Annotated in this window: 54 protein-coding genes and 2 tRNA genes (2 of these 56 cut by a window edge); 24 read left to right on the top strand and 32 right to left on the bottom strand. The window is 71.0% G+C overall.

Annotated features, from left to right (window positions below; translation table 11 throughout):
* The 3 genes in view from ACFY8O_RS26270 to ACFY8O_RS26260 are tightly spaced (each overlapping or abutting the next) and all read right to left on the bottom strand, a layout consistent with a single transcriptional unit that may run on beyond the window.
* Nucleotides 1-481: the 5' portion of an SDR family oxidoreductase gene (locus ACFY8O_RS26270; protein WP_387906384.1), read on the bottom strand. Its footprint begins 404 nt before the window's first position; the window shows 481 of its 885 coding nt (coding positions 1-481); the start codon lies at nucleotides 479-481; its stop codon lies off the left edge, out of view.
* Nucleotides 478-1,428: an alpha/beta fold hydrolase gene (locus tag ACFY8O_RS26265; RefSeq protein ID WP_387906382.1), complete on the bottom strand. Its 951-nt coding sequence runs from the start codon at nucleotides 1,426-1,428 to the stop codon at nucleotides 478-480. Before ACFY8O_RS26265 ends, ACFY8O_RS26270 begins: the two co-directional genes overlap by 4 nt.
* On the bottom strand, nucleotides 1,425-2,945 hold the full coding sequence (locus ACFY8O_RS26260; protein WP_387906379.1) for a flavin-containing monooxygenase: 1,521 nt from the start codon (nucleotides 2,943-2,945) through the stop codon (nucleotides 1,425-1,427). The genes ACFY8O_RS26265 and ACFY8O_RS26260 overlap by 4 nt, the downstream gene beginning before the upstream one ends.
* 169 nt (nucleotides 2,946-3,114) lie before the next feature.
* On the opposite strand from ACFY8O_RS26260, the gene ACFY8O_RS26255 reads away from it, so the two are divergent.
* Nucleotides 3,115-3,735, top strand: coding sequence for a MerR family transcriptional regulator (locus tag ACFY8O_RS26255; RefSeq protein WP_145809384.1), 621 nt, complete (start codon nucleotides 3,115-3,117; stop codon nucleotides 3,733-3,735).
* A gap of 144 nt (nucleotides 3,736-3,879) precedes the next feature.
* Here the strand turns inward: ACFY8O_RS26255 and ACFY8O_RS26250 are convergent, their stop codons facing one another.
* Nucleotides 3,880-4,695 (bottom strand): exodeoxyribonuclease III, encoded by an 816-nt coding sequence (locus tag ACFY8O_RS26250; RefSeq protein ID WP_387906375.1) that lies wholly within the window; start codon nucleotides 4,693-4,695, stop codon nucleotides 3,880-3,882.
* 50 nt (nucleotides 4,696-4,745) lie between these two features.
* On the opposite strand from ACFY8O_RS26250, the gene ACFY8O_RS26245 reads away from it, so the two are divergent.
* On the top strand, nucleotides 4,746-5,222 hold the full coding sequence (locus tag ACFY8O_RS26245; RefSeq protein WP_145809137.1) for a GNAT family N-acetyltransferase: 477 nt from the start codon (nucleotides 4,746-4,748) through the stop codon (nucleotides 5,220-5,222).
* A gap of 230 nt (nucleotides 5,223-5,452) precedes the next feature.
* On the opposite strand, the gene ACFY8O_RS26240 is transcribed toward ACFY8O_RS26245, so the two are convergent.
* From ACFY8O_RS26240 to galU, 8 genes are all read right to left on the bottom strand, one after another.
* On the bottom strand, nucleotides 5,453-6,268 hold the full coding sequence (locus tag ACFY8O_RS26240; RefSeq protein ID WP_387906372.1) for an alpha/beta fold hydrolase: 816 nt from the start codon (nucleotides 6,266-6,268) through the stop codon (nucleotides 5,453-5,455).
* 140 nt (nucleotides 6,269-6,408) lie between these two features.
* Nucleotides 6,409-6,482 (bottom strand) — tRNA-Ala (locus tag ACFY8O_RS26235).
* A gap of 87 nt (nucleotides 6,483-6,569) precedes the next feature.
* Nucleotides 6,570-7,688 (bottom strand): divisome protein SepX/GlpR, encoded by a 1,119-nt coding sequence (sepX, locus tag ACFY8O_RS26230; protein WP_449341829.1) that lies wholly within the window; start codon nucleotides 7,686-7,688, stop codon nucleotides 6,570-6,572.
* Nucleotides 7,689-7,854: 166 nt separating this feature from the next.
* Nucleotides 7,855-8,475 carry a GNAT family N-acetyltransferase gene (locus tag ACFY8O_RS26225; protein WP_145809144.1) on the bottom strand — a complete coding sequence of 207 codons (621 nt, stop codon included), beginning with the start codon at nucleotides 8,473-8,475 and terminating at the stop codon, nucleotides 7,855-7,857.
* A gap of 17 nt (nucleotides 8,476-8,492) precedes the next feature.
* Nucleotides 8,493-9,017 carry a MogA/MoaB family molybdenum cofactor biosynthesis protein gene (locus ACFY8O_RS26220; protein WP_145809146.1) on the bottom strand — a complete coding sequence of 175 codons (525 nt, stop codon included), beginning with the start codon at nucleotides 9,015-9,017 and terminating at the stop codon, nucleotides 8,493-8,495.
* On the bottom strand, nucleotides 9,014-9,514 hold the full coding sequence (moaC, locus tag ACFY8O_RS26215; protein ID WP_387906367.1) for a cyclic pyranopterin monophosphate synthase MoaC: 501 nt from the start codon (nucleotides 9,512-9,514) through the stop codon (nucleotides 9,014-9,016). Before moaC ends, ACFY8O_RS26220 begins: the two co-directional genes overlap by 4 nt.
* Nucleotides 9,515-9,640: 126 nt before the next feature.
* A complete protein-coding gene (glp, locus tag ACFY8O_RS26210; RefSeq protein ID WP_145809150.1) occupies nucleotides 9,641-10,966 on the bottom strand; it encodes a molybdotransferase-like divisome protein Glp in 1,326 nt (441 codons plus the stop codon).
* 4 nt (nucleotides 10,967-10,970) lie between these two features.
* Nucleotides 10,971-11,873 carry a UTP--glucose-1-phosphate uridylyltransferase GalU gene (gene galU / locus ACFY8O_RS26205; protein ID WP_145809152.1) on the bottom strand — a complete coding sequence of 301 codons (903 nt, stop codon included), beginning with the start codon at nucleotides 11,871-11,873 and terminating at the stop codon, nucleotides 10,971-10,973.
* 107 nt (nucleotides 11,874-11,980) lie between these two features.
* On the opposite strand from galU, the gene ACFY8O_RS26200 reads away from it, so the two are divergent.
* On the top strand, nucleotides 11,981-12,571 hold the full coding sequence (locus ACFY8O_RS26200) for a 5-formyltetrahydrofolate cyclo-ligase (RefSeq protein WP_387906363.1): 591 nt from the start codon (nucleotides 11,981-11,983) through the stop codon (nucleotides 12,569-12,571).
* Here the strand turns inward: ACFY8O_RS26200 and ACFY8O_RS26195 are convergent.
* Nucleotides 12,558-15,302, bottom strand: a complete 2,745-nt coding sequence (locus tag ACFY8O_RS26195) for a penicillin acylase family protein (protein ID WP_387906361.1) — start codon at nucleotides 15,300-15,302, stop codon at nucleotides 12,558-12,560. The genes ACFY8O_RS26200 and ACFY8O_RS26195 overlap by 14 nt on opposite strands.
* Before the next feature lie 277 nt (nucleotides 15,303-15,579).
* Here ACFY8O_RS26195 and ACFY8O_RS26190 point away from each other — a divergent pair, with 277 nt between their 5' ends.
* The 6 genes from ACFY8O_RS26190 to ACFY8O_RS26165 all read left to right on the top strand — a co-directional run bounded on the left by ACFY8O_RS26190 (nucleotide 15,580) and on the right by ACFY8O_RS26165 (nucleotide 21,735).
* Nucleotides 15,580-17,121 (top strand): potassium/proton antiporter, encoded by a 1,542-nt coding sequence (locus tag ACFY8O_RS26190; RefSeq protein WP_387906358.1) that lies wholly within the window; start codon nucleotides 15,580-15,582, stop codon nucleotides 17,119-17,121.
* Nucleotides 17,122-17,594: 473 nt separating this feature from the next.
* Complete coding sequence (locus ACFY8O_RS26185) at nucleotides 17,595-18,875, top strand: MFS transporter (RefSeq protein WP_387906355.1); 1,281 nt, start codon at nucleotides 17,595-17,597, stop codon at nucleotides 18,873-18,875.
* Nucleotides 18,876-18,941: 66 nt separating this feature from the next.
* Nucleotides 18,942-19,277, top strand: a complete 336-nt coding sequence (locus tag ACFY8O_RS26180; RefSeq protein WP_145809162.1) for an FmdB family zinc ribbon protein — start codon at nucleotides 18,942-18,944, stop codon at nucleotides 19,275-19,277.
* 87 nt (nucleotides 19,278-19,364) lie between these two features.
* Nucleotides 19,365-20,213, top strand: a complete 849-nt coding sequence (locus tag ACFY8O_RS26175; RefSeq protein ID WP_387906352.1) for an S-methyl-5'-thioadenosine phosphorylase — start codon at nucleotides 19,365-19,367, stop codon at nucleotides 20,211-20,213.
* 383 nt (nucleotides 20,214-20,596) lie between these two features.
* Nucleotides 20,597-21,154, top strand: coding sequence for an RcpC/CpaB family pilus assembly protein (locus ACFY8O_RS26170; protein ID WP_387906677.1), 558 nt, complete (start codon nucleotides 20,597-20,599; stop codon nucleotides 21,152-21,154).
* 119 nt (nucleotides 21,155-21,273) lie between these two features.
* Complete coding sequence (locus ACFY8O_RS26165; RefSeq protein ID WP_145809166.1) at nucleotides 21,274-21,735, top strand: large conductance mechanosensitive channel protein MscL; 462 nt, start codon at nucleotides 21,274-21,276, stop codon at nucleotides 21,733-21,735.
* 26 nt (nucleotides 21,736-21,761) lie between these two features.
* Here the strand turns inward: ACFY8O_RS26165 and ACFY8O_RS26160 are convergent, their stop codons facing one another.
* The 6 genes from ACFY8O_RS26160 to ACFY8O_RS26135 are packed head-to-tail and all read right to left on the bottom strand — an operon-like array spanning nucleotide 21,762 to nucleotide 27,129.
* On the bottom strand, nucleotides 21,762-21,989 hold the full coding sequence (locus ACFY8O_RS26160) for a hypothetical protein (RefSeq protein WP_145809168.1): 228 nt from the start codon (nucleotides 21,987-21,989) through the stop codon (nucleotides 21,762-21,764).
* Between the two features lie 21 nt (nucleotides 21,990-22,010).
* Nucleotides 22,011-22,415, bottom strand: coding sequence for a hypothetical protein (locus tag ACFY8O_RS26155; RefSeq protein ID WP_387906349.1), 405 nt, complete (start codon nucleotides 22,413-22,415; stop codon nucleotides 22,011-22,013).
* Nucleotides 22,412-23,155, bottom strand: coding sequence for a Rieske (2Fe-2S) protein (locus tag ACFY8O_RS26150; RefSeq protein WP_387906347.1), 744 nt, complete (start codon nucleotides 23,153-23,155; stop codon nucleotides 22,412-22,414). Before ACFY8O_RS26150 ends, ACFY8O_RS26155 begins: the two co-directional genes overlap by 4 nt.
* A complete protein-coding gene (locus ACFY8O_RS26145) occupies nucleotides 23,152-23,754 on the bottom strand; it encodes a 4Fe-4S dicluster domain-containing protein (protein ID WP_145809174.1) in 603 nt (200 codons plus the stop codon). Before ACFY8O_RS26145 ends, ACFY8O_RS26150 begins: the two co-directional genes overlap by 4 nt.
* Nucleotides 23,755-23,761: 7 nt before the next feature.
* Complete coding sequence (locus tag ACFY8O_RS26140) at nucleotides 23,762-26,086, bottom strand: molybdopterin oxidoreductase family protein (RefSeq protein WP_387906344.1); 2,325 nt, start codon at nucleotides 26,084-26,086, stop codon at nucleotides 23,762-23,764.
* Entirely contained in the window at nucleotides 26,083-27,129 is a 1,047-nt protein-coding gene (locus ACFY8O_RS26135; protein ID WP_387906675.1) for an MFS transporter, read from the bottom strand. The genes ACFY8O_RS26140 and ACFY8O_RS26135 overlap by 4 nt, the downstream gene beginning before the upstream one ends.
* A gap of 309 nt (nucleotides 27,130-27,438) precedes the next feature.
* Here ACFY8O_RS26135 and ACFY8O_RS26130 point away from each other — a divergent pair, with 309 nt between their 5' ends.
* From ACFY8O_RS26130 to ACFY8O_RS26120, 3 genes are all read left to right on the top strand, one after another.
* Nucleotides 27,439-28,584, top strand: a complete 1,146-nt coding sequence (locus ACFY8O_RS26130; RefSeq protein WP_387906342.1) for a P1 family peptidase — start codon at nucleotides 27,439-27,441, stop codon at nucleotides 28,582-28,584.
* 123 nt (nucleotides 28,585-28,707) lie between these two features.
* Entirely contained in the window at nucleotides 28,708-29,454 is a 747-nt protein-coding gene (locus ACFY8O_RS26125; RefSeq protein ID WP_387906339.1) for a DUF6227 family protein, read from the top strand.
* A gap of 142 nt (nucleotides 29,455-29,596) precedes the next feature.
* Nucleotides 29,597-30,637 carry a helix-turn-helix transcriptional regulator gene (locus ACFY8O_RS26120; RefSeq protein ID WP_387906337.1) on the top strand — a complete coding sequence of 347 codons (1,041 nt, stop codon included), beginning with the start codon at nucleotides 29,597-29,599 and terminating at the stop codon, nucleotides 30,635-30,637.
* Between the two features lie 120 nt (nucleotides 30,638-30,757).
* Here the strand turns inward: ACFY8O_RS26120 and ACFY8O_RS26115 are convergent, their stop codons facing one another.
* Nucleotides 30,758-31,756, bottom strand: a complete 999-nt coding sequence (locus tag ACFY8O_RS26115) for a sigma-70 family RNA polymerase sigma factor (protein ID WP_145809187.1) — start codon at nucleotides 31,754-31,756, stop codon at nucleotides 30,758-30,760.
* A gap of 147 nt (nucleotides 31,757-31,903) precedes the next feature.
* Between ACFY8O_RS26115 and ACFY8O_RS26110 the strand changes: the two genes are divergently transcribed.
* On the top strand, nucleotides 31,904-32,485 hold the full coding sequence (locus tag ACFY8O_RS26110) for a GNAT family N-acetyltransferase (protein WP_387906333.1): 582 nt from the start codon (nucleotides 31,904-31,906) through the stop codon (nucleotides 32,483-32,485).
* Here ACFY8O_RS26110 and ACFY8O_RS26105 read toward each other — a convergent pair.
* Complete coding sequence (locus tag ACFY8O_RS26105; RefSeq protein ID WP_387906331.1) at nucleotides 32,433-33,212, bottom strand: dioxygenase family protein; 780 nt, start codon at nucleotides 33,210-33,212, stop codon at nucleotides 32,433-32,435. The genes ACFY8O_RS26110 and ACFY8O_RS26105 overlap by 53 nt on opposite strands.
* Before the next feature lie 183 nt (nucleotides 33,213-33,395).
* On the opposite strand from ACFY8O_RS26105, the gene ACFY8O_RS26100 reads away from it, so the two are divergent.
* The gene (locus ACFY8O_RS26100) at nucleotides 33,396-33,908 is read left to right on the top strand and encodes a MarR family winged helix-turn-helix transcriptional regulator (RefSeq protein WP_145809193.1); all 513 of its coding nucleotides are present in this window, start codon (nucleotides 33,396-33,398) and stop codon (nucleotides 33,906-33,908) included.
* A gap of 145 nt (nucleotides 33,909-34,053) precedes the next feature.
* Here the strand turns inward: ACFY8O_RS26100 and ACFY8O_RS26095 are convergent, their stop codons facing one another.
* Nucleotides 34,054-35,580, bottom strand: a complete 1,527-nt coding sequence (locus tag ACFY8O_RS26095; protein WP_145809195.1) for an MFS transporter — start codon at nucleotides 35,578-35,580, stop codon at nucleotides 34,054-34,056.
* Between the two features lie 189 nt (nucleotides 35,581-35,769).
* Nucleotides 35,770-36,432, bottom strand: coding sequence for a TetR/AcrR family transcriptional regulator (locus tag ACFY8O_RS26090; protein WP_145809198.1), 663 nt, complete (start codon nucleotides 36,430-36,432; stop codon nucleotides 35,770-35,772).
* A 262-nt stretch (nucleotides 36,433-36,694) separates the two neighbouring features.
* On the opposite strand from ACFY8O_RS26090, the gene ACFY8O_RS26085 reads away from it, so the two are divergent.
* On the top strand, nucleotides 36,695-37,972 hold the full coding sequence (locus ACFY8O_RS26085; RefSeq protein ID WP_387906328.1) for a M6 family metalloprotease domain-containing protein: 1,278 nt from the start codon (nucleotides 36,695-36,697) through the stop codon (nucleotides 37,970-37,972).
* Between the two features lie 4 nt (nucleotides 37,973-37,976).
* Here the strand turns inward: ACFY8O_RS26085 and ACFY8O_RS26080 are convergent, their stop codons facing one another.
* Entirely contained in the window at nucleotides 37,977-39,809 is a 1,833-nt protein-coding gene (locus ACFY8O_RS26080; RefSeq protein ID WP_387906326.1) for a class I adenylate-forming enzyme family protein, read from the bottom strand.
* A gap of 348 nt (nucleotides 39,810-40,157) precedes the next feature.
* Between ACFY8O_RS26080 and ACFY8O_RS26075 the strand changes: the two genes are divergently transcribed.
* The 6 genes from ACFY8O_RS26075 (at nucleotide 40,158) to ACFY8O_RS26050 (ending at nucleotide 44,974) form a co-directional block, all read left to right on the top strand.
* Nucleotides 40,158-40,230: transfer RNA gene (locus ACFY8O_RS26075), tRNA-Arg, on the top strand.
* Nucleotides 40,231-40,961: 731 nt separating this feature from the next.
* Nucleotides 40,962-41,489: a hypothetical protein gene (locus ACFY8O_RS26070; protein WP_387906324.1), complete on the top strand. Its 528-nt coding sequence runs from the start codon at nucleotides 40,962-40,964 to the stop codon at nucleotides 41,487-41,489.
* Nucleotides 41,490-41,495: 6 nt separating this feature from the next.
* A complete protein-coding gene (locus ACFY8O_RS26065) occupies nucleotides 41,496-42,434 on the top strand; it encodes an SRPBCC family protein (RefSeq protein ID WP_145809202.1) in 939 nt (312 codons plus the stop codon).
* 767 nt (nucleotides 42,435-43,201) lie between these two features.
* Nucleotides 43,202-43,765 (top strand): hypothetical protein, encoded by a 564-nt coding sequence (locus ACFY8O_RS26060; protein WP_145809204.1) that lies wholly within the window; start codon nucleotides 43,202-43,204, stop codon nucleotides 43,763-43,765.
* The gene (locus tag ACFY8O_RS26055; protein ID WP_387906321.1) at nucleotides 43,762-44,271 is read left to right on the top strand and encodes an STAS domain-containing protein; all 510 of its coding nucleotides are present in this window, start codon (nucleotides 43,762-43,764) and stop codon (nucleotides 44,269-44,271) included. Before ACFY8O_RS26060 ends, ACFY8O_RS26055 begins: the two co-directional genes overlap by 4 nt.
* A 478-nt stretch (nucleotides 44,272-44,749) precedes the next feature.
* Nucleotides 44,750-44,974, top strand: coding sequence for a cold shock domain-containing protein (locus ACFY8O_RS26050; RefSeq protein ID WP_387906319.1), 225 nt, complete (start codon nucleotides 44,750-44,752; stop codon nucleotides 44,972-44,974).
* 36 nt (nucleotides 44,975-45,010) lie between these two features.
* Here the strand turns inward: ACFY8O_RS26050 and ACFY8O_RS26045 are convergent, their stop codons facing one another.
* The 3 genes from ACFY8O_RS26045 to ACFY8O_RS26035 all read right to left on the bottom strand — a co-directional run bounded on the left by ACFY8O_RS26045 (nucleotide 45,011) and on the right by ACFY8O_RS26035 (nucleotide 47,174).
* Nucleotides 45,011-45,466 (bottom strand): SRPBCC family protein, encoded by a 456-nt coding sequence (locus ACFY8O_RS26045; protein ID WP_145809210.1) that lies wholly within the window; start codon nucleotides 45,464-45,466, stop codon nucleotides 45,011-45,013.
* A 261-nt stretch (nucleotides 45,467-45,727) separates the two neighbouring features.
* Entirely contained in the window at nucleotides 45,728-46,426 is a 699-nt protein-coding gene (locus ACFY8O_RS26040; RefSeq protein WP_387906317.1) for a DUF4232 domain-containing protein, read from the bottom strand.
* Nucleotides 46,427-46,538: 112 nt separating this feature from the next.
* The gene (locus ACFY8O_RS26035) at nucleotides 46,539-47,174 is read right to left on the bottom strand and encodes a VanZ family protein (RefSeq protein ID WP_387906314.1); all 636 of its coding nucleotides are present in this window, start codon (nucleotides 47,172-47,174) and stop codon (nucleotides 46,539-46,541) included.
* A 156-nt stretch (nucleotides 47,175-47,330) separates the two neighbouring features.
* On the opposite strand from ACFY8O_RS26035, the gene ACFY8O_RS26030 reads away from it, so the two are divergent.
* Nucleotides 47,331-48,521, top strand: a complete 1,191-nt coding sequence (locus ACFY8O_RS26030; protein WP_387906311.1) for a sensor histidine kinase — start codon at nucleotides 47,331-47,333, stop codon at nucleotides 48,519-48,521.
* Entirely contained in the window at nucleotides 48,521-49,171 is a 651-nt protein-coding gene (locus ACFY8O_RS26025; RefSeq protein WP_145809218.1) for a response regulator transcription factor, read from the top strand. The genes ACFY8O_RS26030 and ACFY8O_RS26025 overlap by 1 nt, the downstream gene beginning before the upstream one ends.
* Before the next feature lie 363 nt (nucleotides 49,172-49,534).
* Here the strand turns inward: ACFY8O_RS26025 and ACFY8O_RS26020 are convergent, their stop codons facing one another.
* On the bottom strand, nucleotides 49,535-50,188 hold the full coding sequence (locus ACFY8O_RS26020; RefSeq protein ID WP_387906308.1) for a DUF6585 family protein: 654 nt from the start codon (nucleotides 50,186-50,188) through the stop codon (nucleotides 49,535-49,537).
* A 144-nt stretch (nucleotides 50,189-50,332) separates the two neighbouring features.
* The gene (locus ACFY8O_RS26015) at nucleotides 50,333-51,235 is read right to left on the bottom strand and encodes an aminoglycoside phosphotransferase family protein (RefSeq protein ID WP_387906305.1); all 903 of its coding nucleotides are present in this window, start codon (nucleotides 51,233-51,235) and stop codon (nucleotides 50,333-50,335) included.
* An 84-nt stretch (nucleotides 51,236-51,319) separates the two neighbouring features.
* On the opposite strand from ACFY8O_RS26015, the gene ACFY8O_RS26010 reads away from it, so the two are divergent.
* Entirely contained in the window at nucleotides 51,320-52,069 is a 750-nt protein-coding gene (locus tag ACFY8O_RS26010; RefSeq protein WP_387906302.1) for an ATP-grasp domain-containing protein, read from the top strand.
* A gap of 37 nt (nucleotides 52,070-52,106) precedes the next feature.
* On the opposite strand, the gene ACFY8O_RS26005 is transcribed toward ACFY8O_RS26010, so the two are convergent.
* The 3 genes from ACFY8O_RS26005 to ACFY8O_RS25995 form a co-directional block, all read right to left on the bottom strand.
* The gene (locus ACFY8O_RS26005; protein WP_387906300.1) at nucleotides 52,107-53,012 is read right to left on the bottom strand and encodes an adhesin; all 906 of its coding nucleotides are present in this window, start codon (nucleotides 53,010-53,012) and stop codon (nucleotides 52,107-52,109) included.
* A 51-nt stretch (nucleotides 53,013-53,063) separates the two neighbouring features.
* Nucleotides 53,064-54,881, bottom strand: coding sequence for an MFS transporter (locus ACFY8O_RS26000; protein WP_387906297.1), 1,818 nt, complete (start codon nucleotides 54,879-54,881; stop codon nucleotides 53,064-53,066).
* A gap of 201 nt (nucleotides 54,882-55,082) precedes the next feature.
* On the bottom strand, nucleotides 55,083-55,424 hold the end of the coding sequence (locus ACFY8O_RS25995; protein WP_387906294.1) for a D-alanyl-D-alanine carboxypeptidase. The gene runs 2,442 nt beyond the window's last position; 342 of the gene's 2,784 nt are visible here — the last part of the coding sequence; its start codon lies off the right edge, out of view; its stop codon occupies nucleotides 55,083-55,085.

Raw genomic sequence — 55,424 nt, 5'->3', positions numbered from 1 at the left:
CGCCCGACTTGGACGCGCAGTAGGCGCTCATCATCGGCGCCGGGGTGATCGCGGCAAGCGACGCGATCTGGAGGAAGTAGCCCCGGCTCTCCATCAGCACCGGCAGGAACGCCCGCGCGGTCACCGCGCCGCCTATCAGGTTCACCTCGATGACGCGCCGCCATGCCTCGGGGTCGGAGTCCACGAGCGGGCCGCCGGTGGCGACACCGGCGTTCGCGACGACGATGTCGACCTTCCCGAAGCGTTCCTTGACCTCCCCGGCGATCCGGCTCATCGCCACCTGGTCCGTGACGTCGGCGTACCAGTGGTCGCTCTCCGAGTGCAGCCGGTCCGAGACCTTCTTCAGCTCGTCCGGTTCCAGCCCGACGAGCGCCAGCGTGGCCCCGCGCGCCGAGAGCTTCCGGGCCAGCAGCTCGCCCACACCCCGCGCCGCGCCGGTGACGACGACGACCTGTCCTTCGAGACTCCGCCTGCCGCTCATGCGACCTCCTCCTCGCTCACGGCTGCCGCCGTGCTGCCCGCACCTTCCGGGATGACGTACGCGGTCACCAGTTCACGGAGCTTCGCCGTGACCACCTCGGGAGCCTCGACCGGCGTCATGTGACCGATACCCGCCAGCTCGGTGAGCCCGAGGCTCTGCGGCAGCGCCGCTGCGATGGCCCGCGCGTGCACGGGCGGCGTCAGCCGGTCGTCCGTGCCCGCGATCACCGCGGTCGGCAGCCGCAGCTCCCGTACACGTGCCTCGAGGTCCAGCTCCCCGAGCACGTGCCCCCAGGCGACGCGCGCCCTGCGAGGACACGCATGCACGATCCTGGCACAGGCGTCGACCCGATCCGGGGCCGAACCACGCCCCATCGTCGCGTACTTGAGGATCACCTTGGACGCCGCGGTCACCGGACCGAGCGGGGCGCGCGCCGCGAGGACGGCGGCTGTCATCCGGGTGCGCAGGGCGCCCGCCCTGAGCGGCAGCACGAGCGACTCCGCGGTCAGCCGCGAGCTGCCGGTGCTGCACAGCAGCACGGCCGCCCCGTGGTCGCGCACGGCCGCCCGGCCGGCCGCCGCCATCAGCGTCATCCCGCCCATGGAGTGGCCGCCGAGCACCGCTTTCCGCCCCGGTTCGAGCGTGGCCTTCAGCACCGCCTCCAGGTCGTCGGCCAGTGCGCGCGTGCTGTATCCGCCGGGCCCGGCCTCGGGCGAACGGCCGTGGCCCCGCTGGTCGTAGACGACGACCCGGTGGTCCACCGCCAGGTCACGGATCTGGGCGTCCCAGAAGCGGGTGTTGCAGGTCCAGCCGTGGGCCAGGACCACGGCCGGCGCGGCCTCGGGGCCGTGCAGTTCGACGTGGACGCGGGAGCCGTCCGCGGAGACGACGCTCATCTCGCGCTCGGGCACGGGCGGGGTGTCAGGGAGCTGGGTCAGCCGGCTCATCGTGCGGCCTCCTCGGTCACGGCCCGCGCGGTGGAGCGGGTGGCGGGCGGGCGGACGACCTCGTACTCGTTCAGGTCGACGGAGCGTGTGGCGCGCCGGAACTCGGCCGTGGTGCCCGGCCAGACCGTGGTGTTGCGCCCGTTGGCGTCGAGATACCAGCTGGTGCAGCCGCCGGTGTTCCAGACCGTCCGCTTCATCCGGTCCTGGACCCTCCGGTTCCAGGCACCGACCGCGGAGGGCCGGGCGTCGAGTGCCGCGCGCCCGCCCAGCACGTCCAGCTGGCGCAGGTAGTCGGCCATGTAGTTCAGCTGGGACTCGATCATGAGGATCATGGAGGAGTTCCCGAGCCCGGTGTTGGGGCCGATGATCGTCATCCAGTTGGGGAAGCCCGCAGCGGTCGCGCCCCGCAGCGCCTGCATCTCGTCCTTCCAGGACTCCGCGAGCGTGATGCCGTCGGCGCCCACCACCCGGCTGGCGATCGGCATGTCCGTCACGTGGAAGCCGGTGCCGAGGATGATCACGTCGGCCTCGGTCTCCGTACCGTCCGACCCCACGAGTGTGGAGCCGCGCACCTCGGACAGGCCGGAGGCGACCACGTCCACATTCGGCTGGGCGAGCGCCGGGTAGTAGGCGTTGGAGAGCAGGATGCGCTTGCACCCGATGCGGTACGAGGGCGTGAGCTTGGCCCGCAGCGCGGGGTCCTTGATGGCCCGCGCCATGTTCGACTTGGCTATCGTCTCGACGAGCCCGAGCTGGTCGGGGTGCTTGGTGAAGGCTCCGACCTGCAACTCCCTGATGCCCCAGAGGAGTCCGCGGCGCGCGGTCGCCGTGACGGGCAGCGTGCGGTGCAGCCACTTCTCGGCCCGGCTGATGGCCCGGTCCATACGCGGCATCACCCACGGCGGCGTCCGCTGGAAGAGGGTGAGCCGACCGGCCTTGGGCTGGATCTCCGGGACGATCTGGATCGCGGAGGCGCCGGTACCGATCACCGCGACGCGCTTGCCGCTCAGGTCGTAGTCGTGGTCCCACTGCGCGGAGTGGAAGACCTTGCCCGGGAAGTCCGCCAGCCCCGGGATGTCCGGCAGCTTCGGGTCGGAGAGCGGGCCGGTGGCGGACACGACCGCGTCGGCGGTGACCGTGGAACCGTCGGACGTCTCGATCACCCAGTGCAGCTCGTCGATGTCCCACCGCATGACGGTGACTTCGCGGTTCAGCCGGATGTGCGGGCGCAGCCCGAAGGTGTCGGCGACGTGCTCCAGGTAGGCCCGGATGTGCTCCTGGCCGGAGAAGGTGCGCGGCCAGTCGGGGTTGGGCGCGAAGGAGAACGAGTACAGGTGGGACGGTACGTCGCAGGCGCAGCCCGGGTAGCTGTTGTCCCGCCAGGTGCCACCGACGGCGCCGGCCCGTTCGAGGACCAGGAAGTCGGTGATGCCTTCGCGGCGGAGCCGGACCGCGGCACCCAGGCCACCGAATCCGGATCCGATCACCGCCACTCGTACATGCTCGTGCTGGGCCATGCTGCCGCCTCCCCGCGGTACGTCACACGACTCTGCCAGCAATCACTGGCATTGTTGGGAGGGTAGAGCAGCTCCGTACTGATGGGTAGGGGGCGGGACAAGGAAAGTTACCGGCGGTACAACATAGGGTGCGGGTGTGGCTTACGGACGCGAGCACCGCGAGTACCGCATGGAGGAGCTGGCCGAGGAGGCCGGCATCACCGTGCGCACCCTGCGCTTCTACCGGGAGCGCGGACTGATCCAGCCACCCCGCCGCGAGGGCCGTATCGCCTGGTACGACGACCGCCACCTGGCCCGGCTGCGCACGATCACGGGGCTGCTGGAACGCGGCCACACCCTGAACGGCATCGCCGACCTGGCCAGCACGTTCGAGAGCGGCCGGGACGTCGCCGAGGTGCTGGGCCTGGGCGAGCCGACCGAGGAGACCCCGGTCCGGCTCACGCCCGAGCAGCTCGCCGACTACTTCCAGGACCAGGCCACGGCGGAGAACCTCGCGGCGGCCATGGAGCTCGGCTACCTCGGGACCGACGGCGAGGAGATCGTCCACATCAGCCGCCGGCTGCTGGAGGCGTCCTCCGAGCTCGTACGGGCCGGAGTTCCGCTCGACGCCGTGCTCACCTCGGGCCGCCAGGTCCGCGAGCACGCCGACGCCCTCGCCGACCTCTTCGTACGCGTCCTGCGGACCCACACCGCACAGACCGAGCCGGACCAACTGCGCACGCTCGCCCAGGCGGTGGTGGACGCGGAGCTGTCGATGGCCCTGGACCGGCGGCTGCGCGAGGAGCCCTGACGGCGCGCGCCGCCGGACCTCGGGCCGCGCGCACATGACCGTCTCCGGGCCGCGAACTGCGTTCCAGAGTCCGCACGCGAGCCGACGCCACGCACCGGACCCACGGCCGCCCGTACGCGACCCCCCGGGACGCCCGGCCGCGCCCTAGCGCTCGTACGTGACCGTCACCGGCGCGTGGTCGCTCCACCGCTCGCCGTGCGTGGCGGCGCGCTCCACCCATGCCTTGACCGCCCGCCCGGCGAGGCCGGGCGTCGCCACCTGGTAGTCGATCCGCCATCCCGTGTCGTTGTCGAAGGCCCGGCCCCGGTAGGACCACCAGGAGTACGGCCCCTCCTCGTCCGGGTGCAGTGCGCGGACCACGTCCACGTACTCCGCCTCGTCGAACACCCGGGTCAGCCACTCCCGCTCCTCGGGGAGGAAGCCGGAGTTCTTCCTGTTGGACCTCCAGTTCTTGAGGTCGGCCTCCCGGTGGGCGATGTTCCAGTCACCGCAGACGACGACCTCGCGCCCCTCGGCGGCGGCCCGTCCCTTCAGCCCCTGGAGGTAGGGAAGGAAGGCGGCCATGAAGCGCTCCTTCTCCTCCTGCCGCTCGGTACCGACCTCACCGGAGGGCAGGTACAGGCTGGCGACCGTCACACCCGGGAGGTCCACCTCGGCGTACCGGCCGGAGGTGTCGAATTCCTCACTGCCCGGCACCTCGAACCCGCCGAACCCGATCTGCACGCGCTCCGGCGCGTGACGCGTGAAGAGAGCCACTCCCGCACGGCCCTTGGCCGCGGCGGGGGCGTAGACGGCATGCCACCCCTCGGGCTCACGCACCTCTTCGGGCAGCTGCTGCGCTTCGGCACGGACTTCCTGGAGGCAGACGACATCGGCCTCGGTCTGCCCCAGCCACTCGACGAAGCCCTTCTTCGCGGCGGCACGGAGCCCGTTCACATTCACGGAGGTAACAGTCAGCATGCCGGTACAGTACCTACATGCACCCCATGCATACCTGTACCATGTATCGCATGAATATCCAGCAGCGGCCCTTCGACCACCCCGATGCCGTCAAACTCAACGACCAGGTGCAGCTCGAATATGCCGCGCGCTACGGCGACGAGGGCGACGTCACACCGCTCGACGCCACGATGTTCGACCCGCCTCGCGGACTGTACCTGCTCGCCTACGACGAGCGGGGACGCCCGGTGGCCACCGGCGGCTGGCGCACCCAGGAGCGGAACGACCAGGGCTACGCGGACGGCGACGCCGAGATCAAGCGGATGTTCGTGATTCCGGAGGGCCGCGGCCGGGGCCTCGCGCGCCGCATCCTCGCCGCGCTGGAGGCCGACGCCCGGGCGGCGGGCCGCACCCGCATGGTCCTGGAGACCGGCGACCAGCAGCCCGAGGCGATCGCGCTGTACACGTCGAGCGGCTACACGCCCTGCTCGAAGTTCGGCCACTATCGCACGTACGACAGCAGCATCTGCATGGCCAAGCCGCTGTGACGGAGCCCACTCGGGTGCCGTGACCAGCCCGCTCCAGCCCGCCGAAGAAGGGCTCGGCCACCTCGCGCGTCCGCATCCGGAGCGCGATGACACCCTTCCTGTACGCGGACTCGGTCTGCCGCTTCGGCTCCGAGAGGTCCGCCCCGGCATCCCAGCAGTGCTGCTCTTCGTGGCGACGGTCACGCCGCCCCGCAGCGGCGCCGATGAAGTCGGCCGGGGGCGGGTGCGGTTCAGCCATCGGCTCCCACCCGCGTGGAGAGGAAGTCCAGCAGCGCGGCGTTGAAGCGCCCGGGCTGCTCGACAGCGGGCAGATGCCCCGCCTTCTCGATCACGGTCAGGGACGCCGTCGGCACCAGCCGGACGATCGCCTCGGCGTCCGCGACGGGCGTGTAGACGTCGTCCGCGCCGACGACGACCCACACGGGCACCCGGACCCCGGCCAAGGTGTCCCGGTAGTCCGGCCGTTCCGCCCTCCCCCGCAGTGCGGCGGCGGCACCCCGGGGGTCGGTGGCCCGCATCATGGCGAGGACGCGCGCGGCCACCTCAGGCATGGCCTCGACGTTGTACGCCGCGAGCATCTTGTGGATGGCTCCCGTCGCGTAGCCGTCCATGCCCTCGGCGAGCAGTTCGTCGGCCACCCGGTTGCGGAACGCCTTGCCCTCCTCGGTCTCGGCCGGGGCGGAGGTGTCGCACAGCACGAGGGCGCGCACCCGCCCAGGGTGGCGCAGCTGGAACTCCATCGCGATCTGCCCGCCCATGGAGACGCCGCCGACCACCGCCCGTTCGATCCCCAGGTGGTCGAGGAGCGCGGCCAGGTCGTCGGCGAAGTCGGCGAGGAGGACCTTCCCGGGGGTGACGTCGCTGCGGCCGTACCCCCGCAGGTCGGGAGTGACGACCCGGTACCCGGCTCCGGTCAGGGCCTCGGCCTGGGGCGCCCACATCGTGCGGTCGAAGGGATGGCCGTGGATCAGGAGGACCGGCAGGCCGGTCGAGGGCCCGAGGTCGTCGTACTCGATCGTGGCGCCGCGCAGGGCCGAGGCAGTCATGCCGCGCACCCTAACCGGGTGCTCGCCGGGAGCGCAGAGGATTTTCGGCTGACCGCCCGGTCTGCCGTGGCCGCCACACCATCCGGAAAAACAGAGATCCCGTCCGATCGAGACGATCGGACGGGATCTCATGTGTGCGGTGGACCTGTGGGGATTTGAACCCCAGACCCCCTCGATGCGAACGAGGTGCGCTACCAGACTGCGCCACAGGCCCTTGCAACGAGTGAAACTCTAGCACCCTCATCGGGGTGCTCGGAAATCCGTATCCCGGCAGGTCACCGAGTCGGGTCCGCCGCCGGTCTCACTCGTTGGCCGCGCGCGGCCGGTCCTCGTCGTCGTACTGGTCGAAGAGGGGCGTCCGGCCGCGGTCGCGGGAGCGCCTGGGCGGGTTCACGCGGCGGCGGGGCGCCGGCTCGGCGTCGGGCTCCGGGGAGTCGGTGGAACCCGTGCGGGTGGGCTCGGCCGGGCTGGAGCGGGCCGCGCTCCAGGTCTCCGGGTCGCCGACCTCCACCCCGCCCGTGGCGCGCGGGGCGACCGGGGCGGTGACGTACGTCGGCAGCGGGACCGGCACCGGCTCCCAGCTGTCGCCCTGGGCCGGGCCGCGTTCACGCTGCTGGTCCACCCACTCCGCGTGGTCCGTCTGCTCGACCAGGGCACGCCGGCCGGCCTCCTGCGGGGAGACCGGGGGAGCGGGCGCCGGCGCTTCGGGCTCCTCGTCGGGATCGGCGGGAGCCGATGCGGCGGGCTGGTTCCTGCGCGGGCGGTTCTCACGCAGCCGCTGCGCGGCGACCTCGGCGCGGCGGCGGTCCATCGTGAAGACGAACCGGCGGCGCTCCTGGGCCCGCAGATGCACGATGTACGTGCTCAGCAGCACCGCGGGAACGGCGGGTGCCCACAGGAAGCGGAGACCGCCGACCGCCGCGACGACCGCGCCGAGCGTGAACGCCATGAACAGGACGGTGGTCGTACGCCGGCGACGCGCCAGGACCTGCGACCGCCGTCGCCGCTCCCGTTCGGACTCCGCGCCGGTGGGCCGTCGGTCCTGACGCCTGACGGGCGCCGGCCGGGCGGTCCGGTCGTGCGGGCGCTGCTGGTCCGGCCGTTCGTGCGCCGGATCGCGCAACCGGGCTTCCGTATGTGCCGGAGGCGCGGAGAAGGCCCGGACGTCGACGGACTCCAATCGGTCCGTGACGGCATCCGGGTCCACGTCGCCAGGCGCCTGCTCGGCATCCCGCTCCCGCAGCTCCTTGGCGTAACGGCGCTCCATGGCCGCCCGTCCGGACAGCAGCCGGATGGCGGTGCTGAAGCGTTCCGTCGGACGGGCTTCATTGAGCTCGTCCTGCCTGCGGAGCCACATCGGCACCAAGTAGGCGGCCCAGGCCCCGACGATGACTGCGTAGATCAGGCCGCTGCTGCTCACGCTCACACCGTAGAGGGGTTTGCACGGCAGCATCCGCCAATTGGCCCGGTGTGTCGCACGATCCGGCTCATATGACGGACTTTTTTTGCGATTGTTCGGGTCAACAGTCGACGGAAGTGGGACCGATTACCGTCACGGAGCAATCAAATTCGAACACTTATTTTATTTACCCGGGTGCCCGTGGCGTATCGGGTGTACCCGGCCGCACCCTGCGCCAACGCCGCAGGAGCCCGTCGGGCACCTCCTCGGCGGTGAGGGCGTAGATCAGGTGGTCGCGCCAGGCGCCGTCGATGTGCAGATACCGCGGCCTCAGCCCTTCCGAACGGAATCCGAGTTTCTCCACGACCCGCCGGCTGGGGGCGTTCTCCGGCCGAATGCAGACCTCGATCCGGTGCAGCCCGACGGTACGGAAGCAGTGGTCGACGGCGAGCGCCACGGCGGTGGGCATGACCCCGCGCCCCGCGACGCTCCGGTCCACCCAGTAGCCCACGTGGCCGGAGCACATCGAGCCCCACGTGATGCCGGCCACCGTCAACTGCCCCACCAGGCGCCCTTCGTACTCGATGGCGAAGGGCAGCATCCGGCCCGCGTTGGCCTCGGTCCGCAGGTGACGGATCATCTGACGGTAGGTGGGGCGCTGGGCCACGGGACCGCCGGGGGCGGGCGGCGGGACGGTCGCCTCCCAGGGGCGCAGCCAGTCGCGGTTACGCCGGTTGACCTCGCGCCACACGCTCTGGTCGCGGAGCTTTATCGGCCGGAGGGTGACGGCACCGTCGGTCAGGATCACCGGCCAGGTCCGGACGTTCAGCTCGGGCTCCCCGGTCGGGGGTGGTCGCCACCGCGCAACTGGTCGACGGCGTGCACCAGGAGTCTGCTCAGGACGGCGAGACCGTCGCGTACGCCGCCCGTCGAACCGGGCAGGTTCACGATGAGGGTGCGGTCCGCGACACCCGCGAGGCCCCGGGAGAGCGCGGCCGTGGGGACCTTGTCCCGGCCCTCGGCCCGGATCGCCTCGGCGATGCCGGGGATCTCGTGGTCCAGGACGCGGCGGGTGGCCTCGGGGGTGCGGTCGGTGGGCGAGATGCCCGTACCGCCCGTGGTGACGATCACGTCGTAACCGGCCTCCGTGCCGGCGCGCAGGGCGGCCTCGACCGGGTCGCCGTCCGGGACGACCTGCGGACCCTCGACGGCGAACCCCAGGCCGGCGAGCGCCTCGGCGATGACCGGGCCGCCCTTGTCGGCGTACACACCGGCCGAAGCGCGGTTGGACGCGGTCACGACGAGGGCCCGGTAGCCGCCGGGCGCGGGGGTGGTGCCGGGCGCGCTCATGCGGGCGACCCCTCCGGTGCGGGCCGCCGGTAGTCGCCGGACTTGCCGCCCGACTTCGCCTCGACGCGGATGTCCGTGATGACCGCGCTCTTGTCGACCGCCTTGATCATGTCGATCACCGTGAGCGCGGCGACCGACACGGCGGTCAGGGCCTCCATCTCGACCCCCGTCCGGTCCGTGGTCTTCACGGTGGCCAGGATCTCCACGGCGTCGTCGGCCACACTCAGGTCGACCTTCACGCCGGAGACGGCGAGCGGGTGGCAGAGCGGGATCAGATCGGGGGTGCGCTTGGCACCCATGATCCCCGCGATCCGTGCGGTGGCGAGCGCGTCGCCCTTGGGGACGCCCTCTCCTCTGAGGAGTTCGACGACACGCGGGGACACGAGGACCCGGCCGCTCGCCCGGGCGACGCGCGCCGTGACGTCCTTCTCGGACACGTCGACCATGCGGGCCGCGCCCGCCTCGTCGATGTGCGTCAGGCTGTTCTGCGTACTCAACTCACTCCGCCTAGCGGTAGGGCGCCGGATGCCCGCACGTGCCGCGTGAGAGCGCGGTCCGAGGGGCCCGGGGGGCTTCCCCCGGTAAGGCACAGCGCCAGACACCGTACCGCCACGGGGCCCGGGTCAGCGGAGGAGGATCACCTCGGTCCGCGTGCCGGGCTCGGCGGAGGTGACGTCCTCGGGCAGCACGATCAGCGCGTCGGCCTGGGCCAGCGCGGCGATCAGATGCGATCCCGCTCCCCCGACGGGAGTCACGGTGCCCGCCTCGGCGTCGTACGTCCCGCGCAGGAACTGGCGCTTGCCGGACGGCGAGGAGAGCGCCTCGTCCGTCGCGAGGGTGGCCGTGACCCGTGGGCGGTGGACGTCGGGCAGACCCATCAGCGTCAGGATCGCCGGACGGACGAACAGCTCGAAGGAGACGTACGAGGAGACCGGATTGCCGGGCAGCGCCATCAACGGGGTGTGGTCGGGGCCGATCGAGCCGAAGCCCTGTGGCTTGCCCGGCTGCATGGCGAGCTTGCGGAAGTCGACGCCGCCCCCGGCCACGCCCTCGTCGCCCGCCGATTCGTCACCCACGGAGGACAGCGCCTCCTTGACCACGTCGTACGCGCCGACGCTCACCCCGCCGGTGGTGACGACGATGTCCGCGCGGATCAACTGGTCCTCGATCGTGGCCCGGAGCGTCTCCGCGTCGTCGGCGACGGCGGGGACACGGTAGGCGATCGCGCCCGCGTCCCGGGCCGCCGCCGTCAGCGCGAAGCTGTTCGAGTCGTAGATCCGGCCCCCGGTCAGCTCCTCGCCCGGCTGCACCAGCTCGCTGCCGGTCGACAGCACGACGACGCGCGGACGGGGCCGCACCCGCACCGTCGAGCGGCCGATGGCGGCGAGCAGTCCGATCTGCGGCGGTCCGACGACCGAGCCGGCCTTGAGCGCCAGGTCCCCCGGCCGTACGTCACTGCCCTTGGCCCGGACATGGGCGCGCGGCTTCACGGGGCGGTGGACGCGGACCTCGCCGCTCGCCCCCTCGGGGGACTCGCTGTGCGCCCGCATGGCGGAGGCGGGGCCACCGCCCGTGCCGCCGTCGGTCCACTCGACCGGGACGACGGCCTCGGCACCCGCGGGCAGCGGGGCTCCGGTCATGATGCGAGCGGCCTCGCCGGGTCCGACGGACCGGCCGTCGGCCAGGCCGCCGTCACCCGCCGCGACGTCACCGATCACGGTGAGGACGGCGGGGAACTCCTCGGTCGCGCCCTCGACATCGGAGACGCGCACGGCGTATCCGTCCATCGAGCTGTTGTCGAAGGGCGGCAGGGCGACCTGCACCACCACGTCCTCGACCAGGACACACCCCTGGGCGTCGGGCAGCTGCAGCTCGATGGGCTCCAGCGGCCTCACCGCGGCGAGGATGTCGTCCAGGTGCTCGTCCACCGACCAGATCGTGCTGCTCAAGCTGTTACAACTCCTCGGTGACGTAACTGCGCAGCCAGGTCCGGAAGTCCGGGCCCAGGTCTTCACGTTCGCACGCGAGTCTGACAATGGCACGGAGATAGTCGCCTCGGTCACCGGTGTCATAGCGGCGGCCCTTGAAGACGACGCCGTGCACCGGACCGCCGATCTTCTCGTCCTCGGCCAGCAGTTGCAGGGCGTCCGTGAGCTGGATCTCGCCACCGCGGCCGGGTCCGGTCCGGCGCAGTATGTCGAAGATCGCGGGGCCGAGGACATAGCGCCCGATGACGGCGAGATTGCTGGGCGCGTCGGCGGGGTCGGGCTTCTCCACCAGTCCCGTCACCCGGACGACGTCGCCGTCGGCGGTGCTCTCGGTGGCCGCGCAGCCGTAGAGGTGGATCTGCGCGGGGTCCACCTCCATCAGGGCGACGACACTGCCGCCTTCGCGCTCCTGGACCTCGACCATCCGGGACAGCAGCGGGTCCCGCGGGTCGATGAGGTCGTCGCCGAGGAGGACGGCGAACGGCTGGTCCCCGACGTGAGGAGCGGCGCACAGGACGGCGTGACCGAGGCCGCGCGGGTCCCCCTGGCGTACGTAGTGCATGGTGGCCAGGTCGCTGGACTCCTGGACCTTGGAGAGCCGCTCGGCGTCTCCCTTGCGGGTCAGTGCGGACTCCAGCTCGTAGTTCCGGTCGAAATGGTCCTCCAGGGGACGCTTGTTCCGGCCGGTGATCATCAGCACGTCGGAGAGACCGGCGGCGACCGCCTCCTCCACGACATACTGGATGGCGGGCTTGTCGACCACAGGCAGCATCTCTTTGGGAGTGGCCTTGGTGGCCGGCAGGAACCGGGTGCCGAGACCTGCAGCTGGGATGACAGCTTTGCTGATCCTGGGGTGCGACTGAGTCATGCGCAGAACTGTAACCGGTGCCTATGGGCGGAAGATGAGCGTCCGGTTAACTTCGTTCTCATTCATCCACATAAACGAGCTTTTGCGAGGACCCGTTGAACGACGACATGTCCCGAAAGCCGACCCTGCGGCGTGAACTGCTCGCCGCCCGAGCCCTTCTCACCTCGCAGGACGTCGGGCGGGCGGCCTCGCTTCTCGCCTCCGCCGCCCTGGATCTCCCCGAGCTCGCTGGCGCCCGGACGGTGGCGGCCTACGTGTCCGTCGGGCGCGAGCCGGGGACGCACGCGCTGCTGGACGCCCTGCGCGCGCGAGGCGTACGCGTCCTGCTGCCCGTGCTGATGGCGGACAACGACCTGGACTGGGCCGTGTTCGAAGGTGCGGAGCATCTCCTGCCCGCGGGCCGCGGGCTCCTCGAGCCCGGCGGCACCCGCCTGGGGCCCCGGGCGGTGCTGGAGGCGGACGCGGTCCTCCTGCCCGGACTGGCCGTGGACGGGCGCGGGATGCGGCTCGGGCGCGGCGGCGGCAGTTACGACCGGGTGCTGGCTCGGCTCGCGGACGCCGGAGCCCACCCGGCCCTGATCGTCCTGCTGTACGACGACGAGGTGGTCGCGCGGGTTCCTGAGGAACCGCACGACCACCCCGTGGACGCCGTGGTCACGCCGGCCGGAGCGCGGCGCTTCCCGTCTAGGGCTTCTTGAGCGTGAGGGTGTCGACGGTCGACTCCTTCACCGCTTCCTCCCCGAAGGACCAGTCGAGCAGTTCACCCTCGGCCCACTTGTCGGTCTGATCGGTGTAGTGCGCGCTGAACGCGTGCCCGGAGGCGCCGGTGAGGTTGATCCAGCGGGACTTGTCCCAGTCCCCCACGTTGACGACCATCCGCATCGACGGCACCCAGATCACCTCGTAGCCGCCCGCCGCGTTCCAGCCGGTGGCGTTGACGGCCGCCTCGCCGCCGCCGAGGTCCCAGGGGCCTCGGTTGAGCGCCCGCTGCAGCAGATCGGGGCCCTCGGTGCCGAGCGTCTGGTTGCGCAGGGTCAGCTGGTGCAGCCGGCCCCAGCTCCAGGTGGTGATGTCCTTGCCGAGCTCGGCGGTGAGCTCCCAGCGCGCGTCCTCCATGGCGCGGGCGAAGAGCTCGTCCCGGCTGTCGATGGCCTGCTCGCGCCCCTTGGCGGGGACCTTCCACCACTCGTTGTCCTGGTCGTCCAGGATGTTCTCGACCACCTCGTACCAGCGGTCGCCACCGTCGGGCTGAGCCGCGTCCGGGGCGCGTTGACCGCATTCCCGTACGAGCTTGTCCTGTTCGTCCACCGGTCCGGTGCCGGTGGTGGGCTCCACGTAGATGCAGTCGCCCTTGGCCCGCATCTCCTTGGGGAGCTTGTTGCCGAAGGCCAGCTTGAGGATGTTGCGCCAGACGCCGTTGAAGTAGGCGGCAGCCGCCGAGTCGGGCTCCTGGATGTACTCCCAGCCCTCGAGCAGCTTCTGGGCCTCGCGGACGCTCGGGTCGGAGATGGAGATCTTCTTCAGCTCCGGCACCAGCTTCGCCGCGATGGCGCTCTGGTTGTCCATCTGCATCGTCTGCATGTCGTCGGTGGAGATCTTCTCCCCGCCTGCGATCTTCGTCTGGATGAGGTCGTTGATCCGCTGGCTGCGGGCCCCGTATCCCCAGTCCCTGGTCAGCATGTGCTCGTAGCTGTCGTCGACGACGGCCTGGTTGGCGGTGACGATGTAACCGCGCTCCGGGTTGTACTCGTACGGCAGTTCGTCGAACGGGATGCGCTTCTTCTCCCAGCCGTACTTGGAGGTCCAGCCGGGGCTGGGCATCGTGCCGTCGCCCTCCAGGCGGACCGGGATGCTGCCGGGCGCCTGGTAGCCGATGTTGCCCTCGGTGTCGGCGTAGATGAGGTTCTGCGACGGCACCTCGAAGAGGGAGGCGGCCTTGCGGAAGCTCGTGAAGTCCTTGGCCCGGTTGAGCTCGAAGACCGCGTCCATGGTCCTGCCGGGCTCCAGCGCGGTCCACTTCAGGGCGACCGCGTATCCGTCGCCCCGGTCGGGCGCGGAGTTGGTGACGGGGGCCTTCTTGCCGACCTTCTCCAGCTCGCCGCTGCGGTCGGAGACCAGTGGGCCGTTGTTGGTCTCGCGGACCGTGATCTTCCGGCTCTTGCCGCCGGCGACCTTGATGGTCTCCTCGCGGGTGACGAAGGGCTCGGTCTTGCCGTCGTACTGGTAGCCGTCGCCGGAGACCTTCTCCAGGAAGAGGTCCGTCACGTCGGCGCCGAGGTTGGTGAAGCCCCAGGCGATGTCCTGGTTGTGGCCGATGACCACACCCGGCATCCCCGAGAACGTGTACCCGGCGGTGTCGTAGCGACAGGTCGCCGAGAGCTGCCGGCAGTGCAGCCCCATCTGGTACCAGAGCGAGGGGAGCTGCGGCGCGAGGTGCGGGTCGTTGGCCAGCAGCGGATCACCGGTCGTCGTGTACTTGCCCGAGACGACCCAGGAGTTGGACCCGATCCCGTTGCCGTTGGGACCGAGCAGCGCCGGGATCTCGTCGAGCGTGTCGGAGAGCGCGGAGAGCTGGGTGTTGAGGCCCTCGGCGGCGCCCTCGACGGTCCCCGAGCCGATGGCCTCCGACGGCTCGGCCTCCGGGTCGTACTCGCCGGTGACCGGGGAGATCCCGCCCTGATCGACGATCGTCTCGTTCTTGTCGAACGGATAGCCCGGGTAGAGGTCCTCGATCTGGTCCGTGCTGAGCCTGCTGGTCATCAGCGAGCGGTCGATCTCGTCCTGCATGTTGCCGCGCAGGTCCCAGGCCATGGCCTTCAGCCAGGCGACCGAGTCGACGGGGGTCCACTCGGTGGGCTTGTAGTCGTTGGTCAGGCCGAGCGCCGCGTACTCGACGGAGATGTCCTTGCCGTCCTTGCCGGCCAGATACGCGTTCACCCCGTCCGCGTACGCCTGGAGGTTCTTCTTGGTGTCCTCGTCGAGGACGGTGTCGTACTCCTCCTGCGCGACCTTGCGCCACCCGAGGGTGCGCAGGAAGGCGTCGGTCTCGACCTGGCCCGAGCCGAACATCTCGGAGAGCCGGCCGGACGTCATGTGGCGGCGTACGTCCATCTCCCAGAAGCGGTCCTGGGCCTGGACGAAGCCCTGCGCGCGGAAGAGGTCGCTGTCGGTGTCGGCGTAGATCTGCGGGACGCCGTAGTCGTCGCGTCTGACGTCGACGTCGCCGGTCAGACCCTTCAGGTCGATCGACCCGGTGGTCTGCGGGTACGAGGCCCGCACGGTGGATACGGACCAGAACGCGCCGTACCCGACACCCGCGACAAGCGCCAGCACCAGGACGAGCACGAACAGGCGGGCGCGTCGCCCCTTCTTCCTGCCGGTCTTCTTCGCATCGGAAGACCCGGAAGGGGCGGTTGTGTTGGCGGGCATCGCTGTCCTTCGAGGGGCAGGGTGGTCCTGGGAGTGCAGGAGCAACCATAGGCGCCCCGCCGAAGCCACTCGGACGCGGTATGGGGATGCATCCATTTGCGCACCGGTTCGCACGAACACTCGAAGGCGTCAAGAAAACGTTAAAGATTAGGTAAGGTAACGAAGTACCGGCCGCCGGAGAACGATCCGGAAGGCGTACGCAGGGAAGGAACGGACCCTGACTGTCCACGCGCTCAACGAACTTCTGCTCGTCTGCTCTCTCGTCCTGCTGGTCGCCGTGGCGGCCGTACGCATCTCATCCCGCAGCGGGCTCCCCAGCCTGCTCCTGTACCTCGGCATCGGGATCGCCATCGGGCAGGACGGCATCTTCGACGTCAAGTTCGACAACGCCGAGCTGACCCAGGTGATCGGCTACGCCGCCCTGGTCGTCATCCTGGCCGAGGGCGGCCTGGGCACGAAGTGGAAAGAAGTGAAGCCCGCTCTTCCGGCGGCGGCCGTCCTGTCGACCGTCGGCGTGGGCATCAGCGTGGGCGTCACCGCGAGCGCGGCGCACTACCTCGTCGGTCTGGACTGGCGGCAGGCGCTGATCATCGGCGCCGTCGTCTCCTCGACCGATGCCGCAGCGGTCTTCTCCGTCCTGCGCAAGGTTCCGCTCCCCTCCCGGATAACCGGTGTCCTGGAAGCCGAATCCGGCTTCAACGACGCCCCCGTGGTCATCCTGGTGGTGGCGTTCTCCGCCGTCGGGCCCGTGGAGCACTGGTACGTGCTGGTGGGTGAGATAGCCCTCGAACTGGCCATCGGCGCGGCGATCGGCCTCGCGGTGGGCTGGCTCGGCGCCTTCGGACTGCGCCATGTCGCCCTTCCCGCCTCCGGGCTCTACCCGATCGCCGTCATGGCCATCGCCGTGTCCGCGTACGCCACGGGCGCCATCGCCCACGGCAGTGGCTTCCTTGCCGTCTACCTGGCCGCGATGGTCCTCGGCAACTCCAAGCTTCCGCACTGGCCCGCCACCCGGGGCTTCGCCGACGGGCTCGGCTGGCTGGCGCAGATCGGCATGTTCGTCCTGCTGGGGCTGCTGGTCACCCCGCACGACCTGATCGACGACTTCTGGCCGGCCGTGGTCGTGGGGCTGGTGCTGACCGCCGTGGCCCGGCCGCTGTCGGTCTTCATCAGCCTGGCGCCGTTCCGGCTGCCGCACCGCGAGAAGGCACTGATGTCCTGGGCAGGCCTGCGCGGCGCCGTGCCCATCATCCTGGCGACCATCCCGATGGTGTCCGGGATCGAGGGCAGCACCCGGGTCTTCAACATCGTCTTCGTTCTCGTCATCGTCTACACGCTGATCCAGGGACCGACCCTGCCCTGGCTGGCGAGGGCCCTGAAGATCGGCGACGACCCCTCCGAGACGGCGGACCTGGGCATCGAATCGGCACCCCTGGAGCGCCTGCGGGGCCATCTGCTGTCCGTCGAGGTACCGGGCAGGTCCAAGATGCACGGCGTGGAGGTCGGGGAGCTGCGACTGCCCGCAGGAGCCGCCGTCACCCTCGTCGTACGGGACGGCAAGAGCTTCGTCCCGGCCCCCACGACGGTGCTGCGCCGGGGCGACGAACTGCTGGTGGTCGCGACCGACCCGGTGCGCGACGCGACGGAGGCACGGCTCCGTGCCGTCGGCGAGGGCGGCAAGCTGGCCGGCTGGCTGGGAACCGGCGCCAAGGCACCCGTCACGCCGGAGCCGCCCCACCTCGCACAGCTGGCCAGGAAGCTGGGCCTGGGCGGTGAGCAGCCGGCGAACAAGGCGGAGGGCAGGCGGGCGCACCACTGACGGCACCGCCCGCTGCCGGACGGGAAGCCGGGGCGCCGTCGCGGGTGCGCGGGCCCGGGGCGCGATCTCAGGAGCCCTCGGCGGCGATCTCAGGAGCCCGGGGCCGAGCATGACCCCGGGCGCGCGCGCCGGCCCAGGCGGGGGCCGTGGCGGGGCGCCGTCGAGCAGCGGGGCAGCTGCCGGGGCGAGGCGCAATCGTAGGTGCAGAAGTGCAGGAACCTGTAACATGAAGGACCGGATCTCATGATCCGCTTGATTTCCACCCGATCGACCAGTTCTGATCGACCAACTCTGCCTGACGCAGAGCTGGCGCGACCGTATGGCGGTCGTGGCGCCTTCGCCTCTGACGCGAGCGCCCGGCATCTACCGCAGCCCGCGCGAAGAGGACAGCTCTCGGCAGCCCCCGGCCGCCCCGCACGCGTGCGCGGACACCCCGGGGGGCACGGCCACCAGGCGGCAGAAAGGCAAGGACCGTGGCGACCACGGTCTCCGACCGCCCCGGTTACGGGCAGTTGCTGCGCACCCCGGGTGCGTGGACGTTCCTCCTCCCGGGCTTCGCCGCCCGGCAGCCCTTCGCGATGCTGACCATCGGCATCGTCCTGCTGGTCCAGCACACCACCGGCTCCTACGGCAGCGCGGGCGCCGTGGCCGCCGTCTCCGGCGTCTCCATGGCCCTCTTCGCGCCGCAGAGCGGCCGGCTCGCCGACCGGTTCGGACAGCGCGCCGTACTCCTGCCCGGCGTCCTGGTGCACGCCGCCTCCGTCGGCGCTCTCGCCGCACTCGCGCTGGCGCACGCCCCCCTGTGGGCGCTGTTCCTGGCCGCGGTGCCCACCGGCGCTTCCATCCCGCAGATCGGGCCGATGGTGCGGGCCCGCTGGGCCGCCCTGCTCGGAGCCGCCCCCGGACGGCCGGCCTCTCCCCTGATGTCCACGGCCGCCGCCTTCGAGTCCGTGACCGACGAGTTCACCTTCGTCGTCGGCCCCGTGCTCGCGACGGCGCTCTGCACAGGCGTGCACCCGGCTGCCGGGCTGATGGCCGAGGGGGCGCTGACGCTGGTCGGCGGCCTCCTGTTCGCCGCCCGGCGCTCCACCCAGCCCGCTCCCCGTGACGCGTCCACGACGGCCGAGCCGCATCGCTCGGCCCTCTCGGTGCCGGGGGTACGGGTCCTGGCGATCGCCTTCCTGGGCATCGGCTCGGTCTTCGGCGGCATGCAGGTCTCCCTCACGGCGTTCGCCGAGGAGATCGGGCACCCCGGGGTGAACGGCCTGCTGTACGGGGTCTTCGCGGCCGGCAACATGCTGGCCGGCATCGCCTGCGGTGCCATCGCCTGGAAGAGCGGCCCGCGCCGTCGCCTGATCGTCGGATACGCCGCCCTGACCCTGACCGCGTCCGGACTCTGGGCCGTGCACTCCGTGCCGCTGCTGGCCGGGCTCGGCCTGCTGGTCGGGCTCTGCATCGCCCCCGCCCTGATCAGCGGCTACACCCTGGTCGAGGCGCTGGTGCCGGCGTCGGCCAGGACCGAGGCCTTCACCTGGCTGACGGGCGCGGTGGCGCTCGGCCAGGCGGCGGCCGTCACGGTGGCGGGGCAGCTCGCGGACGCCCACGGCGCGAGCACCGGTTTCGTGGTCCCGCTGGCCGGTACCGTCCTGGCCCTGGCCACGCTGCTGGCCCTGCGCTCGCGGCTGGCTCCGCGGTCCGCGGGACGGACGGTGGCGCGTGGGATCGGTCACCGCGAGCCGGTCACGGTGGACTGATCGCTCGGAATACGTCAGTATGGAGCGTCGTTAGCACTCATTGAGTGAGAGTGCCAGGAGGAGCAAGTGCCGACCTATCAGTACCAGTGCACCGAATGCGGCGAGGGCCTCGAAGCGGTGCAGAAGTTCACCGATGATGCCCTGACCGTGTGCCCGAACTGCGAGGGACGCCTGAAGAAGGTGTTCTCGGCCGTCGGCATCGTCTTCAAGGGATCCGGTTTCTACCGGAACGACAGCCGCGGCTCCTCGTCGAGCAGCACGCCGGCCACGTCGTCCTCCAAGGCGTCCGACACGTCCACGTCGTCCGCCGCGAAGACGGAATCGAAGCCGGCCGCCTCGGCGTCGTCCTCGTCCTCTTCCTCGGCTTCCTCGACGTCGTCGAGCGGTACGTCGGCCGCCTGAGGCAGCTTGCGCAGCCCTTACGCTTCACCGGACCCCGCTGATCGGATCGGCGGGGTCCCGGTCGTGCGCGCCCGTTAGTGTGACCGCATGGTGAACGCAGAAACGGGCACGGCCGAAATCGGTGTCATCGGCGGATCGGGCTTCTACTCCTTCCTGGAGGACGTGACCGAGGTCACGGTGGACACCCCGTACGGGGCACCGAGCGACTCTCTCTTCCTGGGCGAACTCGCGGGCCGGCGAGTCGCCTTCCTCCCGCGCCACGGCCGGGGCCACCACCTCCCGCCGCACCGCATCAACTACCGGGCCAACCTGTGGGCGCTGCGGTCCGTCGGTGTGCGTCAGGTGCTGGGACCGTGCGCGGTGGGCGGCCTGCGTCCGGAGTACGGGCCGGGCACGCTGCTCGTACCGGACCAGATGGTCGACCGCACCAAGGCCCGCACCCAGACGTTCTACGACGGGGTGCCCCGCGCCGACGGAGCCGAGTCGAACGTCGTGCACCTCGGCTTCTCCGACCCGTACTGCCCCGAGGGGCGCAAGGCCGCCCTGGCGGCGGCACGCGGGCGGGACTGGGAGCCGGTGGACGGCGGGACCCTGGTCGTCGTCGAGGGCCCGCGCTTCTCGACCCGTGCGGAGTCACGCTGGCACGCGGCCATGGGCTGGTCGGTCGTCGGCATGACGGGACACCCGGAGGCGGTGCTCGCCCGTGAACTGGAGCTCTGCTACACGACGCTGACGCTGGTGACCGACCTCGACGCCGGGGCCGAGGCCGGGGAGGGCGTCAACCACACGGAGGTGCTGGAGGTCTTCGCGGCCAATGTGGACCGGCTGCGGACGGTGCTGTTCGACGCGGTGGCCGCACTGCCCGCGAACGAGGACCGCGCGTGCGTGTGCCACCACGCGCTGGACGGGATCGACACGGGCATCGAGCTGCCGTGACCTCGGCCCGGCGGGGCTGCTCGGCCGCGTCCGAGGCGGCCAGTGACTGACCGGCCGCGGCCCTGGGAGGCTGCCTGAGCGCGGCTGGGCAGCGGGGCTGCTCAGCGGGGTGGTGGCGGGCACCTCGTACGTTCACGGGCTGAGCGACTCGGGCGCTCCACGGACAACTCGTACGGGTGGCCGGTTTTTCCACAGCGCGGGAGTTGTCCACAGGGCCGAGCGGGATGCGCGCGGAGGGTGGAAGGTGAGGGGAGTTCGGCGGGGCATCCCGCGGGACTCCCCTCGTTCACGCCCGCGGACGTTCTTCGTCCACGCCGCGGACGCTTCCTCCTCACGTCCACAGACGTCCCTCGCGGACTACTCCACGGCAGGTGGTGCTGGCCATGTTCCCCTCGGTGCCCGACACACGTCCCGCCCCTCCCGCGCCCTGCGGGGTCCCGCTCTTCGAGCCGCTGAGAGTGCGGGGCGGCGGCGGGCTCCGGCTCCGGCGGGCGCTGAGGGGCCAGCGCCGCGCGCTGGCCGCGGGGTTCGCGCTCGCCTCGGCCGTGCTCGCCGCCTCGGGGCTGAGCGGGGACAGAGGGGCGGCAGCCGCCGGCGGGGGCGCCCCACCGGGGCCGGAGCGGCGGGCCGTTCGGCTGGTGTCCGCTCCGGTGAGGATCGCCGACGCGGCGACGGTCGGGCTGTTGCGGCCGGGAGACCGCGTCGACGTGATCGCGGCGGTCGACGGGGAATCCGAAGCCAGAGTGGTGGCTCGCGACGTGAGCGTCGCGGAGGTGCCTCGGCGGACGGGCGGCGGGGACGGGTCACCCGGACTGGGCAGTGAGGCGGTGGAGGGTGGCGGGGCGCTGGTGGTCCTGTCCGTGGAGCGGGACACGGCCGCGGCCCTGGCCGGTGCGGGCGCCTCAGGACGGCTCGCGGTGGCGGTGTCCCATGCCGCATAGGGCACACGTCCCAAGAACTCGCTCCCCGGAAGGACCGGATTGGACAGCGTGCCCCTCTTCCGCCGTGCGTGACGGGGTAGTTGGCTTCCCGTCCTGCCCGACCGGAGAAAGGCTCACGTGTGAGCGAGAAGAAGGTCAGTCTGCTGGAGGGCTTCAAGGCCTTCCTGATGCGCGGGAACGTGATCGACCTCGCGGTCGCCGTGGTCATCGGCGCCGCGTTCACGAACGTGGTGAACGCGATCGTCAAGGGAATCATCAATCCGCTCGTGGGTGCCTTCGGCACCCAGGACCTGGAGCGGTACCGCTCGTGCCTGCGCGGGCCGTGCGGCGCGGACCCGGAGACCGGTCAGGCGGAGGGGATCGAGATCCTGTGGGGATCGGTGCTCAGCGCCGGCCTCAGCTTCCTGATCACCGCGGCCGTCGTCTACTTCCTGATGGTGATGCCCATGGCGAAGTACCTCGCCAGGCGCGCGGCGGCCCATGCGGCGAAGGAGGGCGTGAAGGAGACGCTGGAGGTCAGCGAGCTGGAGGTGCTGAAGGAGATCCGGGACGAGCTGGTGGCCCAGCGTCGCCCGTCCTGAACGGCCGGGTGCCGGACCAGCGCGGCTCAGAAGTGGTGAGGCGGCTTCTCGTCGAGGAAGCGCGCGAGATCGGCCGCGCTGCCGCTGGCCGGAGCCCGCTCGCCCCACCCCTGGTCCGTGTCGTCCGCGGACTGCCGGTCCAGCGGATCGTCGAAGATCAGAGCCGGCGGCTCGGGCCTGGGCTCCTGCGGCTGCTGCTCCTGTGGCTGCGGCGGCTTCGATTCTCGCGGTCCGGGGGCGGGGGCGGTACTCATACCTCCAGGGTACGGCCGCACTCACCGGTCCTTCGGATCGAGCAGCCACAGTCCCAGCACGACGAGAAAGGACAGACACAGGAAGCCGGCGCCCCACCAGGCTGTGCCGGTGTCGTCCTCCATCCAGACGTTGACGACCTCGGTGAGCGCCCACAGCTGACCGATGACCACGCTCAGGGCCAGGACCAGCCGGGCCGTCAGCTTCGCGGAACGCTCCGGCTCCTGCTCCGACCCCGCCCCGGGGCCCGGACCGGTGTGCCGGACCCGGGGATCGGCGTAGCCACTGGTGGGCCGGATCTGGGGATAGCGCTCGTGGACGGGGCGGTTGAGCTCGGCGCGCTCGCTGCCCGGGTGGTAGTCGGGGTAGGCCGTTCCGGCGGGCCTGGGGGGCCGCGGGGGCTCGATCGGGTCGAGGGGCTCGGTCATGACGGACTCCCGTGCGCTGTGGCGCCGGCGGACCCGCGTGGCGGTTCACCCGCCGACGAGGACGTCCGGGCAGGGGGGCGACCGGGCGCCGACGGCCCCTCCGCACCCCCGCCGGTGCCGGGGCAGCCGATCCGGGTGGCGAGATCGGGGCGGTCCTCGCGGAGCTGGCGGCACAGACCCGCCTCCACGCTCTCCCCGGAGCGGGTGGTCCCGACGGCCCACACACTGCCGTCGTCCAGCTCGGTCAGCACCACCTTGGGCAGTCCGCGGGGCGGTGGCCCGGCGGTGACCTCACCGGTGCGGGCGTCAAAGACCCCTTCGTGGCAGGGGCAGTAGAGCTCGCCCTCCGTGCCGCGGTCCTTGCGCCACAGCACGGCGCAGGCGAGGTGGGTGCAGACGGCGGAATAGCCGACGAGGGTGCCGTCGTCCATCCGTACGGCGACCGCCCGGTCCTCGTCCCCCGGGTAGCGGAAGGCGAGGGATTCACCGGGCAGCAGTTGTGCGGCGATCTGCTTCGGGGCGGGCGCCTTCCCGTCCTCCGTCTCACCGTGGCGGTGGAGGATCCCGCCCGCCACGGCCAGGCCGCCCACGGCGAGGCCCCCGGAGACGGTGGCGACGATCCGGAGGTAGTCCCGGCGGGTGGTGAGCGAGTCGGCGGCGATCCGGTCGTGCAGCGCCTCGCGGGGGTCGCCGCCGGAGTCGGGTCCGTGGCCAGGCTGCGGCTGTTCGGTGACGCTCATCGGCGGACGTCCTTCCCGTTGATCTCGACGACGGGGAGTCCTCCGGGCACCGGCCACTGGACCCGTTCGGCCGGCACCACCATGGCGACACCGGTACGGACCTCGCTCTCGCCGAACACGAAGGTGTCGGCGACCTGGACCCCGGGCCGCTCCGCCTGGAGCTCCTCGACCGTGCCGTAGAAGAGGGCGCCGGTCGGGCAGACGGTGGCGCACATGGGGGCGAGCCCGTAGGCGGTGCGGTCGTAACAGAGGTTGCACTTCATCTGCAGCTTGGCCTGGAGGTCGATCTTCGGGACTCCGAAGGGACAGGCGTTGACGCAGTTGGCGCAGCCGATGCACCGGGTGGTGTCGGCCTGCTGCACGACGCCGTCGGCGGTGACCAGGATCGCGTCGGCCGGGCAGACCTCGGCGCAGGGGGCCACCGGGTCCTCGCAGTGCATGCAGACCGTGGGAAGGGAGGCGACGGAGGAACCCTCGTCGGTGTAGTCGAGATGGATCATCGATTTGCCGCGGTGCGAGTCACATTCCCGGCACGCGGAGACACAGGCCTGGCAGCCGATGCAGCGCCCGGGGTCGATGAAGATCGTTCGGCCCATCATGCGGGCATCAGCCCCTCTCCGAGGTGCCGCGGCCCTGCGGGGCCGTGGGCGGCAGCGGGTCGGTACGGGAGACCTGGGTCTCGGGGTAGGCGACGTGGCCGGGCGCGACCGGGGGCGCGGGGACCTCGTCGATGGCGGCAGCGTGCTCGATGCGGCACGCGCAGACCTTGTACTCGGGGATCTTGGAGCGGGGGTCGAGGGCGTCGATGGTGAGGGCGTTGGCCGCGGTGGGCACGGGCCAGTGGTACGGGATGAACACGGTGTCCGGCCGGATGGCCTCGGTCACCAGGGCGGGGAAGACCTCGCTGCCGCGCCGGGTCACGACCCGGACGGGTTCGCCGTTGCGGAATCCGTGGGACGGATGGACCTCCGCCCAGGGCCGGGGGGTCTGCTCGACGAGGGCGCCCAGCCTGCGGGTCTGGTTGCCGGACAGGAAGTGCGCGACGGTGCGTCCGGTGGTCAGGGTCATCGGGTGCTCGTCGTCGTACGGGTCCGCCGGCGGATGCCACTCGACGACCTGAAGATGGATCTTGCCGTCCGCGTGGTAGGTCTTCCCGTCCTCGAACAGCCGGGGGGTTCCCGGGTGGTCGGTGGAGGGACAGGGCCAGGAGATCCCGCCGGTCTCCTCCAGGCGTTCGTAGGTGATGCCGGAGTAGTCGATGATCGTGCCCGCGGAAGCCCTGCGCAGCTCGTCGAAGACGTCACGGGAGCCGCCGAAGGCGAATTTGTCCCCCGCGCCGAGTCGCCGGGCGATCTCGCACATCACCCAGGTGTCGGTCCGCACCCCGGCCGGTGGTTCCTGCGCCTTGTTGTGCTTGACGACTCTCGCCTCGGCGTTGGCCATCACTCCCTCGTCCTCGGCCCAGATGGTGACGGGGAAGACCACGTGCGCGTTGGCGGCGGTCTCGGAGAGGAAGAAGTCGAACTGGGCGTGGAACTCGGTGGTGTCGTAGCCGTCCTTGACGACGGCGTAGTTGGGGAGGGACACGAAGGGGTTGTTGCAGATACCGATCAGGCCGCGGATCTCCTGCCGCTGCATCTGCCAGACCATTTCCATCATCGAGGTGCCCGCGGCGGGGAGTTCGGACTCCTCGATGCCCCAGATCTCGCAGATCTGCCGGCGGTGCTCCTCGTTGAGGATCGAGCGCCCGCCGGGGAGGAGGTCCGCCTTCTGGCCGTGCTCACGGCCGCCCTGGCCGTTCCCCTGGCCGGTGAGGGTGCCGTAACCCGCGCCGGGCTTGCCGATGTGGCCGGTGGCGGCGCAGAGGTTGATCACGCTGAGGCAGTTCTCCACCCCCTGCGTGTGGTGCTCGATGCCCCGGGCGTGGAAGGCCATGGCCTTGGGCGCGCATGCGAACGCGCGGGCGACCTGCACGACCTGTTCCGCCGGGATGCCGCAGATCTCGGCGGCGCGGGACGGGGGGTACAGCGCGGCGTTGGCCTTGACCTCCTCCCAGCCGGTGGCATGGGCGGCGAGATAGTTCTCGTCGGTGAGACCCTCCTCGATCACCACGTTCAGCACCGCGTTGAAGAAGGCCGAGTCGGTGCCCGACTTGAGCGCGACATGGATGTCGGCCGTGCGGGCGACCGCTGTCTCGCGCGGGTCGACCACGATCAGGGTGGCACCACGGTCCCGGGCTCCCCAGACGTACTGGGTCAGCACGGGGAAGCACTCGCCGACGTTGGCCCCGGCGAGCAGCAGGCAGTCGGTGAGCAGGATGTCGGAGAACGGGTTGCCGGCCCGGTCGATGTTGAAGGCGAGTTTGTTGGCTCCCGCCGCGCTGACCATGCAGAGCCGGCCGTTGTAGTCCACGTGCCTGGTCCTGAGCGCCACCCGGGCGAACTTGCCGACCAGATACGTCTTCTCGGAGAAGAGACTCGCCCCGCCCAGCACACCGAAGGCGTCCCTCCCGTACGCCTCCTGGATGCGCTTGATCTCCGAGACGGTGAAGTCGAGCGCCTCGTCCCAGGAGACCTCACGCAGTTCCTCGTCGCGGGAGCGGCGCATGAGGGGGGCGGTGAGGCGGTCGGGGTGGTTGACCTGCTGATAGGCGTTGACACCCTTGGGGCAGAGGCGCATCCGGTTGATGTCGTGGTTGCGGGGCTCCACGCCGAAGACCTTGCCCCCGCGGTCCACGCGGAGGTACATCCCGCACTGGACCCCGCAGAAGCAGCAGTGGGTGGGCACGAGCGTCTCGCCGTTCTGGTCGGCGTGCCACTTGTCGGCCGGGATACCGCCCGCGTCCCGGAAGCCCTGGGAGCCCGGCGGGGCGAGGGAGGGGTCGAGGGGGAGGACGGTACGCCCGTCGGCTGCGCGTGGGTCCGCGGTCACTTGTAGCCCTTCTTCACCTGGGAGAGGTAAGCGTTGCCGCGCAGCACCCGCTTGCAGCGCGGGCAGTATTCGGCCCATTCGTCGAAGCCGAGGTCGAGGTCACGCATGGTGCCGCGGAGGTTCTCTACGTACGCGCCGGTGTCGATGGGCTCCTCGCAGCGCCGGCAGGCGAAGACCTCGTCGCCCTGGCGCGACGTGTACTTGAAGAGCTGCATGCCGACCGCTGCCGGGCGCTGGACGATGTGGAAGAACTTCCCGAACGGGATGTAGATGAGGGTGAAGACCACCGACACCATGTGGAGGATCGCCAGGAACTCGTAACCGCCGCCGTGCAGGAAGATCGAGGAGAAGGTGAGCAGCAGCCCGGTCACCGAGATGATGATCAGGGCGAGCAGCGGGATCAGGTCGTAGGCGAACCGCTGGCCGGTCATGGCGCCGCGGTCCTTCATCCGGCGCCACAGGAAGTAGGCGGCGCCCGGAATGACCAGCACGGCGGCGAGGTCCAGGCCGTGGAACATCACCCAGCCGACGAAGTTCAGCGAGTCGAATCCGAGGATCTTGAACCCCCAGATGCGCATCTCGTACCCGGGCCCCGAACCGTTGCCGGAGGTGAAGGTGAACCAGCCCCAGGTCAGCGGGAAGGTGATCAGCGCGGCGAGGACGCAGCCCCAGAAGATCAGCTGATGCGCGGCCCAGCGGGCGTGCGACCGGGCGCCGAGGAACTTCTGGAAGCCGAGGTACGTGGCGATCATCTTCGGCAGTGCGGTGGGGGCGCTGCGGAAGTTCTCCGCCGAGAACAGGCTGCGCCAGCCGTTCTTGAACAGCCGTCGGGCACCGGGGGCGGAGACCCAGACCGTGTACCGGTAGGCGACACCGAAGGCGAGGAAGACCGTGGCCACGGCGTACGGGAGCAGCGCCGAGTCGAAGTCGTGCAGCAGGCGGCTGCCGAACACGATGGCGATGATCAGCAGCGCCGACACGACGGCGCCCGCGAGGGTCGCCCGGCCCGAGACGGAGCGCGGAAGGGCTCTGGCCGCCCGCACGGCGACGGAGGGGCGCTGGGCGGGTCCGTGGCCGTCCGGCCCGCCGGAGGAAGCGGTGCGGGCACCGGAAACGGACTGCTCGGCTGCGGCGGGCGGTTCTGGTGGCTCGGTCACCCGGCCACCGTAGGTCCGGAAGCGGCGTTCGATCCCGTTATGTGCCCCTATGGGGTGAGCGCGTCGCCCAGGTGGCCCGCGCCGGGAGCGCCACGGGCCGGGGACCCGAGCCGGGGCGGGCGCCTGTACGTTCACCGGTGACAAGGCCCCCGCGCCACCCTGCCGCGTACCGCCGCACGCCACGAGGAGCCCGTGATGACCGAGGACGCCGAGAACGTGCCCGTACCCGGCCCGCTGGACGCGCTGACGGACGTGGACGGACTGCGCGTCGGACACGCCCGGGTGCCGGGCGCCGGCGCGCTGAGCGGGACCACCGTCGTCCTCGCACCCGAGGGCGGCGCGGTGGCGGCCGTCGACGTGCGCGGCGGCGGCCCCGGCACCAGGGAGACGGACGCCCTCGACCCGCGCAATCTGGTGCAGCGGGTGGACGCGGTCGTCCTGACCGGCGGCAGTGCGTTCGGTCTTGACGCCGCGTCCGGCGTGATGGCCTGGCTGGAGGAGCAGGGGCGCGGCGTCCCGGTCGGCCCCTCCCAGGTGGTGCCGGTGGTCCCGGCGGCATGCCTCTTCGATCTGGGCCGGGGCGGCGACCACCGGGCCCGCCCCGACGCATCGACCGGCCGGGCCGCCGTGGAGGCGGCGGCGGCCTCGGAGCCCGGCTCGCCGGTGGCCGAGGGCACGGTCGGCGCGGGCACGGGCGCCGTGGCCGGGGCGCTCAAGGGCGGTGTCGGCACGGCGAGTCTGCGGCTGCCCTCCGGGATCACGGTCGCGGCCCTGGCCGTGGTGAACGCGGCGGGTTCCGTCGTCGATCCGCGGACCGGGGTGCTGTACGGGGAGTACGGCGCGGGGGAGCCCCCCACGCATCCCGCGCGCGAGGTGCACGAGGCCGCGCTCCGGCGGCTGAAGGAGATCCGGGAGGCGCGGGAGGGCGGCACACCGGATCGGGGCGCGTTCAACACCACCATCGCCGTCGTCGCCACCGACGCGGCGCTGGACCGCGCGCAGGCGCAGAAGCTCGCGGGCACGGCGCACGACGGGCTGGCGCGCGCCGTGCGGCCGGTCCACCTGCTCACCGACGGGGACACCGTCTTCACCCTCGCCACGGGCACGGTGGCCCTGCCGCCGGAGCCCCTCGCCACGCTCAACGACATCCTGGCGGCAGGTGCCGACACCCTGGCCCGGGCCGTGGTGAAGGCGGCCAGGGCGGCCCGGGGCGTGGACGGCCCGGGCGGCACCTTCCCCTCGTACGGCGAGCTCTACGGCGAGGCGGCCGGGCGTACCGCCGGCCGGGAGGCCGAAGCGTCTCCGCAGGCGCCCGGGGGCGAGCTCCACGGCGCACCCTGACGGGGGGTGGGAACTTTCCGCACGAGCCGTACGTTTTTTGCGAACCCCGGTCACGATGTCAGACCCAGGGACTACGTTATGCACGCATCGGGTAACACGCGGCGACGGCCTGGAGACAGCACCTTGAGCGATCCGTACGAGACAACCGAGCAGCACCTCGAGCGACTCCTGCGATGCGCCCTCAACTCCTTCGATCTGTCCGACAGCACGGTCGACCGGCTCGGGACGGCCCTGGCGCACAGCAGCTCCCTGCATTCGTCCCACCACAGCGCCGTCCTGCGCCGTGAGACCTACCGGCACACCTATCTGCTCTCCGACGGCACCACGCTCACCCTCTGGGAGCTGGTGCACGGCGGCGCCAGAGAGACCGGCGAACCCCTCCGGCACGAGCTGTACGACGACGAGGCCGACGCGCAGATCGCCGCGGCGCGCCTCGCCGGCAGCTTCTGGGACACTCCCGCGTTCGGCGACGACACCCTGAGGGAGGACCTGGAGGCCCTCAGCATCCTGATGAGCGTCCCTCCGGTGCCGCTCCCCCGCATGTACGCGCCGGACAACTCCGCGGACCACGCCCGCCGCGTCCTGCGCCGCGCGGAGAACGCGGACCGGCCGGGCGCCGCGACGGCCGGGCTGCTGCGGGCCGCCTTCGCCCACCACATCACCCAGATCTTCGGCCGCCAGTGCCGGGTCGACGGCCAGGACGCCGGTTTCACGCTCTACGAGCACGCCTTCCTGCTCCTGGACGGCAGCGAGACCAGCCTGTGGGAGGTCGAGCACACGGCCACGCCCGACGGCCGCCACATGTGCGAGGTGTACGACGACGAGCACGCCGCGCGCCGGGCCATGGAGAACCGCACGCGGATCTGCTGAACGCCGGGGTCCTGCCGCCCCGGGGCGTGCCGGGGCCCGGGCAGCCGGCGCTCGGGGCCCGTCGGCACCCCCACCTCGCCGGAGCTCAAGATCTTTCGCCTTCAGGTCAGAGCGTGACCTGAAGGGAGGGCATTCTGAGCCCATGACGGATACCCCGGCACGGCTGCTGACCCTGCTGTCACTGCTCCAGACCCCGCGGGAGTGGCCGGGCCGCGAGCTGGCCGAGCGGCTCGAGGTGAGTCAGCGCACCATCCGGCGTGATGTCGACCGGCTCCGCGACCTCGGCTATCCCGTCGAGGCCACGCGCGGCTCGATCGGCGGCTACCGCCTGGTCGCGGGCACCGCCATGCCGCCCCTCCTGCTGGACGACGAGGAAGCCGTGGCCATCGCGGTGGGGTTGCGGGCCGGCGCGGGGCACGCCATCGAAGGGGTCGACGAGGCATCCGTACGGGCGCTGGCGAAGCTGGAGCAGGTCCTCCCGTCCCGCCTGCGGCACCGGGTCTCCTCGCTGCAGAACGCCACGGTCGCCTTCACCCGGGGCGACGGAGCGACCATCGACCCCCGGACGCTCACCGCCATCGCCTCGGCGGTCACCGCGCGGGAGCGGCTCCGCTTCGCCTACCGCGCGGGGGACGGCACGCCGTCGAAGCGCCAGGCGGAGCCGTACCGGCTGGTGAGCACGGGCAGCCGCTGGTATCTCGTCGCGTACGACCTGGACCGTGAGGACTGGCGCACCTTCCGGGTGGACCGGGTGAGCGAGCCGTTCGCCACCGGCGCCCGCTTCACCCCGCGCGACTTGCCCGCCGGGGACGGGGGCGCCGCGGAGTTCCTGGCCGTCTCGATGTCCCGGACGCAGCCGGAGCTGCGTCTCGACGTGACGTTCCGGGCGCCGGCGGAGGCCGTGCGGGCCCAGCTGCCCGCGGGGCTGGGCACGGTGGAACCGAGTGGGGAGGACAGCTGCCGGCTGCGCTCGACGTCCACGGACTCGCTGGAGTGGGTGGCGCTGCGGCTCGCGATGGTGGACTGCGCGTTCGAGGCTCACGGACCGCCGGAGCTGGTGGAGCACCTGCGCGGTCTCGGTGCCCGCCTGACCCGCGCCGCCGCACCGTCTCGGGCGGGGCGCCGCCCGAGGCCTGACGTGGACGAACCCGGGGCCTGGCCGGGGACGAACCCAGGGGCCTGACATGGATGAGCCCCGGCGCCGGGGGGGGTGGGCGCCGGGACTCAGCTCAGGGGACCGGAAAGGAGACCGGTCGTCGGGCCGGTGCGAACCGGCTTGATGGGGAGATTACGGGTTATCGGCTCACGCCGCAGCGTCAAAGCCCGTGTCGTGAGCCATTCGCTTCAATTCGAGCAATGCGTGCTTCTCGATCTGGCGGATCCGCTCCCGTGTCAGACCGTGCTGCTTGCCGACTTCGGTGAGGGTCCGCTCGCGGCCGTCCTCGATCCCGTACCTCATCTTGATGATGGAGGCGGTGCGGTTGTCGAGCTTGCCGATCAGGTCCTCGAGCTCCTCGCTGCGCAGCAAGGTCATCACGGACTGCTCGGGCGAAACGGCGGAGGTGTCCTCCAGCAGGTCACCGAACTGCGTGTCGCCGTCGTCGTCCACGGACATGTTCAGGCTGACCGGGTCACGGGCCCAGTCCAGGACGTTGCCCACGCGCTCGGCGTTGGAGTCAAGCTCGGCGGCGATCTCCGCGTGCTCCGGGTCGCGCCCGTGCTCACGGTTGAACTCACGCTGCACCCGCCGGATACGGCCGAGCTCCTCCACGAGGTGCACGGGGAGCCGGATGGTGCGGGACTGATCGGCGATCGAACGGGTGATGGCCTGCCGGATCCACCACGTGGCGTAGGTGGAGAACTTGAAGCCCTTGGCGTAGTCGAACTTCTCGACCGCGCGCACCAGACCCGCGTTCCCCTCCTGGATCAGGTCGAGCAGCGGCAGGCCCGCCCTCGGGTAGCGCCGGGCCACGGCAACGACGAGCCGGAGGTTGGAGCGGATGAATATGTCCTTGGCGCGCTCGCTCTCGGCGACCAGCGCCTCCAGCTCCTCACGCTTCGCTCCGCCGGCTTCGCTCTCCACCACACCGTCGAGGATCTGCTGGGCGTAGACACCCGCCTCGATCGTCTGCGAGAGCTCGACCTCCTTGGCGGCGTCGAGCAACGGTGTGCGGGCGATCTCGTCGAGGTACATGCCGACCAGGTCGCGATCGGCGATCTCGCCAGAGGCGCGAACACTGCTTGCCCGGTCGGTCCCGCCGGTGCTGGCGGACGAACGTCGGGCGACGGCACGGGTTGCCATGCGTGCTCCCTTGCTGAGTAGGTCGCGACACCCTCCCGGGTGCCCTGCATCCGATGGAAACAACGACTGGAATCCGGACAGAATTCCCACGGCGCCCATTCACTTTCGAGATCATGCAGTACCCTGTCGCCCTCCAACGGAGGACAGATGTCGCAGATACGCACAGAAGTGCAGGTCAGGCCGGGCGCGGAAACCGATCTGCAGCCCCTTACGGACATCTACAACCATTACGTCCGTGAGACCGCGCTCACATTCGACACGGCCACCTTCACTCCGGAGGAGCGCCTGCCGTGGCTGCGCTCCCACCCTGAGGACGGCCCTCACAGGCTGCTGGTTGCTCTGGAGCCTGGTACCCGGGACGGCGCGCCGCATGTCCTCGGTTATGCCACCAGCAGCCCGTACCGCCCGAAGGCCGCGTACGGCACGTCGGTCGAGGTGAGTGTGTACCTCGCCCCAGGGGCCACGGGCCGCGGCGTGGGGACCCTCCTCTACGGGGCCCTGTTCGAGGCTCTCGCCGGCGAGGACCTCCACCGCGCCTACGCGGCGATCGCCCAGCCGAACGAACCCTCGGTCCGGCTGCACGACGCCTTCGGCTTCCGGCACGTCGGCACGTACACGGAGGTGGGCAGGAAGTTCGGCCGCTACTGGGACGTCTCCTGGTACGAGAAGCCGCTGCTCACCCGAACTGCACCGACCGCTTCGCCAGACCCATCCAGAAGCCGTCGATGACGCTGCGGCCCTGACCGAGCTCGTCCCCGGCGGCCCCGAGCGTCACGAACAGCGGCGCGAAGTGTTCCGTGCGGGGATGGGCCAGCCGGCCCGCCGGTGACTTGTGCTCGAAGTCCAGCAGGGAGTCGATGTCCTGCGCCTGGAGCGCCCGGTGGCCCCAGTCGTCGAACTCCGCCGACCATCCGGGAGTGCCGCCGCCGTGCCGCAGGGCGGCCAGGTTGTGCGTGAAGAACCCGCTGCCGACGATCAGCACGCCCTCGTCCCGCAGCGGGGCGAGCTTGCGGCCGATGTCCATCAGTTTGCGGGGGTCGAGCGTCGGCAAGGAGATCTGGAGCACGGGGATGCCGGCGTCGGGGAACATCTCGACCAGCGGGACGTACGCCCCGTGGTCGAGCCCCCGGTCGGGGATGTCCTGGACCGGGGTCCCCGCGCCGCGCAGCAGCTTGCGGACGTCCTCGGCGAGCTCGGGGGCACCAGGGGCGGCGTAACGCACCTGGTAGTAGTGCTCGGGGAAGCCCCAGAAGTCGTAGACCAGGGGCACGGTCTCGGTGGCGCCGAGCGCGAGCGGGGCCTCCTCCCAGTGGGCGGAGACCATCAGGATCGCCTTGGGGCGCGGCAGCCCGGCCGACCAGGCCGCCAGCTCACCGGGCCAGACCGGGTCGTCGGCGAGCGGCGGGGCGCCGTGCGAGAGGTAGAGGGCGGGCATGCGTTCCTCGGTGACGGTCATGGCACTCCCATTCCTCTGCCGATCAAGGTATGTGTGTTCTCTACAGGCACCGGGAACGGGCATCTGCGGCAAGCACCGGGAATTCGGCAGATCGATACGTCGAAACAGTCCCTTGAATCTTCAAGTTCCCACTACCGGAGACCTTAGCTCTATCTAGTTCAACTTTCAAGAAAAGGTCGTACAGTGGAGTACATGACCACGGCAACCACCGGTGGGCCCCGTTGGCTCACCGCCGAAGAGCAGGGCGTGTGGCGCGCCTACCTGCACGCCACCACGCTCATGGAGGATCACCTCGACCGCCAGTTGCAGCGCGACGCCGGGATGCCGCACATCTACTACGGACTGCTCGTCCAGCTCTCCCAGGCCCCCCGGCGGCAGAAGCGCATGACCGAGCTGGCCAAGGACGCCAAGATCACCCGCTCCCGCCTCTCGCACGCCATCGCCCGGCTGGAGAAGAACGGCTGGGTGCGACGCGAGGACTGCCCCTCCGACAAGCGCGGCCAGAACGCCGTCCTCACCGACGAGGGGTACGAGATGCTGGCGCGGTCCGCGCCAGGACACGTCGAGGCCGTGCGCCAGGCGATGTTCGCCCGGCTCAGCCCCGAGCAGGTGGCGAGCCTCGGCGAGATCATGCAGGTCATCGCGGCCGGTCTGCAGCCGGAGGGCACGGACGCGGACCTTCCCTGGCTCCGCTGAGCGGAACGGACGCGGACCTTCCCCGGCTCCGCCGAGCGGAACGGACGCGTCGGGCACGTGTCCGCCCCCGCCGAGGGGACGCGGACACGCGGCTGCCCTGGCTCCGGCGGACGGAACCAGGGCAGATCTCACCGGGGTGACCGGATCAGTGCGCGACGACCGGGATCTTGTACTCGTCCTCGACACCGTCCGCACGGCCCGATCCGTCGGCCGGACCGGCCGTTCCGGCGCCCGGGCGGCCGGTGTTGATCAGCGTCACCGCGATCGCCGAGGCGACGACCAGGATGCCGACCGCCCACCAGATCGCGCTCGCGAAACCGCTGACCATGGCCTGGAGCTGGAGCAGCTTCGGGTCGGTGGCGCCCGCCGCGTGATCGGCGATGTACGCGGTGGTGGCACCGGCGGCGATCGTGTTCAGCAGCGCGGTACCGATGGCGCCGCCGACCTGCTGCGAGGTGTTCACCATGGCCGAGGCCACACCGGCGTCACGCGGCTCGATACCGTGCGTGGCCAGCGACATGGCCGGCATGAACGCCGTACCCATACCCAGGCCGAGCAGCAACTGCCCCGGGAGGATGACGGCGGCATAGGAGGTGCCGATGTCCAGCTGGGTCAGCAGCAGCATGCCGACGGCCGCCACGAGGAAGCCGGGGCCCATCAGCAGCCTGGGCGGGACGCGGGTCATCAGCCGCGCGCCGATCTGGGTGGAACCGGTGATCATGCCCGCGATCATCGGCAGGAACGCGAAGCCGGTCTTGACCGGCGAGTACCCCTTGACGACCTGCAGGTAGTACGTGAGGAAGAGGAAGAGTCCGAACATCGCGATGATGGCCAGGCCCAGCGACAGGTAGACGCCTCCGCGGTTGCGCTCGGTCAGGACGCGCAGTGGCAGCAGCGGGGACTTCACGCGCGACTCGGTGATGACGAAGGCCAGGAGCAGCACACCGGCGGCGACGAACATGCCGACGGTCAGCGAGTCCGACCAGCCGGCCGCCTCGGCGCGGGTGAAGCCGTAGACGAGGGCGACGAGGCCCAGCGTGGACAGGACGACGCCGGGGATGTCGAGAGGCGAGCGGTTGCGGCTGCCGGCGGGTTCGCGGATGACGAAGTAGGCACCCGCGGCGGCGATGATCGCGAAGGGGATGTTGACGAAGAACGTCCAGCGCCAGTTCAGGTACTCGGTCAGGAAGCCGCCCAGGATCAGGCCGACCGCTCCGCCACCGCCCGCGATGGCACCGTAGATACCGAAGGCCTTGGCCCGCTCCTTGGCGTCCGTGAACATCACCGCGAGCAGGGAGAGGGCCGCCGGTGCGAGAAGGGCGCCGAAGGCACCCTGCAGGGCGCGGGAGCCGAACATCATCGCCTCGCCCGTGGCGGCGCCGCCCAGGGCGGAGGCCGCGGCGAAGCCGAGCAGGCCGACCACGAAGGTCCGCTTACGGCCCCAGAGGTCCGCGATGCGTCCGCCGAAGAGCAGGAGACCGCCGAACGCGAGCGCGTACGCGGTGATGACCCACTGCTTGTTTCCGTCGGAGATGCCCAGGTCGGTCTGGGCCGAGGGCAGGGCGATGTTCACGATGGTCGCGTCGAGCACGACCATCAGCTGGGCGAGGGCGATGAAGGCCAGCGCTTTCCAGCGACTGGGATCCGGAAGGGTGCCGGCTGTTTTCGACATGGGAGAAGCCACCTAAGGACACGAGGAGATGCGGTGCCGGCGGCGGGCCGTGGACGGACCGTCGCCCGCAACCGAAAAAGGGCGGGCTGTACTGAGGACCGGACCTGCTGCTCAGGTCCCGGCCTGCGTCATGGGCGTGGGGTCGGCCTCTGTGGGCGCGGGTCTGCTGGATCTTCCGGTGCGCGGGCGTCAGTGCCCGCGGCGCAGGTCCTCCAAGGTCGCCGCCGATCCGGGCAGTTCGGAACGTGCCGGGGATTCCAGTCCGTCCAGGAAGAGCTGCAGATGGCGGTGGGTGAACCGGTCTATGTCCAGGCAGGCGGTGCCGGGCAGAGGCCGGGTGAGCTGGGAAAGGGCGACGAGTACGTCACCGACGGCGATGTCGGTACGCAGCCTCCCCGCGGACATGGCGCGCTCCACGAGCCCTTCGACCGCACCTTCGAGGCGACGGCGCTCGGCGAGCAGTTCGGGGTGGTCCTTGTCGAAGCCGCCGGAGAGCATCGGGCACAGGGCACCGATCCGTTCGTCGGCCGCCGCGTGCACGAAGCGGCTGAGCGCGGCGAACGGGTCGGACTCGGCCGCCACGGCCTCCTCCGCCCGCTCGGTCGTGCGCGAGGTGACGGCCAGGACCACTTCATGGGTCAGAGCGGCGCGGTCGGGGAAGTTGCGGTAGAGCGTGGCGTTGCCGACTCCGGCACGCCGCGCGACCTCGTCAAGCGGCACATCCGGCCCGAACTCGACGAACATCTCGCGCGCGGCCGTCACGATCCGCTCCCGGTTGCGCAGCGCGTCGGCCCGCGGACGGGGCGTACGGCGCCGCACGGCACAGGCGGCGGTTTCGGCGACGGTCTCCACGACTGCTGCCCTTCCCTTGCGGTGTATGGCCGGCCCTCGGCTTCAACCGGGGACCACTTCCCCGTTTCGCGGGGACACAGGTACAAACGGGGAAGCCGTCCCCGGTTATTTCTGACCGCGATGTGACCTGAGTCACATATTTCTCGCCGCAGCGTCACCCGACCGGCGCACCCAGCGAGCGAGCCCCGGTCACCCCGCAGAGGCTGATCGCCAGAGCGCAGCCCGGGCCCGGCCGGCTGCCGCGGAACCGAAGGCGAGCCCTATGCAGCAGCCCCGCCACCGGATACGCGGATACCGCCGGCCTCTCGCGCTCGCGGGAGCGACGGCCCTCGTCATCGCGACCATGGCGTCGGCCAGCTCCACGCTCCCCCTCGCGAGCCGGGCCTCGGCGGGGCCCGTGGCCGCCCCCCGGGGTACCGGTCTCGCCCCCTGCCGGATACCCGCGACCATGGGCGTACAGATGTCCGAGGGGATGCCGACGCCCCCCGGGTACGCCCGGTCCACCGGGCGGATCAGGGCCCTCAACCTGATGATCGACTTCCCGGACGCGGAGGCGACCGAACCGGCGGCGGACCGGCTCGCGGAGTTCTTCCCGCAGACCTCCGACTGGTTCCGCACCAGCTCCTACGGCCGGCTGACCTATGTGCCGGAAGCACCCGTCCAGGACTGGCTCCGGATGCCGCTGCCGTTCTCCGAGTACGGGATCGAGCGCGGCTCCCCGTACGAACCGGGCTACCGCAAGCTCGTCAAGGACCTCGTGAGCGTGGCCGACCTCAAGGTCGACTTCGGCGAGTACGACCTGGTCAATGTGCTCGTCACCCCCAACGCAGGCCCCTCCGCCCTGGACACCGTCCTGTCCGTGACCTTCTCCGGCAACGACGACGCCCCCTTCGCCGACGGCGTCCCGCTCGCCAACACGTCCTTCGTCTACAGCCGCCAGGACGACGGCTCGGGCTCGTACGCCGAGACCGGCTACCGGGTCCTCCCCCACGAGAACGGCCACGTCTTCGGGCTGCCCGACCTCTACACGATGGAGGGCGGCGGCTCCGTGGGGCACTGGGACATCATGTCCGAGGACTGGGGGGCCAACAACGACCTCCTGGGCTGGCACAAGTGGAAGCTCGGCTGGCTGGGCGGGGACCAGATCAGCTGCGCCGCGATGCCGGGCACCAGCGACCACACCCTGGAACCGCTGGCCGCACCGGGCGGCCCGAAGCTCGCGTTCGTGCCGCTGAGCGGCCAGTCCGGTTACGCGGTCGAGGTGCGCACCGCCGAGGGCAACGACGAGGCCGTCTGCCGTCCGGGCGTCCTGATCTACAAGGTGAGCTCCGACGTCGACACCGGCCAGGGCCCGGTGTCGGTCGAGGACAGCACGGAGGACAGCGGCGGCTGCACCCGGCGGCCGAACGTCCACGCCGAGCTCTCGGACGCCGCCTTCCAGCCCGGGGAGACGTTCACCGACCGCACCAACGGCATACGAATATCCGTGCTGGAGAAGGACGGCGACGGCAACTACCGGGTGCGGATCACCCGCCCCTGAGCCCTCACCCTTGTCCCTCTCCCCCGCGCACGTGCTCCTGAACGGCGTCGCGCAGCTCCCGCTTGAGGGTCTTCCCCGTGGCGTTCCGCGGCAGCGGCTCCCTGGCCACCAGCACATGAGCGGGGACCTTGAAGGCGGCCAGCCTCCGCCCCGCATGCGCACGCAGGGCGTCGGGCGTGACCACGGACCCGGAGCGCAGTCGTACGACCGCCGCGACCTCCTCCCCCAGCACCGGATGCGGGACACCGAGCACCGCCGCGTCCTCGACGTCGGGGTGATCGTGCAGAACGGCCTCGACCTCGACGCAGTACACGTTCTCGCCGCCCCTGACCACCATGTCCTTGATCCGGTCGACCACGGCCACCCGCCCCTCGCGGAGGACGGCGAGGTCCCCCGTACGGAACCAGCCGCCGGCGAACGACTCGGCCGTGGCCGCCTCGTCGCGCCAGTACCCACGGACCAGGGACTGCCCGCGCAGCCAGAGCTCACCGGGCTCGCCGTCCGGGACGGCCTCTCCCGCCGGGCCCGCGATCCGCACCTCGGTGACGGGCGTGGGGGTGCCGACGCAGTCGGGATGGGCCCGGTACTCGGCACCGAAGTTGGCCAGCACCCCGCCGCTGGTCTCGGTCAGCCCGTACCCGTTGCGCGGCTCGATCAGCTCACCGTGCCGGGCGGTGAGCCGCGCGACCAGGTCGGGCGGGGCCGCCGCACCCCCGGTGTTCAGCATCCGCAGGCTCTCCAGCCCGTCCCCGGCCCGGTCGGCGGCCCCGAGCAGCTGGAGCGCGGTGGCCGGAACGCCCGCGTAGACCGTGACCCCGTGCCGCCGGATCAGCCGCAGGGCCTCCTCGGCGTCCCACTTCGGCATCAGGACGAGGGTGCCGCCCGCCGCCATCGCCGCGTACAGGCTGGTGAACGCCGCGACATGGAAGAACGGGAAGGTCATCAAGGTGACCGGCGCGGGCCCCTGCCCCGGGAGGACCCCGCGCCGCAGCGCCGAGACCGCCGCCTGGTAACGGGGGTTGAGCGCCGCCCCCACCTGGGCGAGGTGGGTGGCCACGGCTCCCTTGGGCCGGCCGGTGGTGCCCGAGGTGTAGATGATCGTGGCGTCGTCCTCCGGCCGGATCTCCACATCGGGGGGCGCCGCCCACGGATCGGGCTCCGGGAAGCCGGCGTACCGCTCGGCCCCGGCCACGCTCTCCGCAGTGTCGTGAGCGTCATGGAAGACGACGACGCGCGCCCCGGCCTTCTCCCCCCAGGCCGCGACCTTCGGCAGCTGCTCGCCGTCGACCAGCAGTACCCGAGGCTCGCAGTCGTCGAGCGCGTGACGGAACTCCGCCTCGGTCCACCAGGAGTTGAGCGGCACGGCGACGAGACCGGCGAGCTGCACCGCCCAGAACGCGATCTGCCACTCGGGGTGATTACGCATGGCCACCACGGCCCGGTCGCCTTGCCGCAGCCCGTACGTCTCGGTGAATCGCCTGGCCAGCGCGGACGCGGCGGCGAAGAACTCCCCGTACGAGCAGGTCCGTCCGCCCGAGATCAGGAAGGGCTGCTCCCCGAAGGCCCAGGTGGCCTCCACGAACTCCCGCAGCGTGCGCGGCCCGTTCGCGTAGACGAGGACCTCGCGCTCGTCCCGGACGACGGCGAAGGGAGAACCGGCAGCGGTCAGCGAGGCCTCGGCACGGGACCGTGCGGCGCGGTCGGGAGTGGGGGTGGGGCCGGCCACAGGGCCGGGGCCCGAGTCCGCGTCCTCCGGCGAACGGTGGGGGTCCGAGGACCGGTGGGCGCCCGGGGACCGGCTGGGGTCCGGCGCGGGGCTGGGGTCGGCGTGCGGCACGAGCGGCCTCTCCACGTACTGACTCAGCGACCCGGCGAAGCTATGCCCCCACCAGGCCCTCGTCAACCGACCGACCCCGGCACGGACGCCCCGGCGACGGGGCCGGCAGGGACGGACCACGGGACGCCCCTGCCGCCGAACCGCTGGCGCCCCTCCCCCTCGGCGGCCGGCTGGAGCGGGACGGCCGGGCTCACCGCCCAAACACGAAGGAGCGACCTCTGCCCACCCGCTACACTGACGGCGGTGGCCCGATCCCCGTGGACCGGATCACCATTGACCTGTCGGCAACCGACCGAAGCCCACCGCCCACCCGGGCCGGGCCCGGCCCACGGTCACCGACGGTTCCCCGCCTTCGTAGCTCAGGGGATAGAGCACCGCTCTCCTAAAGCGGGTGTCGCAGGTTCGAATCCTGCCGGGGGCACGACACAACAAGCCGCTGACCTGGGGTTTCTCCCTCAGGGAGGCGCTCCACTCGGCCCCGGACTCCTAGTCCGGGGCCGTTTGCGTGAGCGATGCGTGAGCGGACGGGGAGTAGCTGTCCCCGATCTGGCCCCACGGATCGGCACCATTCGGCTGGTGTACGTGTCCGCCGGAATGGTGATCGACGAGTGGCCGAGCATCTCCGATGGCCACCTGGCGCGAGTTCTTCGACTGCGCCGACGGCATCCGGTCGGTCAAAGTCCAGGCAGCTCTGCACGACATACGCGTACGCCTGCGGTGGTTGGTACGGCGGAGTTCTCCCGCGGCTCAACCACTGCGTGGACGAGCACCTCACATCACAGACTGATCGGCGACGGCCGTGGCGAAGCACTCGACGGCTGGCGTCGGACCTCGCCTGCCCGGCGCGCAACCCCGGACTGCCGGCGCCCCCGGCTCCGCAGCAGGAACCATTGCGTCAAGATGCGACCGACACCATTCGGACGAGACTGGGGGTAAAAGACCGGCATTGAGTGATGGCTCTCGGGCTGAGGCGACCGCCCGTCGTGGCCGGAGTCATCGTGTCGGCAAATGACCGGCCCCGCCTGAATTGTGCGGGACCAGGTCCCCTTCATCGCGGTGCCCAAACCGGCGCAGTGGCCACCGCTGGGCAGGACCGTTCACCGCAGCAGTTCGCGCGGCACGGGCGGCCCCGGGGATACAGGTGACGTGCGCATGGACGATCAGACCAAAATTGCTCTCGCCGCGGCGGTTGTCGGCGGTTACGTGCTGGGCCGTACGAAGAAAGGCAAGCTCGCCCTGAGCGTGGGAACGTATCTGGCGGGCGGACGGTTCGGCCTGGACCCGCGCCAGCTTGCTGCCGAGGGAATGCGCAGGCTGGGCGAACTACCCCAGGTTGCCGAACTACAGGAACAGACGAAAGGGGAGTTCGTCGACGCCGGCCGCAAGGCAGTGACTGCTGCTGCCACACGCGGCGTGGGAACGCTCACGGGCACCCTCCGTGACCGCGCGGCCGGTCTCGGTAAGGGAGAGGAAGAGGAGGAAGCGAACGAGAAGCCGGACGAAAACGCAGAGGCGAAGAAGGCAGCCCCAGCGAAGAAGTCCTCCGCGACGAAGCCTGCCGCGGAGAAGGCACCCCGAGCCAAGAAGTCCGACGCCCGGAAGCAGGCTCCAAGCAAGAAGGCTGCGTCTTCAGGACGAGCGGCGAAGAAGATGTCCAAGCTCGCTGATCGCCGGAGGTAGCCCGTCATGACCGGGAAGGACATGAAGCAGCCGGAGACGCAGGAGTCGGGGATGGGCGGACTGCGCGAGGCACTGTCGGGTTTCGTCGATTCGCAGGTCGAACGGCTTGCAGAGAAGGCCGGCGACAAGCTCACGGACGTCGCCGGTCAGCTCACCGATGCCGCCGAGAACGGCAGCCTGCTCAAGATCGGCTCGCGCGTCCTCGGGGGCGAATCCCCTCTGAAGGCATTCCTGTCCGAGAAGGCCAAGGGCCTCAAGGACAGCGTCGTGAACAAGATCAAGGAAGCGTTCGGCGGCGGCAAGGGCAATTCCGGTAGCAGCAAGAGCATGAACATCATTGAGGTCCTCGACGTCGGTGTGCCCCTTCGCACGGCCTACGACTACTGGACCCAGTACGAGGAGTTCAGCAGCTTCACCAAGGGTGTACGCAGCGTTTCAATGAGCGACGAAATGACCAGCGACTGGAAGGTCAAGGTCGGCCCTTCCTCGCGCAGCTTCAAAGCTACCGTCCAGGAGCAGATCCCGGACGACCGGATCGTCTGGACTTCCGAAGGCGCAAAGGGGACGACCAAGGGGGTGGTCAGTTTCCACGAACTGGCGCCCACACTGACTCGGATCGTCCTGGTCGTGGAGTACTACCCGTCCGGGCCCTTCGAAAAAACCGGAAACCTGTGGCGGGCGCAGGGCCGCCGACTCAGGCTGGACTTCAAGCACTTCCAGCGATATGTCACTCTCACCGAGGAAGAGCCGGAGGGCTGGCGCGGCGAAATCCGAGACGGCGAAGTCGTCATGTCTCACGACGAAGCCCTGGAAGAGGAAGAAGCAGCACAGGCCGAGGATTCGGAGGATGACGGCGAGTACCAAGCCGCAGAAGACGGAGAAGAAGACGAAGCAGAAGGGGAGTGGGAGGACGAGCCCGCCGACGAAGACCGGCGGAAGGAGTGATTCCCGGTATGTGACACCAGTAGGACCAAATAACCTGGCCCACTCTGTGCCGGCCCGCCCCTGCGCCCGTCGAGCACGGCAAGGCCGGGACCGGCTTCACCTCGCTGGAAATGCCGCCTACAGGCCGCCCCGATCGGGAACGCAGCCATCTGCAGCCCGGCCAGAAACGGTTGTGCCCCGAGAAATGGCCGCCGAGGTGCTGCTCCAGTTTCGGTGCCCAGCGATCCGCCGCCGCCGACAGACGGGTTCCGACTGCCGCCACCGCCTCCGCTGCCGCCAGAACCGGCGTCACCGCTGTAGCCACCGGGGCCCCGACGAGGGAACCGGCGCTCCGGCATCACCGCCGTCGCCCCCCGCCGCCTCCGCATTCTTCGCCGGTCGCGGCAGCCGCAGCTCCCGCCCCTGCCTCTGCCCCGCCGTAGCCGCCCGCTCCCCCTAGCTACTCGTACCGCCAGACCCACCGAGCCCTCCGTTTCCGCCGGTCGCGCCGACTGCGGCGGCGGCTTTGGCGTTGCCGTCCGAGGGGAGTTGGGTGGCGAGCGTCACCCCCGCTTCATCTGGGCCGGGGGCCGGGTACGTCTTCGGAAGCGCTCAGCAATGGTCCGCGATGTCGCCGGATACGAGCAAGGTCATAAGGCGCACACTGCTTACGTCACCGAAAGAGGCAATGATGCCCGCTCTCATCCACTCCATTGACACAGAGGGTGGATCAGAGGACAGTCCGCCTCATGCAGGGGAGTCATATCCGCACCATTGAGGGAAATCGTATGCGGGAACTCGTCAACGAGCTCCACCGGATCGAGAAACAACAGCATGAGCTCGGGCTGCGGCGTGCCGCTGTCATGCGGTCGCTGGTGCTGGCGTCCGGCGGAGTGAAGGAAGCCGCCGCGCTGCTGCGGTTGGACCGCAAGACGGTCCGGGCCCGGGAGCGGGCCACCGACTTGGCGCTGGTCCTGTACCGGGGGAGCAACACCGAGAAGGTGGGTCCCGATGGCCGTGTCTACGGTGAGACCGGCGAGGAGGACAGCCCGGCCCAGCGCGATGCGGACCGCATGTGGTTCACGATCGCTCAGGACAAGCGGCCCCTGCTGCGCGCCCTGGTCTACATCGCCGACGGGCGGGTGCGCCGGGTACGCGCTGTCCTGGATGGCCCTTGGCAGGAGAACGAGCAGGGCAAGGTAGCCGTGCCCGTCGGACCACCCCTGTCCGCGGCCCACTTGGCCGACCAGTTCCCCGTCCTTCCCTTCACTCTCGGCGACGCACGCCCTATGGTGCGGGGCAAGATCCGCGAGTACCTCACCTTGGGCCCCAGCGAGGAGCTGTCCCCATGAGGGGCCTGCGGATACGAACCAGCCTCCACCAAGGCCATCCGCTGCTGATTCTCACCGGGGAGCTCGACTACGACACCGCCCCCCAACTTCAGGCTGCACTCGACATCGCCCCCCGCCGTGGCCCGCCCCACATCCTGTACTTCGACGTGCGCGGCCTCTCGTTCTGCGACTGCTCGGGCCTGAACCTGCTACTCCGGGCCCGCACCCGCAACACAGTGGGCCTGTTCGGGGCCGGGGCCCAACTCATGCGGCTGCTCGGCCTGGCCGGCGCCCACGGTCTATTCGAATTCCCCCAGCCGGCACTCCCCGCAACACACCCGTCCGGCACGCACACACTGGCCGACGACAGCATCGGACCGGACCCGTACGAGTTGCGAAGGGCACGGGTCGACGCCACATTGAACGCGAGCACGGACGAGACCGCGAGGGCCCTCGCAGCCGCGCTCGGCCCCCCGCCCGGAACGCAGTTGGCCGGCCCGGCGCGCTCGGACGAAACCGGCGGATAGACGCCTCCTTCTGCACCTGCTTCAACGTCTTGCCCCGACACATGGTCGCCCCGGTTGATCCACAACCGCAGTCGCCTGGCCGGCACGCCCCGCCCCGTCCCACAGTCCGAGGATGCGTGCAGAGCAGTTGCCACCCTGGCGTCTTCTCCTGGGTCCGTGCGGGCCGGAACGAACGATCACCGTGGAGGGGGAACAACCGTGCGCTCGTGGCAACGCCCTGCTGGCTTGGGTTACGGCCGGTCGCTGACCTGGCCGGTGAAGCCTCTGCCCGTGGCAGCGCGAAATGGTCGCTTGCGCCATCAGCAAGGCGGAAACCGGAGCGATCGCTGAGGGGCGCCGTCCGATTTGCGTTGCCGGCGTGGCAATGGACCGGCGGAGACCGCCCTGCGCTCGGCGCGGGGGTGGTGAGGCAGCGCTCCGCCTTCCCGGGCTCCGGCGCCGGCCGCGTCGGCACGGTGGAAGCCCCAGAGTTCCGTCCATGGTGACTGCGACTGTCCGCGAGTGGAACGACGAGGAGAGGTGGGGTGTTCTCGACTCACCCGAGACCCCCGGCGGCTGCTTCGGCCACTACGCCGACATCCAGGCGGCAGGCTTGCGCACACCGGCGAGCGGGCAGCAGGTCGACCTCACGTGGGAAGCCCCTGGCTTCAAGCAGGACGGGTATGACTATCGCGCGGTGAGCATCGTGCCTCGTGCTGTCTGACATCCTGAGCTGACAGCGACGACGGCGTACGTCCACTCACCGGTGCCGGTCGCTCGCGACATGTTCACGTACCGCGATCCGGGCCAGCTTCGTCAGCATCATGCCGTTGCGGATCGCGACGGCGTAGTCCACGGGGAGGCCGTGCATCCGCGTGCCCGGGCCCCGGAGTGGATGCCAGTCGAGCGTGAAAAGGGTGTGCTCGCCCCAGGGGGTCAACGACATGGCGATGCGAGCTGCGCCGAAGGGGCCTGCCTTCGCTTCCAGTTGCAGGCGGTGTCCCGGCTCGGAGATACGGACCACACAGGTGTCGTCGAGGGTGACAGGACCGGCCCCGATGCGGACTTTCAGCCGGGCGCCGACGTCCGGCCAGTGCGGGTCCACGGCGAGGACCTCCTGGGTCCCGGTCACCCACTCCCCGTAGCGGCGGCCGTCCGAGAGCAGGCGCCAGATCTCGGGCGGCGAGCTCAGGATCAGCCGGCGATTCCGGGCCATGATCACGCTCCTGGAGGGTGGACAGCACGGCGGACAGTTCGTCATGGCACCCCCGGAACGAGGACGTCCGGCCGAGTCTCCGGCCCTCCTACGAGCTTGTCCTCCAGCGTGATGCCGATCGCACACTCTGGGCAGTCCGGGAGATCCGGACGGGTGAATCGGCACATCCGGTGACGCCGGCCCGCCCGGAGGGCGAGCGCCTGCGTCCGGTGGGCCGGGAGGCGCATCCCGCGCTCGCTCGCCCAGTTGCCGGGGCGGGTCTCAGGAGGTGAAGGGGACGGCGGCCTGCGGATCGGTGTGCCAGTTCGTGACGATCGGCTTGTCGACGAGAACACTGCCGACATTGAGCGAGATGGGGTTCGGGTCGTCGCCGGTGACGGAGACGATGGCCGTGCTGTACTCGGTGCTGCCGTCGCTGTTGGTGCTCTTCGGGCTCACCCCGGCGTACACCGTCTTGCCGCCGGACAAGGTGATCTCCTCGCCGGCGGACTGCTCCGCGGGCCCGGCCTCCGTGCCGCCCGAGCCGAAGGCGATGACGGGCAGGCCCCCGGGCAGGACGCAGGTGATGCCCGACTTCGCCTTGACGCTGATCTGGTAGTAGCCGCCTGCCTGGGTCTTCTCCTCACCGTTCCAGTCCAGGTCGTTCGTGCCGCAGGGCTGGCCGTACCCGGTCTTGTCGCCTGCCTCCGAGGAGCCCGAGGAGGAGGTGGAGGAAGAGTCCTCGGAGGCGTCCGCCGCGCTGCCCTCAGCCTGGCCGGAACCGGAGTCCGCGGTCTTGTCCTGGGACTTCTGGGGCTCCTGGGACTTCTCGGGCGAAGCCGGAGCGGCGGCCTCAGGGGTGCCGGCGTCGGACTCGGCGACGGGCGAGGCTCCGGTCCTGCTTTCCCCGCAGGCGGTTGTCAGGAATCCGGCGGTGACAGCGACGGTGACGACGAGGGCGTTGCGCAGACGGCGGTTCATGGGGGCGGGTTTCCTTCCCGGAATGATCAAAAGGTGTTCAGGAGCGGGCGTACGCGCCGTACACCCCGAGTGCGGCGGAAGAGGCAAAGGAAGAAGCAATGGGAGCGTGGGGTCAAGGTCGGACGACAGGGGCCGCGATCGGGGCCTGTCCAGGTGTGCCGGCGGGTGCTGTCCGGCGGCGGTCGTCCTGGAGCGCGGCGGAGCGGGGCAGCGAGGCTGCCAGGAGCGGCCCGCTCAGGGCCGGTGCGCGCAGGGCGAGCGTCACCAGGGCGTAGCCCGCGATTCCGCCGAGCGTGTTGGCCAGGACGTCGTTGATGTCCACGGAGCGGCCGTTGTTCAGGACGATGTAGGACAGCAGTTGCGCGGCTTCCAGGAACAGGCTGGCCGCCGCCGTCATCAGAGCCGCCCGCGACCATGAGGTCGCGTGGCGGAACAACAGCGGCAGCAGGAAGCCGGCCGGCACCATCATGATGACGTTGGGGATCATGGTGACGTCGGCGGTGAGCAGCGGTACGGGGTTGATCTGCCCGACCCAGGAAGCCTGGTTGGCGTATTCGCCCCACGTCACGTTCAGCGGAAAGACCGTCAGGGACAGTACGGCGGCCACGTAGACAGCTGCGGCGAGCTGAAGCAGGGCGCGACGCTTGTTCCACGCTCCGCGCCACACCTGGACGACGGTGCCGACGGCGAACAGGACGAGCAGGGGTCCGAGAACGGGTGCGGAGTCCACCTGGATGCGAATGTCCATGAGGGGCGATCCTTCGGTCGGGGCGAGCTGCGCTGACGTGCTCCACTTTCCTTCCGGGGCCAGGCCCCGCGGATCTTCCGAAAGGCCCATTCTCCGGCGGACGGCTACGACTTTCGGCAGAGCGTCCCCCTCGGCGAGCGCGGCTAGGGTCTGACCATGTTCAAATCACCGCGCGCCGCGGCCGTCGGCCGGTTCGTAGGCAGCGCCCTGTTGTTCTGCGTCCTCGGGGTGGCCCTGCTGATCGACTTGAGCGTCGGCACCCTCGAACATCAGGGCACCGGGATCGTGTTGTTCGTGTCGACGGCCGTGGCGGGGGCGGGGGCCTTTCCGGCCGTGGGCATCAAGCTGCCCCCCGCGCCACTGGCGTGGGCTGCGTGCGGTGTGGCCGTGGTGTCGCTGGCCTGCTCGGCCGGACTGGGTGTGATGGCGCGCGGCGGTACGAACCTGGACGACGCCTCCGACGCCTACACCCTGTTCGAGCCGGCCGCCCTGATGGTGCTGCTGCACGTGACGGCACGGCGGGGCTCCCCGGCCGGCACCGCCGTCGCCCTGCCGCTGCTCATGACCGCGCTCATCCTGCGTCCGCTGGTGGTCGAGGTGGACGAGTCCAGCAGCATCCTCGCGCTCATCCTGACTCTGCTGGCCGGCGGAGCGCTCGCCTCCGGCCTCACCAGCCGGCTGGTCGCCGTCTCCCGCCGGCAGCGCGAAGCTCAGATCAGACTCGAACAGCGACTGGGCTTCGCCCGCGACCTGCACGACTTCGTGGCTCACCACATATCCGGCATCGTGGTCCAGGCACAGGGTGCCCGGGCCGTGGCGGCGAAGAGACCGCAGGCGGTGGGTGACGCCCTCGAACTGATCGAGACCACCGGAGCCGAAGCCCTGACCGCCATGCGCAAGATGGTCGGCGCCCTGCGGGACGACACCCTGCCGCACGCACAGGCACCGGGCACGGGCGCCGTCCGCGCTCTCGTCGCCGAGTGCCGGCTGCCTGGTGCCACGGTGGTCTTCACCGAGACCGGCCCGGCCGACAGTCTCCCCGCGAACGCCGCCCACCTCGTGGAACGCGTGGTCATGGAGGCGCTGACCAACGTCCGCAAGCACGCCCGCGACTGCACCGACGCACAGGTGCACCTCGACGTTTCGCGCCGCCGGGTCACCGCGCGGATAACCGACGACGGTACTCACGTCCCGTCCGACGGCTCCGGCTACGGACTGCGCGGCCTGCGCGAGGTCACGGACGCCGCAGGAGGCACGTTGACCGCAGGCCCCGGCCCCGGCCCCGGCCCCGAGACCGGCTGGCACGTCGAGCTCGATCTCCCTCTCCCTCTCCGGCAGGTGTCCTGATGACCATCCGTGTCCTTCTCGCGGACGACCAGACGATCGTCCGCACCGGCATGGCCATGATCCTGGGAGCCGAGGACGACATCGAGGTCGTCGCCCAGGCCGCCGACGGGGTCGCCGCGATCCAGCAGGCCGACCAGCACCGCCCCGACGTGGTCCTGATGGACATCCGCATGCCGCGGCTGAACGGCATCGAGGCGCTGAGGCACCTCCACCGTCCCGGGGCGGCGCACACCCCGAAGGTCGTCATGGTGACGACCTTCGACGACGACGAGTACGTCCATCAGGCTCTGCACGCCGGAGCCTGCGGCTTCCTCCTCAAGGACGCGGGTCCTCGTCTGCTGGCCGAGGCAGTCCGCTCCGCGGCCTCCGGCGAGGCCCTGATCAGCCCCTCCATCACCGTCCGCCTGCTCCAGCAGTTCGCCCGCCCCGCCGCGGCAGCCGCCCCGGCGCGTCCTTCGCCCCTCTCCCAGCGCGAGACCGAGGTCGCCGCCCTGGTCTCCCGGGGACACACGAACATGGAGATCGCCGCCGCTCTGCACATCAGCGCGGGGACGGTGAAGACGCATCTCACCAACATCCAGAGCAAACTGGGGGTCCGCAACCGGGTCGAGATCGCGGCCTGGACCTGGGAGTCGGGTTTCGCCCGCTGACCGTCGAGCGACACGGCGCCGGCGGGCCCGGTACTACTGCACCTGGGAGTTCAAGCTCAGAAGGTCCTCAGGACTTTCCGTTTCGGGTTACGACAACGGGCGCACGATGCCATGTTCGTCTCCCTACGGCACACGATCGCGTGCCGTGGCCACCGCCGTCAGCCGGCTGACGGCAGGCATCCGAGGAGACGCACATGATCGCAACCCTGGGCGCGGGCACCCTGATCGCCGCAGCCGTCACCGTGCTCGCCGTCGCCGGCCTCGCCGTGTTCGCCGCCGTGTGGTTCGCGCGGAGCCGGTAGCGCCCAAGGGAGGCGAGGAGCCCCTGGCGCCGAAGGGGGCGGAGGGGGCGAAGGGCCCGTCTCAGGCGCAGCCCATGCGCCGGCAGATGTCGCAGAACAGGTGCAGGTTGGCGACGTGTGAGACGGGCACCGGCGGCAGGGCCTGACCCCGGCGGTGCGCGGCCGGGAAGGTGAGGTGGCCGTTGGAGGGGCCGATCCGCGTCAGGTCGGTCCACGCGGCGGAACGAGCCTTCACCGATACGCCCGCGCCGCTCAGCGCCACCGCGCCGAAGCGCACGGTCTCGCCCTGCGCGAGGCGTTCCAGCACGCGGGTCATCTGGGCGCCGGTGATCATCTGCTGGATGTACGGACCCCAGTCGCCCTCGAAGGTGAATGGCGCGCCCTTCACCAGTGACCTGATGCCGAGCTCCTCCCGCCGGCGCGGGAGGACCATGTCGAGGCCACGTCCGATGCCCACGGCGGCCCCGCTCCGGTCGAACAGCGTGCATCTGACGTCCGCCACGGCTGAGCCGTTGACCGTGGTGATGCTCTGCAGAACGCTCGCCGTCTCCCAGTCGTACGCCGCCCGGTAGCCGCCGGGGCCCGTGACGACGAGGCCGTTGTCGAAGAAGTACAGCCGTGATCCCTCCCACTTCCGGAGGAACAGGCCCTTCTTCGGGAGGTAGGTCGCTCTGCCCCAGGCACCCAGGCCTCGTTGCTCCGCCAGTGCCGTCACCGGCTCGGTGGGCGCCGGCCCGGGTCCGCTCTCCGCAATGCCGAATCTCCCACTACTCCCCTCCCTCCAGGGCCCGTTCGGCGCCTGGCTGTGCCGGCGGCCGCAGCGTGCGCCGGCGCCCGGTGCTGACACCCACCTCCACGCCTACGTCCACCTCTGCGCCTCCGTCTCCGTCTCCGCCTCCGCCTCCGCCAGGATCTCGGCGATCACGTGCCGTGCCGTCCCGGCCATCACCGGGTTCGAGGTCCGGTAGTACGAGAGCTCCATGAGCGCCACGGACAGGGCCCAGCCGCGCGCCCGCGCCCAGGTCGCCCGGTCCGCGCCGACCGCCGCACGGAAGATCCGCCGCGCTCCTGCCGACAGCAGGTACCAGCCGGGGATCAGGTCCACCGCGGGGTCGGCCACACCCATGCAGCCGAAGTCGATGACCGCGCTCAACCGGCCGCCCGCGACCAGGACGTTGCCCGGCTGGAGGTCTCCGTGGACCCATACGGCGCGACCCTGCGGCTCAGGGGCATCCAGAGCCTCCGACCAGGCGGTGGCCGCCGTACCGGTGTCGATGACCCCGTGCAGCGCGTCCAGGGCAGCACGGGTGGCCGTGTCGCGCGCGGCCAGTGGTTCGCAGCGGTAGGCGGGCGGGCCTCCGGCGGTGTCGACGCGGCGCAGCGCGAGGACGAACTCGGCGAGGTCGGCGGCGAGTTCCGCTCGGCCCGAGCCCACGGCCGGATTCTCGCCTTCGAGCCAGCCGTACACCGACCAGGACCAGGGGTATCCCTCGCCCGGCACCCCCTCGGCGAGGGGCACGGGTACGGCGAAGGGGAGCTGGGAGGCGAGGCGGGGCAGCCAGCGGTGCTCGGCCGCCACGTCGTTCGAACCGGCTTCGCCCCGGGGAAGCCGCACAGTCAGGTCCGCGCCCAGCCGGTAGATCGCGTTCACCGTGCCGTGCGAGGCAGCCGGCTCGACGGGAAGATCCGCCCAGGCGGGAAACTGGGCGGCCAGCAGGCGTCGTACGAGTGCCACGTCGGTCTTCGTCTCTTCGGCGTGCATCCGGCCCATGCAAACCGATCCGGTATGGGCTGTCGAGCGATATTCCGTGGGCCGTGTCTGCCCACTGAGGCAGGATCTGGGCCCATGGCCCTCATACTCCCGCCCCGCCTCACCGCCTCCGCCCGGGCCCTGCGCGAGGCGGCGCGGCGGCGGGGCATGCGTACCGTGCAGTTGCTGGTCCACGACGTGCCGGACGCTCTGCGCGAGGAGGACGCGTATCTGCACGCCGGTCCCTCCTTCGCGGACGCCGTGGCCCCGGCTCTGGCCGTCGCCCTGCTCGAGGCTCCCGCCGACTGGCTGGCCCGGCTCCCCGCCGCGTTCGTACGGCGCGAGATCCGTGCCGTGCCGATCCGTGAGGCGTACGGGCTGCGCCGACCGGTCTTCGTCAAGTCACCGAACGACGAGAGCATTCCGGCGCTGGTCTACGCGGACGGGTCCCGGCTGCCGGGACCGGACGCGGTCGATCCGGAGACGGTGGTCCTGGTGAGCGACGTCCTCGGGTTCGACGAGGAGTTCCGGCTGTACCTCCTCGACGGGCGGGTCCACACCGGCAGCAGGTACGGCGTCTCGGGGCAGCTGCGCCCGGCCCCGCTCTCCGCCGAGGCGCGCGCGTTCGGCCACGAGCTCCTCTCCGCCACCGGACACACCGTGCCGTCCGCGATCGTCGTCGACGTCGGCATCACCGCTACGGGACGGTGGGCGGTCGTCGAGGCCAACGCGGCCTGGGCGAGCGGATGTTACGCGGCGGACCCGGATCGCGCACTGGACGTGGTGCTCCGGGCCGCCGGGCCCGCCGCGCGCCTGGCGGAACGGGACGCCGCGTTCGTGCGGTGACCCCGTACGCGACGCCGCCGCGGCCCGGTCGGGCAGGTCAGCGGCAGGACGCCTTCATCTGCGCCGCCGCGTGGTGCGCCCCCACCCGCGACGCGTCGCCCCAGTCGCGGCCCCGGTCGGTCAGCTGCACGGCAAAGGTGTCGCCCTTGACCGGATACGTCCCCACGGCCACGGAGGTCCCCCGGTGGCCGGGCTGGCGCACCGAGAAGCCCGTGTAGGCGGAATCGGGGTCACGCGGGTCGGAGCGGACCCGGTAGACGGAGGGGTCACCCGCCACGTCCGTGTCGCGGATGCTCCGGGGCACGAACACCGTGAGCGCGCACTCGCGGAAACCGTCGCCCAGGTGCCAGGACCAGACGGCGCTGCTCCCCCGCGTCTCCACCGGGCTGCCCGACATCGGGACGGCGCTGAACCGGCCGTCGCAGGTGATCCCCTCGAAGCCGCCCGCTTCGACGGTGTACCAGCCCGCGTCCCCGCTCTCGAAGCGCCCGAACTCCTCGTAGACGCCGGTGGTGCAGCCGGGCCCCGCCCACGCCGAGTAGCGGTAGCGGCCCGTGTCCGCGGGACCGCTCGGCGGTGCACTCGGCCCGCTCGGTGCGGGATCGCCGGGCAGGCCCGGGTCCTCCGGCACGATCCGGGTCGGGACTCCGCCGCCGATCGGCGCCGGCACGGCGCCCGCGCGGCCCGCCGCCTCGGGGCGCCCTCCCCCTTCACCCGTCACCAGCAGCGACACCGCGGTGGCCAGGCTCCCGGCGGCCACCACGACTCCCGCCGCCAGCAGGGCCTTCCGTCGCCGGGGCAGCGTGGAGAGCCTGCCCGCCAGCGTCTCCCGCGCGATCCAGGAGTCGTTCCCCGCCGGAGAACGCCCGACGGAACCGCACCGGGGGCAGCCCATGCCCGGCAGCCCGCCGATGTGCTCGCCGCCGCACCGTTGGCACCTCATGACAGGACACCTTGCCAGTGCGGGCCGCCCGGAGGGAGGGATCCGGCAGGATCAGCGCAGCTCCTCCGGGCACGGTGTGCCGGGCTGGAACTGGTAGGGAGCCGCCAGGCGGTAGACCCCGGGGCGCGGGGCGAGCAGTTCGGTCCACTCGTCGCCGTCCTCGTCCACCTTGATCAGGCAGCCGTGGGCGTTCGTGAAGTCCTTGGGCGCGTTCTCGTCCTTCGCCGAACGCCGCTTGGACTCCTCCGTCTCCTGCGGGCGCTCCACCGCCTTGCCCTCACCGTCCACGACGGCGAGCCAGCGGGAGTACGGGATGCGGATCAGGACCCGGCCCGCGGACCGCACCCGGATCGTCAGCTCGTCGGCGCCCGCCCGTTCCACCGTGGCGGGCGGGTCGGCCAGGGGCACCGGGTCCAGGACGCGGAACAGCTTCCAGTTGGCGTCGCTCCAGACTGCCTTCAGATAGGGCTGCCCCTTCTCGACGAGGCTCGCCTCCTGCTGGGCCCCGCTGGAGTCCGGCTTGCCTGCGGGCAGCACCACGAAGTGCACGGCCCAGCGGTCCAGCCACTCCCGGTAGTTTTCGGCGTCGAGGGTGTCGTCGTAGAAGAGCGGGTTGCGTTCCATGTCCGCCTGCCGGTTCCAGCCGCGGGCCAGATTCACGTACGAGTCCAGCGCCGAGGCCTCCCGGTGGCTGCTCGCCGGGACCACCTCGACCCGGCCCCGCTCCGCCCCCGCCTTCTGGAGCTGGTTGACCAGGGGGGCCAGCTCGCGGTTCCAGGAGGCGGTGGGCGCCGTGCGGACGATGTCGTCGACGCCCTTGAAACCGATCCAGAAGTTCAGCCCGGCGAAGGCGATGACCAGCGCGTACCACCGGCGGGTGCGGGGCGCCGTGTACGGAAGGGCGGCGAGCAGGACGACGCCGGCGACCAGCATCGCCATGCGCGAGACGTTCGAGCCGATCTGCGAGTCGATCACATAGGTGAGCAACGTCCCGACGCCGTACACGGCGGCAGCCGTGCGCACGGTGTACCAGGTCCGGGGCACGAGGAAGAACACCAGGACGGAGAAGACGAAGGGCAGGGAGAGGGTCCCGAGCGACATGGGCTGCGTACCCGAGAAGGGGAACAGCCACGCCGACAGGACCACGACCACGACCGGGGGCAGCCCGATCGCGTACGCCCCGGGGCGTCTCTTGTTCAGGAAGAGCGCCGCGGCGACCACACCGAGGAAGAGCCCGGCGACCGGGCTGCCCGCCGTGGCCAGCGCGGCGAGCGGCGCGGCGACGACGGCCTTCGCCCACCGCTTGTACCGCCAGCGGTGGGGCCAGCAGAAGACGGCGGCGACCGCGCCCACCGCGAACATCATGCCGAGCCCGAACGTCACCCGGCCGGACAGGGCGTTGCACAGGTACGCGAAGACCCCGGCGAACGCACACGCCAGCGGATTGCGGACCGCGGGCACCCGGACCAGGATCAGCGCGGTGAGCGCCGAGGACAGGGTGCCGGCGATCATCATCGTCGTACGGACGCCGAGCATTGACATCAGGTACGGGGAGACCACGCTGTACGAGACCGGGTGCATCCCGCCGTACCACGCGAGGTTGTACGCAGTACCCGGGTGGCGGCCGACGAACTCGGCCCAGGCGTCCTGGGCGGCGATGTCGCCGCCACTGTTGGCGAAGAAGAAGAACCAGAGCAGATGCGCCACCGCGGCGACGGCGGTCGTCAGCAGCACGGGGTGGCGCCGCAGGCGGCTCCTCGCCGAGCCGTCCGGGTGCCCCTCGCCGCCGGTGGCCTGAGCCGGAATGCGCACGGGCACGCTCGCGGCGGGCGGTCCGTCCTTCGCCCGCGTCGGCTCAGCGGTGGTCACTGCGACTCTCCCCGTCCTCGCCCGGGCCTGCCGAACCGTCGGTGTACTGCGGCCTCATCCGTGCGGAAGGACGCGTCCCGGCGCCCATCCGTTGCTTTCGGGACGCTAGCACGCGGCATTTTGTCCGCGCTGCCCCACGGGACGGCCCCCCGCCCCGCGACTGCGGGACAGGGGGCCGTACGAGCAGCTCAGCCGGGCGGCTCAGGTGATGCGGGTGAACTTGTCCCCGAAGCCGGGCTCGGCCATCTCGCTCTGCAGCGCGACGGGGGAGGAGACCTTGCCCGTGCCCGTGCCGACCGTCACCTCTCCGACGACGGTTCCCGCCTTCGCCGTCTGCTGGAGCGGCTCGTCACCGGCGCCGAGATCGAGATCCACCTTCAGCCCGCCCCAGCCGACCGCCTTCAGGTCCTTGGTGGCGACCACGGGGGTCCGCGTGCCGAAGCCGTTGTCGACGTAGCCGACGACCTGGCCCTTCTTGACCACGGTCGCGGAGTCGACGCCCTTCTGGGCGGCCCGGATCAGCGTGAGGCTGTTCTGGATGGC

The organism is Streptomyces argenteolus (assembly GCF_042902585.1).
In the GTDB taxonomy this organism is placed as follows: domain Bacteria; phylum Actinomycetota; class Actinomycetes; order Streptomycetales; family Streptomycetaceae; genus Streptomyces; species Streptomyces argenteolus.
This window is presented reverse-complemented; position numbering and strand designations above follow the sequence as displayed.

Coding starts and splice junctions, on each gene's coding strand:
- ACFY8O_RS26265 (WP_387906382.1), bottom strand. CDS start 1,428: ATGAGCCGGCTGACCCAGCTCCCTGACACCCCGCCCGTGCCCGAGCGC.
- ACFY8O_RS26260 (WP_387906379.1), bottom strand. CDS start 2,945: ATGGCCCAGCACGAGCATGTACGAGTGGCGGTGATCGGATCCGGATTC.
- ACFY8O_RS26255 (WP_145809384.1), top strand. CDS start 3,115: ATGGAGGAGCTGGCCGAGGAGGCCGGCATCACCGTGCGCACCCTGCGC.
- ACFY8O_RS26250 (WP_387906375.1), bottom strand. CDS start 4,695: ATGCTGACTGTTACCTCCGTGAATGTGAACGGGCTCCGTGCCGCCGCG.
- ACFY8O_RS26245 (WP_145809137.1), top strand. CDS start 4,746: ATGAATATCCAGCAGCGGCCCTTCGACCACCCCGATGCCGTCAAACTC.
- ACFY8O_RS26240 (WP_387906372.1), bottom strand. CDS start 6,268: ATGACTGCCTCGGCCCTGCGCGGCGCCACGATCGAGTACGACGACCTC.
- ACFY8O_RS26220 (WP_145809146.1), bottom strand. CDS start 9,017: ATGAGCGCGCCCGGCACCACCCCCGCGCCCGGCGGCTACCGGGCCCTC.
- galU (WP_145809152.1), bottom strand. CDS start 11,873: ATGACTCAGTCGCACCCCAGGATCAGCAAAGCTGTCATCCCAGCTGCA.
- ACFY8O_RS26200 (WP_387906363.1), top strand. CDS start 11,981: ATGTCCCGAAAGCCGACCCTGCGGCGTGAACTGCTCGCCGCCCGAGCC.
- ACFY8O_RS26195 (WP_387906361.1), bottom strand. CDS start 15,302: ATGCCCGCCAACACAACCGCCCCTTCCGGGTCTTCCGATGCGAAGAAG.
- ACFY8O_RS26175 (WP_387906352.1), top strand. CDS start 19,365: ATGGTGAACGCAGAAACGGGCACGGCCGAAATCGGTGTCATCGGCGGA.
- ACFY8O_RS26170 (WP_387906677.1), top strand. CDS start 20,597: ATGTTCCCCTCGGTGCCCGACACACGTCCCGCCCCTCCCGCGCCCTGC.
- ACFY8O_RS26160 (WP_145809168.1), bottom strand. CDS start 21,989: ATGAGTACCGCCCCCGCCCCCGGACCGCGAGAATCGAAGCCGCCGCAG.
- ACFY8O_RS26155 (WP_387906349.1), bottom strand. CDS start 22,415: ATGACCGAGCCCCTCGACCCGATCGAGCCCCCGCGGCCCCCCAGGCCC.
- ACFY8O_RS26150 (WP_387906347.1), bottom strand. CDS start 23,155: ATGAGCGTCACCGAACAGCCGCAGCCTGGCCACGGACCCGACTCCGGC.
- ACFY8O_RS26145 (WP_145809174.1), bottom strand. CDS start 23,754: ATGATGGGCCGAACGATCTTCATCGACCCCGGGCGCTGCATCGGCTGC.
- ACFY8O_RS26130 (WP_387906342.1), top strand. CDS start 27,439: ATGACCGAGGACGCCGAGAACGTGCCCGTACCCGGCCCGCTGGACGCG.
- ACFY8O_RS26120 (WP_387906337.1), top strand. CDS start 29,597: ATGACGGATACCCCGGCACGGCTGCTGACCCTGCTGTCACTGCTCCAG.
- ACFY8O_RS26115 (WP_145809187.1), bottom strand. CDS start 31,756: ATGGCAACCCGTGCCGTCGCCCGACGTTCGTCCGCCAGCACCGGCGGG.
- ACFY8O_RS26110 (WP_387906333.1), top strand. CDS start 31,904: ATGTCGCAGATACGCACAGAAGTGCAGGTCAGGCCGGGCGCGGAAACC.
- ACFY8O_RS26105 (WP_387906331.1), bottom strand. CDS start 33,212: ATGACCGTCACCGAGGAACGCATGCCCGCCCTCTACCTCTCGCACGGC.
- ACFY8O_RS26095 (WP_145809195.1), bottom strand. CDS start 35,580: ATGTCGAAAACAGCCGGCACCCTTCCGGATCCCAGTCGCTGGAAAGCG.
- ACFY8O_RS26085 (WP_387906328.1), top strand. CDS start 36,695: ATGCAGCAGCCCCGCCACCGGATACGCGGATACCGCCGGCCTCTCGCG.
- ACFY8O_RS26070 (WP_387906324.1), top strand. CDS start 40,962: ATGGACGATCAGACCAAAATTGCTCTCGCCGCGGCGGTTGTCGGCGGT.
- ACFY8O_RS26065 (WP_145809202.1), top strand. CDS start 41,496: ATGACCGGGAAGGACATGAAGCAGCCGGAGACGCAGGAGTCGGGGATG.
- ACFY8O_RS26060 (WP_145809204.1), top strand. CDS start 43,202: ATGCGGGAACTCGTCAACGAGCTCCACCGGATCGAGAAACAACAGCAT.
- ACFY8O_RS26055 (WP_387906321.1), top strand. CDS start 43,762: ATGAGGGGCCTGCGGATACGAACCAGCCTCCACCAAGGCCATCCGCTG.
- ACFY8O_RS26050 (WP_387906319.1), top strand. CDS start 44,750: ATGGTGACTGCGACTGTCCGCGAGTGGAACGACGAGGAGAGGTGGGGT.
- ACFY8O_RS26045 (WP_145809210.1), bottom strand. CDS start 45,466: ATGGCCCGGAATCGCCGGCTGATCCTGAGCTCGCCGCCCGAGATCTGG.
- ACFY8O_RS26040 (WP_387906317.1), bottom strand. CDS start 46,426: ATGAACCGCCGTCTGCGCAACGCCCTCGTCGTCACCGTCGCTGTCACC.
- ACFY8O_RS26035 (WP_387906314.1), bottom strand. CDS start 47,174: ATGGACATTCGCATCCAGGTGGACTCCGCACCCGTTCTCGGACCCCTG.
- ACFY8O_RS26030 (WP_387906311.1), top strand. CDS start 47,331: ATGTTCAAATCACCGCGCGCCGCGGCCGTCGGCCGGTTCGTAGGCAGC.
- ACFY8O_RS26025 (WP_145809218.1), top strand. CDS start 48,521: ATGACCATCCGTGTCCTTCTCGCGGACGACCAGACGATCGTCCGCACC.
- ACFY8O_RS26015 (WP_387906305.1), bottom strand. CDS start 51,235: ATGCACGCCGAAGAGACGAAGACCGACGTGGCACTCGTACGACGCCTG.
- ACFY8O_RS26010 (WP_387906302.1), top strand. CDS start 51,320: ATGGCCCTCATACTCCCGCCCCGCCTCACCGCCTCCGCCCGGGCCCTG.
- ACFY8O_RS26005 (WP_387906300.1), bottom strand. CDS start 53,012: ATGAGGTGCCAACGGTGCGGCGGCGAGCACATCGGCGGGCTGCCGGGC.